The sequence below is a fragment of the Cupriavidus sp. BIS7 genome (assembly GCF_000292345.1).
Taxonomy (GTDB): domain Bacteria; phylum Pseudomonadota; class Gammaproteobacteria; order Burkholderiales; family Burkholderiaceae; genus Cupriavidus.
On record NZ_ALOU01000042.1, the window covers coordinates 1 to 55,565 of the forward strand.

Genomic DNA, 55,565 nt, shown 5'->3' on the forward strand with positions numbered 1-55,565 from the left:
GGGAGAGGGGAGACCACCACGGGACACATCAAATGCTGCCGGTTCGCTCCCCTCTCCCGCATGCGGGAGAGGGGTTGGGGGAGAGGGCCAGCGCATCAATAACCGCAACGCTTCCTGATCGGCCAATGCCCCAGACCCTGACCCAAACCACGCCAACCTGGCTACCCGCCCCCGACACCTGGCAATACCACGTGTTACTTGGCGCGGCAGGCATGCTGATCCTGGGCCCGCTTGGCGGCATCGCTGCGGCCTACATGAACTTCTCGCTTGGGTTTTTCGTCGGCGGGCAGGTGCTGGCCGGCATTCTCGGCTCGGCCGTGACGGCGGGCTACGGTGCGGCGGGGCGTCATGGCGCGAACTACATCCAGACCGCGGCGGCGTCGGTGGCAGGTATGAGCGGCATGGCCGTCGTGATCCAGGCGATGGGCTGGATGGGCATGCCGCTGCCGCCGTTGTGGCAGTTGATCGGCTACATGCTCTGCATCGGCATGTATGGCGTGGGCGTGGGCATGCTCTATACCCCGCTGCTGGTGGACCGCATGCAGCTCACGTTTCCGTCGGGGCTTGCGGTGGCCAATATCCTGCGCGCGCTGACCGATCCGGTGCTGCTGCGGCGCTCTGTTGCGCGGCTGGCAGGCGGCGCGGGACTGGGCGTGCTGGCCAGCGTGGGCGCCACACGCATTGCGTGGCTTGGCGCGATTGACCTGTCGGCGTCGACATTCGGTGCCGGCATGATCGTCGGCGCGCGTATCGGCATCGCGGCACTGGCCGGTGGTCTGGCGAGTTGGGCGCTGACGCCGTACTTTGTCTCGATTGGCTGGCTGGCGCCCGGTGACCCCTATCGCAAGATCACGTTCCTGATTGCGCTGGGCATGATCATGGGCGCGGCGGCCGTCGATGTGTCGTTGCTGCTGTGGCGCGCGGCCCGGAGGTCGCGTGCGGCCGCATCGCGCGCAACGGCGCCGCAGCGCTGGATCGTGGCGTGGGTGGTGGTCTGGGGCGTCGCCGTCGTAGCGGCCGGCGTGGCGTGGTTCGGCCAGCCCGTGGGTTATCAGTTGATGGCCGTGGTGCTGGTGCTGATCTTCGCGCTGGTCAACGGCATCTCGGTGGGCATGGTTGACCAGAACCCGATCTCGTCGGCGTTCGTGTTGACGGTCATCCTGATGGCTGCGGCAGGCCTGCATCAGCCACATGTCGGACTGATCGCTGCCACCGTGTTGTTGGTCTCCACCGCCGAAGCCTGCGACATGCAGCAGGACCGCTCCACCGGCTGGCGGCTTGGCACGAATCGGATGGTCCAGTTCGGTTACCAGGTGGCCGGCATCGTCGTGGGCGCGATCCTGGCCGTGCTGCTCGCGCGTCTTTTCATCGATGCCTATCCGGTGCTGGGCATGGACCAGACCGTGCTGCCCGCCGACCAGCAGCCTGCGCGCTGGACCTCGGCGATGACCTACAAGATCGTGGGCGCGTTGCGCAGCATGACCGAAGACAAGCCATATCAACGGCTGGCCGTGTGGATCGGTCTCGGCATCGGCCTTGTCACCGAGATCCTGCGCAAGCTGCTGCGCGCATCGGCCCGCTATCGCGCGTTCGCGGCAGGCGGGCGCATTGGCAAGGCCTGCGATTTCCTGGTTGACGCGCTGGTGCTGCCATCCCCATATGCGTCGTCGTTCGGCGGCTTCGTCAATTTGCCTGCTGCGGCATGGATGGCGGCGGGCGGCGTGGTGGCAAGCGTGGTCGATAGCCGCGCGCGGCCTGCATCGAAGGATACGGCGTTGCCCGAGGACATGAGCACGACATCGCTGGTGGGCGGCGGACTGATCGCCGGCGATGCGCTGGCTGCGCTCGGGTTTGGCATCGCGGGGCTTGTGGCGGCGGTGCAATAGCGCGCCGACGCGGTCTAGATCACCTGCATCGATTCATGCGGCGGCTTGCGCGCCAGCAGGCCCGACAGCTTCTTGAGCGCCATCGACAACTGCGCGCGCTCGGCCACGCCGCCCAGCGAAATCCGGATCGCGTTCGGCGCCGCAGACCCGTCCGAAAACGCTTCCGATGCGGTCACGCGCAAGTCCTCGTCGCGGGCCGCGCGGATAAAGCCTGCGGATGTCCAGTAGCTAGGCAACTGGTGCCAGACATGGATGCCTGACTGCGGGAACTGCTCGGCGCCAATCAGCCACTGCCGCGCGATCTGCTGGCGCGCGGATGCCTCGCTGCGAATGCCGTTCAGCAGCGCCGTCGCGGACCCATCGCGAATCCACTGGGTCGCAAGTGCAGTGGCGAGCGGCGAGGCCATCAGCGTGATCGCGCGCAGTGCGGCCAGGATCGACTCCTGCGTGTCGCCATCGGGCGCCACGACATAGGCCGTGCGCAAACCGGGACTCAGGCACTTTGACAGCGTGGCGATGTAGATCGTCTGCTGTGGCGCGATTGCGGCCACCGGGGGCGGCGCATCGGGCGTCAGCAGCCAGTATGGATCGTCCTCGATGATCAACGCACCGCAGCGGGCGGCCACGTGCGCGATCTCGCGCCGCCTGCCCTCGGGCATGGTGTGCGTAGTGGGATTCTGCAGCGTCGGGTTCAGGTAGACGAGCCGCACCGCCTGATCGCGACAGGCCACTTCGAGCGCGTCGGGGCGCATGCCGTCATGGTCGACGGGCACCGTCACGACGCGGCGCCCCGACTGGGCAGCGGCGGCGCGTAGCCCCGGGTAGATCAGCGGCTCCGCTGCAATGGCCGATCCGGGTTCACTGCGGCACAGGATCGAGGCTGCAAGCGCCGCCTGCGCGCCGGGGCAGGCGATCACGCGCGCGGGCTCCACTGCGCCAAGCATCTGCGCGAGCCACTGCGCGCCCGCTTCGCGATCGGGCATGGTGCCGCCGCCCAACTGGTAGGTCATCAGCAGGCTTGCATCGGCATGTACGGTGACCTGGGCCAGGCCGCGCCGAAGCATGTCGCCGAAGTCGATCGCATCGGGCGGCGGCGGCACGTTCATGCTCAGGTCCACGGCCTGGGCCAGTGCGAAGGCCGGCGCCGCGATAAAAGTGCCCAGCGATCCGCGCGGCTCGACCAGTCCACGGCGTCTTGCCTCGGCCAATGCGCGCGTCACCGTGGTCAGGTCGACCCCAAGCCGCGCAGCCAGCTCGCGCTGCGGCGGCAACCGGTCTCCCGGCGAGAGCCGGCCGTCGGCCATCGCGTGCTCAAGGAAGCCCGCTATCTGCACGTAGCGCGGCCCGCCGGCCGCCGTGAAATCGCCGATCCAGTCCTGCTTGTCGTCCTGCTTGTCGGTCGTTTCGGAAGTTCTTGTACGCACAAAATTATCCGCCTTGTATGGATGTTGTCTTACCTTAGCATGCCGGTCACCGCAGGCAAATCCATACAAGTACCCGGAATACGCCTGTGCCCCCATCAATAGGTGTCTGAAATGCGTGAGCAAGTTGTCGGCCCGGAGCGCGTCCGCCGGCGAATACCCTGTCCCCCGAATCCCCGCGCGTGGCTTTGCGTCGCGGCCCCCCTGATCCTCAGCGGTTGCTCCTACGATCTGCTGTCACCAAGCGGCGCGGTGGGCGTGCAGACGCGCAACCTGATCGTGCTGTCCACGGCGCTGATGCTGCTGGTGGTCATCCCGGTCATCATCCTGACGCTGGTATTCGCGTGGCGCTACCGCGAGTCCAATACCAGGGCCGACTATGCGCCGCGCTGGTCACACTCGACGAAGATCGAAGTGATTGTCTGGGGTATCCCGTGCGTCATCGTGGCGCTGCTCGGCATCATCATCTGGGACACCACGCACAAGCTCGATCCGTTCCGGCCACTGGAGTCGAAGGTGACGCCGGTGGAGGTCGACGTGGTCGCGCTCGACTGGAAGTGGCTGTTCATCTATCCGCAGTACGGCGTGGCATCGCTGAACGAACTGCCGATCCCGGTGGGGACGCCCATCAACTTCCGCATCACGGCCGAATCGACGATGAACGCGCTGTTCATCCCGAAGCTCGGCAGCATGGTCTATGCGATGAGCGGCATGCAGACCAGGCTGCATCTGATTGCCGATGAGACCGGCGAATTCGACGGACGTTCCGCGGCCTACAGCGGCTCCGGCTTCTCGGACATGCACTTCAAGACCATCGCCACCTCACGCGCCGACTTCGATGCGTGGATCGCGCGTGCGCGTGCCTCCGGCAACGTGCTCGACGAGCAAGCCTACCGCGCGCTGGAGCAACCCAGCAGCAAGGACCCCGTCACGATCTACGCCAATGTCTCGCCACGCCTGTTCCAGGGTGTTGTCGATCAATACATGGCCAGCAATGGCGAGATCTGCCGAGCCGACAGCCCTGTGACGCTGCGCGCTGCGCTGCCGCCGCTGCCTGACACCGTGGAGCGCTAACCCATGTTCGGAAAATTCTCTCTCGACGCCATCCCGCTGCACGAGCCCATCATCATGGGCACGCTGGTGGTGGTGATGCTTGGCGGCGCAGCGCTGCTCGGCGCGATTACGTATTACCGCAAGTGGACCTACCTCTGGCGCGAGTGGATCTGCTCGGTGGACCACAAGCGCATCGGCGCGATGTACATCATCATGGCGCTGGTCATGCTGCTGCGCGGCTTTGCCGACGCGATCATGATGCGCACGCAGCAGGCCATCGCGGTGGGCGAGGCAGCCGGCTACCTGCCGCCGCACCACTACGACCAGATCTTCACGGCTCACGGCGTGATCATGATCTTCTTCGTGGCCACGCCGTTCATCCTCGGCTTGATGAACGTGATCGTGCCGCTGCAGATCGGCGCGCGCGACGTGGCCTATCCATTCGTCAACTCGCTGAGTTTCTGGCTTTCCGCCATGGGCGCGGTGCTGGTGATGTTCTCGATGTTCGTCGGCGACTTCGCCGCCACGGGATGGGTTGCCTACCCGCCGCTGAGCGGGCTCGGGTATAGCCCCACTGTCGGGGTGGACTACTACATCTGGTCACTGCAGATATCAGGGCTGGGTACCACGCTGACCGGCATCAACTTCATCGCCACGATCCTGCGCATGCGCGCACCGGGCCTGACGCTGATGAAAATGCCCGTGTTCACGTGGACCGCGCTGATCACGAACATCCTGATCGTCGCCATCTTCCCGGTGCTCACCGCCACGCTGGCGCTGCTGACCGCCGACCGCTACCTGGACATGCATTTCTTCACCAGCGAGCTTGGCGGCAACGCGATGATGTACGTGAACCTGATCTGGATCTGGGGCCACCCGGAGGTCTACGTGCTGATCCTGCCGTGCTTCGGCGCGTTCTCGGAGATCATCGCCACGTTCTCGCGCAAGCCGCTGTTCGGCTACAAGTCGATGGTCTACGCGACGTCGTCGATCGGCGTGCTGTCGTTCTTCGTCTGGCTGCACCACTTCTTCACGATGGGCTCGGGCGCCAGCGTCAACGCGTTCTTCGGCATCATGACGTCGATCATTTCGATCCCGACCGGCGTGAAGCTGTTCAACTGGCTGTTCACGATGTATCGCGGCCGCATCCGCTTTCATTCGTCGACGCTGTGGACGATTGGCTTCATGACGACGTTTGCCGTTGGCGGCATGACTGGCGTGCTGCTGGCCGTGCCGGGCGCGGATTTCGTGCTGCACAACAGCCTGTTCCTGGTTGCCCACTTCCATAACGTGATCATCGGCGGCGTGGTGTTCGGCTGTCTGGCGGCGATGTCGTTCTGGTTCCCGAAGGTGTTCGGCTTCACGCTCAACGAGTTCTGGGGAAAGGTTGCGTTCTGGTGCTGGCTGATCGGCTTCTACCTGGCCTTCATGCCGCTATACGCGCTGGGCCTGCAGGGCATGACGCGGCGCATGAACCATTACACCAATCCCGAATGGCAGCCGTACCTGATCGTGGCGCTGATCGGCGCGGTCATCATCGGCGCCGGCATCCTGGCGATCCTGTGGCAGCTCTACGTCAGCGTGCGCGACCGCGACCAGAATCGCGACCTGACTGGCGATCCATGGAACGGCCGCAGCCTGGAATGGGCCACCGCATCGCCGGCACCGTTCTACAACTTCGCGCACGTGCCGCACATCACGTCGCTGGAGCAGCACTGGGACGACAAGGAAGCCGGGCGCGCCTACGTGGCGCCTGACAAGTACGAGGACATCCACATGCCGCGCAACACGTCGGCCGGCTTCCTGGTGTCCGCATTTGGCCTCGTGTTCTGCTTCGGGTTTGTCTGGCATATCTGGTGGATGGTCGGCTTCGGCCTGGCCGCGATGATCTTCACCTTTATCGCCCGCGCGTACGACCGCGACGTGGACTACTACGTCCCGGCTGCCGAAGTCGAACGCATCGAACGCGCTCGCTTCCAACAACTGCGGAGCGCCAACTGATCATGACGACAACACTGAAACTGCAGGCCGATGCGGCAACCGGCATTCATGCGCCGGGCCACCTGCCTGACGCGCATGCGCACGAGGCCGCCCACGATCACGATCACGACGTCGCGTCGCGTAGCACGCTGGGCTTCTGGCTTTACCTGATGAGCGATTGCCTGATCTTCGCGGTGCTGTTCGCGACGTTCGGCGTGCTGGTCAACAACACCGCGGGCGGCCCGGACGGGCGCGAACTGTTCGACCTGCGCTTCGTACTTGGCGAAACCATGCTGCTGCTGACCAGCAGCCTGACGTTCGGTGCGGCAATGACCGCGCTGCAGGACGGCCGTGGCAACCCGAACCAGGTGATCCGCTGGATGGTGCTGACGTTCGCGCTGGGCGCTGCGTTCGTCGGCATGGAGATCTTCGAATTCCGGGAACTGATTCACGAAGGTGCCGGCCCGGGCCGCAGCGCTTACCTGTCGGCGTTCTTCATGCTGGTCGGCACGCACGGCCTGCACGTCTCCGCCGGGCTGCTCTGGCTCGTCGTGATGGTCAACCAGGTCCAGGTGTTTGGTCTCGATGCCATCGTGCGCCGCCGCCTGGCCTGCCTGAGCCTTTTCTGGCACTTCCTGGATCTCGTGTGGATCTGCGTATTCACCATCGTCTACCTGAGGACCTTCCTGTGACCACGTCCAGCAATTCCGCACCTGCCGTTCATGCCGCCGCCCACGTCGCCCACGCCGATGCCCATGCATCCTCGCATGGCATGCGCAGCCATCTGATTGGCTATGGGCTGTCGGTGGTGCTGACCCTGGCGTCCTTCGGCGCCGTAATGGGGCGCGTGCTGCCACCCGGCTACGGCCTCGCGATCCTCGTCATGCTTTGCCTTGCGCAACTGCTCGTGCAACTGGTGTTCTTCCTGCATCTGGGGCCGCGCAAGGGGCAGCGCGGCAATACCGCGATCTTCGCGTGCACGGTGTTCCTGATCGCCATCGTGGTGACTGGCTCGCTGTGGGTCATGCACAACGCCAATCTGAACATGATGCCGATGCAGTCGGTGCCAATCGGGGTCGGCCCGAAGGGCTGATCGGGCTGATCAGGCCGAGCGGGCTTGATTTGGGGAGGCGTGCCGCACAATGGGCGTTGTGCGGCACGCCTTTTTTTCGGCCTTCGTTTTCGGCTTTCGCCGCCTACCTTTCCTTTGCTGACCTGACCTTTCGCCACTGCGTCGGTGTCATGCCAAACTGCGTCACAAACCAGCGTACGAACGAGCCATAGGCCGTGTACCCGAGCGACTCGGCTATACGTGCCAGCGCGTAGCTTTTGTTGTCCATATAGTGGATGACGAGGTCGCGCCGCACGCCATTCACCATGTCCGAGAAGACATTTCCCGCGCTCTCGAGCTGACGCTGCAGCGTACGCACGTTCATGCCAAGACCCTGGGCCACCTGCTCGATCGTCGCGCGCCCAACCGGCAGCAGCAGATAGATTGCCTTGCGCACCTGCAGCACGATTGACGGCTCATTGGCGCCAGGCAGACCCTCGAGCAGGCGTTGCGCGTGGCGTGCCATGACGGGGTCCGCGATCGGATTGGGAAAGTCCATATCGGCCGCACGGCAGATCATGCCATTGAAGGAGCTGGCGAACTCCAGCTTTCCCACGAATACGCGCCGGTGCAGCCGCAGGTCTGGCGGCGCGTCGTGGGTGAAATGGACGCTCAGCGGGCGCCACGCGGCGCCCAGCAGCGTGCTGCACATGCGCGACAGCACACCCAGTACCAGTTCGGTTGACTGTATGGATGTCCCGCCTTCGTCCGCGACAAACTCTTCACGCACGATCACCTTGTTGCCGACGTCTTCCATGCGGATGACAAGGAACTCGTTCAGCAGGTGCCGGTACTGGATCAGGGTTCCCACGGCGTCGCGCAGCGTTCTCTGATGCGTGAGCAGCACGCTGACGACACCGAGGTCGGACAACTGCCAAAGCTCGGCCACACGCAGCCCGAATGTCGGGCATTCGGTGATGCGGGCTGACTCCCTCAACAAGGTAACGGCGGCATTCCCCGGAATCAGCCGTTCCGGGTCTGCAAGCATCGCGGTGCTCAACCCCAGCTTCCGTAGCAGCGGCTTCGGGTCGAAGTCCAACTGCTGTGCGACCTTGAGATAGTTGGTCAGCACGCCGGTACGAATCAATGTGCCCATCGTCGCTCATTCGTGTGGTGCGTAGTCCGGTTTCGTTCTGAGTAGAAACCCGGAGTCGCCGACATTCTGTCATCAAATGAGATGTCCGTGTCGTCAAATGAGAAAAAAGCGGTGAGCCGTGATTCGTAGACTGTTCTCATCTGACCTTGCACGCGTCGACCGGGCAATGAAGTCCTGGATCGAGCCTGAAGTGAATACAGATGCCATGGGCGCACTTCAGGACCAGGCGCCATGGGCAAGCGAGATGCACGCTTTGCGACCTCCCGGAATTCGGGAGTGCCGGAACCTTCATCAATTTTCTTCTTAATTGCCATGAACTTTCTCGACGGACACCTGTTCCCCCAGAACCAGCAACCGCTGATCATCACCGCTGCCCCGTATGCGCCCTCGTGGGTTCCGTCGGATTTTCCCGAGGACATCGCGGTCACCATGGAAGAGCAGATCCAGAAAGCGGTGGATTGCTACAACGCCGGCGCCACCGTGCTGCACCTGCACGTACGCGAACTGGATGGCAAAGGCTCCAAGCGCCTGTCCAAGTTCAATGAACTGATCGCCGGCGTTCGCGCCCGCGTACCGGACATGATCATCCAGGTCGGCGGGTCGATCAGTTTCGCTCCCGAAACGGATGGCGCCGCCGCCAAGTGGCTGTCGGACGATACGCGCCACATGCTGGCCGAACTCGATCCCAAGCCCGACCAGGTTACGGTCACGGTCAATACGTCGCAGATGAACATCCTCGAGCAGTTCGATCATCGCGACATCGTGGGCAGTTCGATGGAAGACCCAGATGTCTTCAACGCCTACAAGGAGATGACCGTACCGGCGCAGCCGGGCTGGGTGGAGGAACACGTCCGCCGTCTGACCGCTGCCGGGATCCAGAGCGAGTTCCAGTGCTACAACATCAACAGCTTCGAGTCCGTGGAACGACTGATTCGCCGTGGCGTCTACAAGGGCCCGCTGGTGATGAACTGGGTGGCCATTGGCGGCGGCATGGACTCGCCGACCATCTACAGCCTGGCCAACTTCGTGCGCGCCGCGCCTGATGGCGCAGTGCTGACGGTGGAAAGCTCGGTGCTCAACGTGCTGCCCGTGAACACCATCGGCATTGCGATGGGTCTGCATGTCCGCTGCGGCACGGAAGACAACCTCTGGAACCAGACCCGTACGGAGAAAATGGGTACGGTTGCCCAGATCGAGCAACTGGTGCGTATCTCTCGCGAATTGAGCCGCCCGATCGCTACCGCCAAGCAGGCGCGCGAAATCTGCCGGATCGGCGTGTTCTATGACACCGTGGAGGAAACGCTGGCGGCCAACGGCTTCGCGCCCAACCGCAATGGCGCGCAACAAGGCTTCCTGCAGAAAGCCGCCTGACCATGGAAGCCATGAACCAGAGTTTGTCTATTGTGATTGCCGCCGAGCAGGCGGTGACACGCTTGTACTACGCGCTCGACCGCAGCGACTATCCCGGCGTTGCAAATTGCTTCACGCCCGATGGCATCTGGGAGCGGCCTGGTAGTCCATATCGCGGGCAACAGGAGATTCTTGCTTCCCTGAGCAAGCGGCCCACTACGCTCTTCACACGGCACTACATCACCAACTTCGCTGTGCTGGAGCATGGCGGATCGGTGGTCAAGGCCACGTTCGCTCTGACCGTTTATCGCTCCGACAAGGGCACGCCGCCCACGCTCCCTGTGGGCCAGCCGGTAGCGGCCATGTTGGCGGATGTGGAATGCGAACTGGCATGCAGTGACAGTGGGGATTGGCGCATCAGCCACCTCGATCCCCGGATCACATTCGCGGCATAGCGTAAGGGGCGGCCGCTCGCCGATGCTCCCAAGGCGTTGGGATCGAGGGCCGCCCCATTTGCACCGCATCAGTGACGGGCAAAGCAAAAAATCAAAATGACAGGTGCGAAATAAACGCATCTGCAACAGGAGACAAGCATGCACGTACCTATCGCAGACCACCAGGTCGGTGCGAACGATGGCTATATCACCGGCCGAACGCAGGCATGGTTCGCCTTCGCCATGACGTTCGCGTTGATGTTGTTCGACTACATCGATCGCCAGGTCATCGTTTCCCTCTTTCCACATCTGAAGCAGGCATGGAACCTGTCGGACAAGCAGCTTGGCGGCCTTGTTTCGATCATTTCCGTCGTTGTCGCGCTTGGCGGCCTGCCCGTAGCGCTGTTTGCCGACCGGTTCAGTCGCGTCAAGAGCGTGTTCGTGATGGGCGCGGTCTGGAGTCTCGCGACGGTTTCCTGCATGTTCGCGACGAGCTACACGCAGATGTTCGCGGCCCGGGCCATGGTTGGCGCCGGTGAAGCGGGATACGGATCAGTCGGCGCGGCGTTGATCGCAACGCTGTTCCCGAAGCGTCTCCGTTCGACATTGCTCGGGGCACTCTTCGCTGCCAGCTCGTTTGGCGCCGTGCTCGGCGTGCTCCTCGGTGGCATCATCGCGGCGCACTGGGGCTGGCGGGCCGCCTTTGGCGTGGTTGGTATCCCAGGCATTATTGTTTCCTGCCTGTACCTTCTGGTGCGCGACTACAAGACAGTCTCCCTGTCGACCAGTCAGGAGCGGGGTTTCACAGCATTGAAGGCAGGCGCTGGACGTATTGTCCGTGGACTGACCAGTTCGCGCACCGTGTGGTGGACATGCGTTGGTACGTCGCTTCAGGTGGTGATCGTTTCCACTGTGTGGGCCTGGCTGCCGAGCTATCTGATGCGATTCCAGGGCTACTCTGGCGAACAGGCGGCAAAGCAGGCGGCGCTGGTCGTGCTGCTGGGCGGTTTGGGCACGGTCTTCTGGGGCTATGCCGTGGATCTCTGCGCGGTCCGCCGCGCACGGAACAAGCTGTTGGTTACCGCGCTGCTGTGTCTGCTCACGTTTGTCGTGCTGGTGTCCGCTTTCTCCGGGAAGGTTGACGGCTTCCTGCCGATTGCTGTCGGAGGCTTCTGCATGGCATGTACCGGCGGGGTTGGGGTCGGCGTGGTGCTCGATATCATGCATCCGGCCCTGCGTTCCACCGCTGGGGCGATGCTGTCTCTGTTCCAGAATCTGTTCGGGCTTGCCGTGGGGCCATTTGTTGCCGGGATCCTGTCAGACATGTATGGCTTGCAGAAGGCGCTCGAGATCATGCCGTTCTTCGGCGTTGCGGCGGCGCTGTGCTATGTGCTGGCTGCCAGAAGCTACGAGTCCGATCTGCAGGCTGTTGTCTCGGCGACGAAGGCATCGGAACTGGAACCTGGTGCGTCGGCACTGGCGGGCCAGGCAGGCTGAGACCTGGCTGGAGAGTCAGTGAATCTCCGCAAATCGCGGAACCTGCTCTCCATCCACTTCCACCATTTCGAAGAACACCGCCTTCGGCCGACACCAGATCGATCCGTCGGCTGCGCGGTACACGATGAGAGGCGTATGGTCAGCCTCCATCGTGGCTTCGCATACGAGTTCGTAGATGCCGCCCTTGTAGTGCCGGTAACGGATCGTCATTGCTTCCCTTTCTGGTTGGTCGTTATCGGGCGATATTGTAGGCAAGGAAGGCGCATCGCGTACCTTGCCAATGCGTTTGAAGCTGCCTGAGGTTGCCTGAGGCTGCTTGACGGCACCACTGCCCCCCGGTGCAGTGCCCCACCCGCTCACTTGCGATGTCACGCGGGCGGCGAGCCGTCCTTGAAGCAGGCCTTGAGCTGGGTGCGCAGTTCCGGTGTGTCCTGATGCTGGTGCACCTGTACGGCATGCTGGACTGCGGCTTCCAGCAACTCGTCCTCGGTGTCCGCACTGAGTGCGACCGTGCAGTTCATCTGGCTGGGGAATTCGCGGCAATCAATATATTTGCGTCCCATCGTTGCCTCCTGGCGAGAATGGTTCGTCGGGACGGGAACCCGGGGATCCCGGAGATCCCGGGGCGGAGGCCGGCTGCGCGGCATCCGCGGGTTCGGCTCCTCCTGCAAGCGTGGGGGTTGACGGGAAACGGCACGGGCGGCCGGTGTCATGTCCAGTATAGGGCGCGGCACGTATCGTCAAGCAGCACCCGGCGATTCCGGATACCCTGTCGCCGTTTCTACATTTCGCGTTACCAGGAAAAGTCATGACTCAAGCACTCAGAATCGATTTTGTCTCCGATATCGCGTGCCCGTGGTGTGCCATTGGCCTGACGTCGCTCCAGCAGGCGCTGGCGCGTCTGGGCGGCGAGGTGGATGCCGAACTCGTCATCCATCCGTTCGAGCTGAATCCCAACATTCCTCCGGAAGGGCAGCCCGTCCTCGAATACGTCAGCACGAAGTACGGCAGCACCGCCGAGCAGCTTGCCGAAAGGCACGCGATGATCCGCGAGCGTGGCGCAAGCGTGGGATTCGCGTTCGGAACCAGGACGCACATCTACAACACGTTCGATGCGCATCGACTGGTCCAGTGGGCCGGCACGCAGGGCAAGAAGCTGCAGCTCAAGCTGGCCCTGCTGCAGGCCTACCATGGCGCGGGCAAGAACCCGAGCAATCACGATGTGATCGTGGAAGCCGCGCAATCGGTGGGGCTCGATGCCGATGAGGCGCGCCGCGTTCTTGAGAGCGACGCCTACGCCGACGAGGTGCGTGCGGAAGTTGCGGAGTACCAGTCGATGGGCATCAACTCGGTGCCGTCGGTCATCTTCGACAACCGCTATCTCGTCACCGGCGGACAGCCGCCGGAGGCGTACGAGCAGATCATCCGCGAGGTGCTGGAGAAGCGGCAGTCATAAGCTGAAGCTGGCCACACGCGTGGCCACACTGCCGTTGACGCTCACGCTACTCGTGACCCGTCACGAATTTTTTGGTTGCGTGGTAGCCGTGTTTTGACGCATCGGCAACGGCATGGCCCGCGGCCTTCGCGCCGTCGCCGATCGCGTGCACCGTTTCGTGCACGGCGTGCCCGGTCTTCTTGCCCGCTTCCTTGACGTCGGCCTTGAATTCACGGGCGCCTTCGGCCACGCTGGCCTGAGCCAGCGTGCTGAAGGCGACCAGCACGATCGCGATGAGCGAATTAGCCTTGTTCATCAATAGTCATCCCGACGTGTTCTTCGATGCGTGCATTGTAGCCTTGCCCGATGTGGGCGGCATTCAACGCGCAACGGCACCAGGCTCCGTGATCGCGCTGTAGACCATCGTGCGCAGTTGGCGTCGCACCGGGTAGGCGGAAGAGGGCAGTAGTTGGGTGAGGAACAGGCCGATCAGGTCTTCCTGCGGATCCACCCAGAAAAACGTGCTGGCTGCGCCACCCCAGAAGAAGTCTCCGGCGCTGCCCGGAATCAGCGTGGTGGCCGGCGTAAGCGTGGTGGCAAAGCCCAGCCCGAAGCCGACGCCATCGTAAGTGGCCTCGCTGAACATCGAACGCGACATGCTTGGCAGGTCAACCCCGCCCGGCAGATGGTTGGCCGTCATCAGCGCCAGCGTCTTTGGCCCAAGCAGACGCACGCCGTCCAGTTCGCCGCCTTGCAGCAGCATGCGTGCAAAGCGCATGTAGTCGGCCGCCGTGGACACCAGTCCGCCGCCGCCCGAGATAAAGGCGGGAGGCTTCAGGTACGGGCTCTTCTGCGGATCGTCCTGCAGCATCGGCCCACGTGGAGAGATCACCTTCGAGCCGAGCGTGCCGATCGAGTAGCACGCGCAGAAGCGCGAAGCCTTGTCTTCCGGCACGTGGAATGCCGTATCGACCATGCCCAGCGGATCGAAGATCCGTTCCTTCAGGAAGGTCTCGAATGGCATCCCGCTGATCTTGCCCACAAGGTAGCCGAGCACATCGGTGGATACCGAGTAGTTCCATGCCTCGCCCGGCGAGAACTCCAGCGGCAGCGTGGCCAGTTTCTCGATCATGTCGTCGAGCGTGCCGGCGGTGGCAATGTCACCCAGTTGCAGCTTGCGATAAGCGGCATCGACATTGCTGTTCTGCTGGAAACCGTAGGTCAGCCCGGAGGTATGGCGCAGCAGGTCCACCACCTGCATCGGGCGCGCCGGCGCACGCGTCTGGAAGCTCTCCATGAAGCCGCCACTGAAAACGCCGAGATTCTCCCAGGCGGGAATGTACTTGCTGACCGGATCTTCAAGCGCGATCTTGCATTCCTCCAGCAGCATCATGATCGCCACCGAGGTGATGGGCTTGGTCATCGAGTAGATGCGGAAGATCGAATCCTCGGCGAGTGGCACCTGCCGCTCGCGATCGGCCTGGCCGAGTACGGAATTGAAGACCAGCTCACCGCGCCGCCATACCTGTGTCAGCGCGCACGGCAGCTTGCCGGTGGCGATATAGGCTTCGTCGATAAAACGGTCGATCCGCCCGAGCCGCTCCCGTGACATCCCCTGCGTCTCCCTGCCTTGCATATCCATGGTTTCTCCAAGATCCGGCGTTCAGGGCTGCATTCGCCGCGAAGGCTCAAGGATACTCCGGGCGGCGGAGATCGCAGGAAAGCGGGCAAGGACCTCGGCCCGGAAAATCCGCGTGCCGGATTTGGTCTGCCTGGCAGCGCCGCCTAGGCTTGATGTGTGTCAACCGGCGATCGGATGCCATACCTAGACTCGACTAGACTCGATTGGAAGCCAGTTTCCATCCTCTTCCACAAACCTTCCACAAGTGCAGGAGACAGCAAATGGCGGACCCCGCTCTCACCACCACTGACCCCTTCCTCGGCGCGGCTCGCGCGATTCTCGAGAACACGTTCCGACTCGCAGCACTCGCCGACGAAACGCGGCGCATGCTGCTTGAGACACAGCTGAAGGGCGTTCAGGGTCACCTCGAATCCGTGCAGAAATCGCTGCACCGCTTTGCCGACGCATCGGACTGGCCCGCAATGCAGGCCGCACAGGCACAGGCGATGAGCGATCAGGCCGAGCTTCAGGCCGCACTGGCAAGCGCATATGGCAAGGTGTTTGCCGACGCCACGTCTGCGTGGTTCGACCAGTGCCGCGAGTGTGGCAACGACTGGACGCAGCGCGCACAGGCCACGAATGGCGCAGGCAACGGCCAGGCTCCCGGCATCTTCGGGCCGTTGTCGATGTCGCTGGCCGAGTTCTATGAGCGGATCGGCAAGATGACGACACCGTTCGTAATGGTGCCGCCGGCCGAAACGCCCGCCCGCACCCGTGCTCACTGATCACCCCGTGGCCAGCCTATGTCTTGAACAATGCGCCGCAAAGACGCCAATCACTTTGTCCCGGCTCCCGCCGCGCCGCCCGGCTCCGCTGCAGTGGCCGGAAACGGCTGCGCGGAGCCGCCGCAACTTGCCCCGGATGCCGCGTTCGACAAACAGTTCAGGGCCGCGCTTGCGACGCTGACCGGCGGCATTTCGGTCGGCTCGCTCGGGCTGGCCTGGATGGACTGGGCATTGCATCTGGCGGTGTCACCCGGCAAGCGGTGGCATGCCGCGTCCGTCTGGTATGCCGCGACCGTCGCCGACGCGATGATTCCGCAGCCATGCGCGTCACGGCCGCCAATCACCGACGACCTGCGCTTCTCGGCGCCTGGCTGGCAGAACTGGCCCTACTGCGTATGGCGCGACGCGTTCCTGCGGCTCGAGGACATGTGGATGGCGCTGACCAGCGACGTCGACGGCGTCTCTCCGCATCATCAGCGGGTGGCCGCATTCTGTGCGCGCCAATGGCTTGATCTTGTTTCCCCCAACAACGTCTGGTGGATGAACCCGACGGTTCTTGAGGTCACATCGCGCACGCTCGGCGCCAATTTCGTGCGTGGCGCGGGCCATCTGCTCGAGGATCTGCGCGATATGGTCGGCGAGACCCTGCACGAACCCGCCAGACGACGGCAGCCTGCATTCGTCGTCGGACGCGACGTGGCCATTACCCCGGGACGGGTCGTCCATCGCAACAGCCTGTTCGAACTGATCCAGTACGCGCCGGTCACGCCAACCGTATTCCGCGAGCCGGTGATGGTCGTGCCGTCGTGGATCATGAAGTACTACATCCTTGACCTGCGGCCCGCCGATTCCATGGTGCGATACCTGGTGGAGCAGGGGCACACGGTGTTCATGCTGTCATGGCGCAACCCCGGCGCGGAGGCGCGCGACGTCAGTCTCGACGACTATCTGCATCAGGGGCTACTGGAGGCGCTGGCCATCGTGCGCGAGCGCTGCGGGCACGCGCCCGTGCATGCTGCAGGCTATTGCCTGGGCGGCACGCTGCTGGCTATCGCCGCGGCAAAGCTGGCGCGAGACAAGGACGCCAGCCTGCGCAGCGTGACACTGTTCGCGACGGAGACCGATTTCAGCGAGCCCGGTGAGCTTGGCCTGTTTATCGACGACAGCGCGCTGTCGACGCTCGATGCACTGATGCGTGAGCAAGGGTTCCTGGATGGCACGCAGATGGCGCAAGCGTTCCAGATGCTGCATGCGCGCGATCTGGTCTGGTCGCGGATGCTCGGTGAATACCTGCTGGGCAAGCGCGATCGTGCCAATGACCTGATTGCCTGGAACCACGATACGACCAGACTGCCGTATCGCATGCACAGCGACGTGCTGACGCGGCTGTTCCTGCACAATGAACTTGCAAAAGGCAGGTACTGCGTGGAGGGGCGCCCAGTCGTGCTGGCCGATATAGAGGTGCCGATGTTCGTCGTCGGGACCGACCACGACCACGTATCGCCATGGCGATCGGCGTACAAGCTGCATCTGCTGACGCGCAATGCGCTGACGTTCCTGCTGACGTCGGGCGGCCACAATGCCGGCATTGTTTCCGAGCCGGGCCACAAGGGGCGCCGCTACCGCGTCAGCACGCGGCAGGCGGATGCCGCGTACACGGACCCCGATCGGTTCGCGACCGAAGCGCCAATGCACGAAGGATCATGGTGGCCGTGCTGGCAGGCCTGGCTGGCCGAGCACTCATCTGACGGTGGCCCGGCGCGTGATCCTGCCCCCGGTTCGCTTGAAGACGCGCCGGGGCAGTACGTGCTTGAGAGCTGAGCCTCAGTTGCCGTCCTTTTCGGGCGGCAGCGCCTTGCCGAGCAGCTTGCCGAGCAAACCGGTCTTGGCGCCCGAATCGGGGCGCCCGGTCTTCTTCGGCGCCATACCCGCCCGGTTGGCGCCCGCCTGCTTCATGCTGTTGGCAATCTTCAGGCCCTTGTTTTTTTCCAGGTCGGTTTTCTTCACGGACGTCATCCCACGAGTTGAGCCCGGCATTGTACGCATGTGAAACGGGCGGGGGGAAATTCTTGGCTGCCGAATGCCACATATGCCCCGTATGACGTTTGCCGCGCTTTGCGCCGGGCCGATAACAATTCATTACAGCGCAGGCAATTCGGCACCATTATGCTCGCCGCTCAAGACAAAGAGCGGCCGCCCACCCCAACAGGGTCACAATGCCGGGCGGCACGGAAACGGGAGAATTCAATGAGCAGGAATCGCGGGATTCGCGTGATGACGATGGCGTGGCTGCTTGCCGCAACCAGTTCCGGTGCCGCGCTGGCCCAGCATGTGGTCGGCGGCATGGGCGAACCCGTGCGGATGGGTGCATTCGACGCGCGCGGCCTGATCGACAACCAGACTGCGGGTCAGACAGGCGTGGCGCACGGCAAGGGCAAGCCACGCGCCAGGACCACCGACGCGCACCGCGCACCAGCCGCCGGCACCCGCGCCGCGGTGCCGGCATTGCCCGGCAGGCATCTGCCGTAGCAATCTGAGCATGCTCTGCCACGGGCGCCGCGCAGTACTGCAGTAGCGGCGGCGCCGGGCGGATCAGTGGCTTGCGGCCTCTACTGCGCCGATACCGGTCTCAGAACGGAGTTCCTGTGCCTCGAAGCCGGCGCGGTCGATACGGGCACGCGGTGACTTGTCGGTAATCGAGAAGAACCAGATGCCGGCGAAGCCGATCGTCATCGAGAACAGGGCCGGGGACGTGTAGGGGAACGGCGCGTTCTTGAAGTGGAACACGTCGACCCATACGGCCTGCGACAGGATGGTGAGGATCACGGCCGACAGCAGGCCCAGGAAGCCGCCCACCATCGCGCCGCGCGTGGTGCAGTTCTTCCACAGCACCGACATGAACAGCACCGGGAAGTTGGCCGAAGCCGCTACCGCAAACGCCAGCGACACCATGAACGCAATGTTCTGCTTCTCGAACACGATGCCAAGCACCACGGCAATGATGCCGAGGATGATCGTGGTGATGCGCGACACGCGCAGTTCCATCGAACTGGTTGCCTTGCCGTGCATGAACACCGTGGAGTAAAGGTCGTGCGACACCGCTGACGCGCCGGCCAGCGTAAGGCCGGCAACCACGGCCAGGATCGTTGCGAACGCCACGGCCGAGATGAACCCGAGGAACACGTTGCCGCCAACCGCGCTGGCAAGGTGGACCGCCGCCATGTTGATGCCGCCAAGCAGCTTGCCGCCGCCGTCCTGGAAGACCGGATTGGTGCTCACGAGCACGATCGCGCCGAAGCCGATGATGAACGTCAGGATGTAGAAGTAGCCGATCCATGTGGTGGCCCAGAACACGGACTTGCGCGCTTCCTTGGCGTTAGGGACCGTGAAGAAGCGCATCAGGACGTGCGGCAGGCCAGCCGTGCCGAACATCAGCGCGATGCCGAACGAGATCGCCGAGATCGGGTCCTTGATAAAGGTGCCCGGGCCCATGATCGCGTCCTTCTTGGCGTGGACCTCGACAGCCTTGGCGAACAGCGCCTCGGGGCTGAAGTGGAACTGTGCCATGACCATGAAGGCCATGAACGATGCGCCGCCCAGCAGCAGGCCGGCCTTGATGATCTGCACCCAGGTGGTTGCCGTCATGCCGCCGAACAGCACGTACACCATCATCAGCGCGCCCACGATCACCACGGCAATCCAGTATTCCAGCCCGAACAGCAGCTTGATCAATTGCCCGGCGCCCACCATCTGCGCGATCAGGTAGAACGCCACCACCACCAGCGTGCCCGATGCCGCGAACGCGCGGATTGGCCCTTGCTTGAAGCGGTATGCGGCCACATCGGCAAAGGTGAAGCGGCCGAGATTGCGCAGCCGCTCCGCCATCAGGAACGTGATGATCGGCCAGCCTACGAGGAAGCCGATCGAGTAGATCAGGCCGTCGTACCCGTTTGCAAAGACCGCTGCGGAGATACCGAGGAACGACGCCGCAGACATGTAGTCGCCGGCGATGGCCAGGCCGTTCTGGAAGCCCGTAATGCCACCACCGCCCGTATAGAACGCGGCTGCGGATGTGGTCCGCTTGGCGGCCCATTTGGTAATGAACAGCGTGCCGACGACGAACACGACGAACATGCCGATGGCCGTCCAGTTGGTCGGCTGCTTGACGGCTTGTCCAAGATCGGCGCCAGCCGCCAGCGCGGCCGTCGACAACAGCAGGGCGCCGCCTGCAACGATTGCGTGATGCGGTTTCATGCGACCTCCCGCTTGATCTGCTCGGTCAGATCGTCGTAGGTGCCGTTGGCATGCCGCACGTAAAGCCCGGTAATGACAACGGTAAAGAGGATCACGAACAGGCCGATCGGCATGCCCCACGTCATCACGCCGTGCCCAACCTTCGCGGCCAGCAGGTCCTTGTCGAAGGCAATCAGCAGCACGTAGCCGTAATAGACCACGAGCATCACGATGGTCAGCAGCCATCCAAGCCGTGAACGCCTGTTGACCAGTTCGTGATACCGCGGATTTGCCTTTAGTCTTGCGACCAGTTCGTCATTCATGTCTGTCTCCTGCTTGTGCTTTTGCATGGCCGGGTGCTGCCGGAGCGGCGCCGGACTTGGTGGTCCGTGCCCGTGCGCAGTGCCGACTGGCGCGCGTATGCGGGCGTCATCCGAAATCCATGCTGACAAGGTAAGGGGTGCGGCTTACCTGCTTCTTACACGGCGGCTTGAAACGTCCGGGGGTAAACGCCTAGCAGTTGGATGAAAGGCGTAATGGGAACGCGTTGGATGGGAAGGGCTGCCGCGCGCAGGGGAAGCTGGCGCGGGAAGCTAGAACGCGAGGGTCAGCGTCGTGATGACGACCTGTTCGGATGAGCCCGGATTGAACCAGTAGCAGCCAACCGTCGCCTTCTTGTAGGTCAGCTGCAGCAGGCCGCCGCGCTGGAACTCGCGGTCTCCGCCGTAGATCCGCGTACGCTGCGCCACGAAGCCGAAGCGCAGCCAGTCGACGGGCCGATAGCCCAGTTCGCTCCACGCATAGAGATAACTCGGCGTCTGCGTGATGGAGCCGGTCAGGTACTCCGCTTCGATGTAGTAGTCGAACTTGTACGCGGAGACGCTTGCCTCCAGGCCAGGGATCACCCCGTGGATGCTGCCTGCCACGAAGCCCAGGATCGGCGTCACCTTGTAGGCGATTTTCTCGCCGCCGGAAAAGGACCAGCCCACGAACGCGGACTGCGAGTGCATGGCCTCGTAGTTGACCCGGCCTTCGAGGTGGAGCTTGTCATGCTCCGCGATCACGATGGCTGACAGGTAGCTCTGCGCCTGGCGCGGCATGTTCCAGTAGCCGGAGGCCGTGAAGCTCCAGCCTGGGGGTGGTTCTTCGGGCGGCGGCGCGCCTGCCGGGGGCAAGTTGATTTCCTGTGCCTGTGCGGCCGGAGCCATGAGCGCGATGCCCGATGCAATGCCCAAGGTGGCCAACGCGATGACCGGGCCGCGCATCTCATCCCCCCAGCGCGATCACCGCCATGGTCAGCGCAACGCCAAGCGCCATCATGGCCAGGCCGGTCAGCCAGCCGTTGACGCCCGCATGGCGCCCAAGCGCCATGCCGCCAACGAACAACATCACCAGCGTGAGCGCCCGGGACACGATCAGTGCCATCTTTACGTCGCTCAGCGCCACGAAAGGAATCACCACGGGGAACGTGGAAAGCACGACGATGAAAAAAATGCGGATGGACCCGAGCAAGTCCCTGAAATTGAGCCTTGCGCGTGCGGGGATCGTCGTGGCATTCGCCAGCCGCCGGCGCAGCGGTTCAATGTCCGCGTCGGTCAGCAGCGCCTGCATTCCGCTAGGCAACGTATCCCGGATGGTGCTCAGCGCCTCCGCGACGGTTGGTGCCTGCCGGGCCGCCATTGCCACCTTGAAGCGCATGCCGCGGTCCGCCAGCGTGCGCACCAGGAACATGATGGCGTCCACAAGGCCCCAGGCCAGGTTGCAGCCCAGTGCGGTCACCAGCATCGTGTGGCCGACGTCTGCGCCGGCGGTGGCCGAGTGCACCGCGCCGACGAACGTCAGCGCCATGAACAGCCCAAAGCACATCTCCGCGACGCGGTCGATGACGTTGAGGACGGATTCGTGTGGGGTGTCCGTATCGTCGGACGTGGCGTTGTTCCCGGGCATGATCGTTTGCGTGCTGGGGTCACCCCGGTGCGGCCGCGCTACTTGCCTTCGCAGGCCAGGCTGGCGGTGCCGGTATCCTTGAACGTGACCACCAGCTTGCTGTCCTTTGCGATGGTAATGGTCTGGCCGTAGCTCACGGTCGGCATGAACGCGATATCTGGCGCGACGGCCACCGGCGGATTCCTCGCGCCATCGACACTCAGCGCAAGCTCAACCCTGTATGAATCGACCGCCACTCCCTGCCCCTGGCCCTTCTGCGCAAACTTCTGCTTGAAGGCGCACAGATCGGCGGTGATCTTTTCGAGCGCTGTGGGGATGTCGACGGGCTTGCCCGGTGGAATCGGCGCAGTGTTGCAGCCGGCAAGCCAGCAGGGGCCGAGCAATGCAAGCAAGGCGGTGCGCATGAGTGGCTTCATGATTGTTTCCTGCACGGCAGGTCTGTTGCACCCGATCCACTTTAGCCCGGCTGCATCGGGACCTCCATTGGTCCAAAGCACTATGGACCAATGAAGGCGCGCCGACATGCGCGCCGACCCGGAGCGTCAGAACGTATGCCGCATGCCGATCATGACGCCGACTCGCGTGGTGGTGGCCAGATCGGTGACGGGCGTGCCGGCCCAGTATTCGGTTTCGCGGCCGACCGTGCCACCGCGCGCGTGGACGACATCGGCCTCCACGTACAGGCTGGTGCGCCGGGAAAGCGCATAGTCCCCGACCAGCGCGATGCTGTCGGCGTTGCCGCTGCCAAGCAGCACGGGCTTGTCCTGGAACTGGGTGGTGACACCGCCGCGCTGCCGATAGCGGTAGTACGCCCCCGACACGTGCAGGGCCGGGGTGACCTGATAACCCAGTCCGACGAACGAGATGTCGAATTGCGCGTCGCTGGCCGATTCTCGCCGGCCCATGTGGCCCAGGTAGGCCGTGGCGTTGCCAAAGGCGTAAGAGCCGCCCACGGAGTAGTTGCGGATCGTGCTGGCGCCGTCGGTGCTGCGGCGCTGATCGTAGGCCACGCCAAGCGCCAGTGGGCCCTGCTGATACTTCACGCCGCCGCCGAGCGTGGTGCCCCGGCTCTGGTTGCCCGGCTGTTCGCCGGCGCCATAGTCAAGCTGCACGGAGACCGGGCCGATCGTGTGCTGATAGACCACGCTGTTGTCGATGCGATAGTCCTGGAAGAAGATGTCCCCGCCGATGTAAAGCGGGTCGGACCAGAAGTTGCCCCAGCCCTGGTCGAGCGGATTGAAGGCCCAGCCAATGTTGTTGAGCGCGTTGTACTGGCGCCCAAACGTCAGGCTGCCCCAGTTGCCGCTCAGGCCGGCCCACGCCTGGCGGCCGAAGAGCGCGTTGTAGGATGCGCGGCCATCGTCACTGCCGATGCCGGCTTCAAGCTGGAAGACGGCATGGTTGCCACCCCCGAGGTCCTCGGTGCCTTTCAGGCCCCAGCGGCTGCCGACCATGCCGCCCGAAACCAGTGCTGCCTGGTCATGATGACGTCCGTCGATATTGGATGTGTAGCGCACGGCGGTGCTGACGATGCCATACAGGGTCACGCCGGATTCGGCGTGGGCGGCGCCGGGCAAAAGCCCGGTTGCGAGCAGCCAGAGGCTGGCCGACTTCTTCATGGATTTCCTCCGGAATGCAGACCCGCCCGGCATGGCGTGCATGCGTGCAGAGGGGAGGGTCGGTCAGGCGTGTGCCCGAGTGGTTCCAGTCCCGCGCGGAAGTCCCCCGGAAGATCCGAAGGCGCGCGGGGCGTTATCCGGGCAGCGCGCAGCAAGCGGCGCGGGCCCCGGATCGAGGGTCGAAGCGGCAGGCAGTGCCTGGGGGGCTGGCGATAACCCAACGGCACATCGACTCTGCGCTGGCCATACTGCGAATGCGGGCGACTGCGGTCGACTGTGCGGGGTTTGCCTGAAAGGTCGGGCGCGAAGGCCCTGTGAGCGTTCGCCGATTTCCACTTCGACGTTTGCGGCCGTGGTCGGTGTGCAGATCAAGCCATGCACAAAGGCCGCGCCCGGTGTGGCGAACGGGGCGTAGTTTACTGCATATGGCGCGGCGCCCCTGAAAAGTGGCTTTTCCGACGTATGTCCTTCTGGCTGGCCGATTCTGGAAATAAACTGAATGGAACCGCGCCCCGGCGTGGTCCTGCGTGATCCATTTCATCGGCCGTCCAACCCTTCAGCGAGCCTAATTCCATGTCACTGCCACACCTGTCCTCTGGCCAGACCGCGAGCGTCCTGCCGCTCGGCGCCGATCTGGAAAAAGCACCCAGCAGTGCGCTGTTCAAGGCACCACACCTCGAAGTGGCCCGGCTGGTGCTGCGGGCGGGCAAGCGCCTGCCGCCGCATGCGGTGCCGGGTCCACTCACAATCCAATGCCTGGAGGGCGAGGTCGAGGTGGCACTCGGCAACGTCTCGCAACGGCTTCGGCAAGGTGATCTGCTATACCTTGCCGGCAACGAGAAGCACGATGTCGCGGCCGTCAGCGACGCCTCCCTGCTGTTGACAATCGTGCTGCTCAACAATGGCGGCTAAACGGAACAAGAAAAAGGAAGGCCGATGGGCATCACCAGATGGTTGAAGCGTAGAAGGCCCGAGGCGCCGGCCTTCGATAAACAGGATGTGGCCGACGCCGTCGAACGCGTGACGGCATTGAACCCGCGCCTGCGACTGGCGGCGCGTTACCAGCAGAGGCTGGCGCCAAAGACAGGCGAAGCGCTCGCGTACGTTCGGGGGCTGGTCGACGGCCTGCCGGCGTTTCGCGAAGCGAGTGCGGAAACCTGGTCGACCGATCCGGTTATCCGTGCCTGCTTTGCCACGGCGGACGAGGTGTCGGCCGCTCTGAGCCGCGCAACAACATTGCACGACTTCTTCGACAGCAACCTGGCGGCAGAGGAGGTCTACGCGGTGCTGGGGATGACCCGATCGGAGCGGCACACGCTAGGCGTGGCGGCGGAGGGCGATACGATGCGCACCGACGTGGCGCAGACCACCCTGAGCTTCAGCGACCACCAGTTCCGCATGTGTGCGCCCACCGAAGCGGCGCTGCGCGAGGAAATCGTCGGCCGCTTGCTGGATCAGCTTGCCATGCAGGGGATGGCGCGCATTGCCACCAAGCTGTCGAAGCGCGACGCGCTCAAGCAGGAGATCGCGTTGCTCAAGACCCGGCAGCGCCTGCTTGAGTCGAAAGGCCATGGTATCGGCGCCATGGTCGGCGGCGGCGCAGAGCCGGCCATTGGCGAACTGGCGAAGCTGAACGCGCAGATCGCGCAGAACGACGCCGAGCTTGCCAGCCTCTCCGAGGCAACCGGCACGCTGGACCGCCAGCTCGACATCCTGATCGGCGTCATCGGCGATGTCAGGAAACTGCTTAGCGTGGACTACCGGCGCGTGCGGCTGAGCCGGATGAATGTCGTGCTGGAGGGCGATGACGTGGCTGGCGACGATATCGAACTGGCGTCCGCCTCGCTGCCCGGCGCCCCGCCGCTGGTGCGCTCGTTTGCCTTGGTCCGCATCGCACGCCGGTCAATTGGGCCCGCGCGCAACCTGCTGGATATCGCCGAGCGCTTCCTGTAACGCTACTGCCCAAGCGCCTGGCACAGGGCCCGCAGATCGCGAACGATCAGGTGCGGCGGCGGGCTGCTGCGCGTCCATTGCGTAGCGGACGCTTCGCCGGAACGCACCACCCATGCCGCTTGCGCGCCGGCGGCAATCGCCCCGGCCACGTCCAGGTCGGGATCGTCGCCAACATGAAGCATCTGCGCGGGCGCGCATCCGGCGGCGTCGGCCGCGGCGTGGAAGATCGCAGCGTGCGGCTTGGCGCTGCCGAAGCTCTGCGGATTCAGCGAGGCCCGGAAAAACTGGTGTCCGCCGGTCAGCCGCAGGTTTGCATTGCCGTTCGACACGGCGACCAGCGGATAACGCTCGCTCAGCCATTGCAACGCGGGCAGCGCATCGTCAAAGAAATCCACCTGCTGGCGTGCGGCGAAGAACGCGTCGTAGGCCGGCTCGGCAAGCTGCTGGTCTTCGGCCGACATCTCCAGCACCAGCCGGATGGAACCGAGCCGCAGCGCGCGCAAGTCGTGCGCCTCGTCGGGACGCATGGCCTCGTAGCGGGAGCGGAGATCGCCGAGCACCTGCGGCGATGTCAGGATGCCTGCGGTTTTGGGCGCACGCTGCAGCAGCCAGTCGTGCAGCGCCTGTTCCGCGCGGATGACCGCCGGTTCAAACGCCCAAAGGGTGTCGTCAAGGTCGAGAGAGATTGCCGAGATGCTGGCGAGACGCATGATGGAAAGGCCGGGAAAGCTGGGAAAGGAACAGTCCTGCCGAATTTACCATCTCCGCTCCGTGTTCACACGTACGGATGCCGTGCAGCGTGCGCACTTACTTCAGGCCCAGCGTGAACGGCAGCAGCAGCGCGTTGGCAAGCAGCAGCGCATAGGCGATCACCATCGCGGCGGGAATATCCGGGCGCGCCTGGTACCGGCCATAGGAGCGCCGGCGATACCAGAGGAAGCCCGCGCCAGTGCCGATGACGGCGAACCCGGAGAGCACGCTTTCCAGTGCAAGCGATGCACGGCCCGGCTCGGCGGATTTGCTGGATTGGCCGGAATCTCCGGTGTCCTGGGCGCCTTCGGGTGCCGCCGTCGCAACGACGACTGGTGAGGCGACTTTGCCAGCTGTGCCAGTCGTTTTAAACGATGCCGCGGCCAGCGGCGTGAACCCGGCCCGCGACGCGTCGGTCCGGGTGGCCGGAGCCGATGCCGCCCCGGTCTGTGCCCGTTGTGCCCGTTGCGCGGGTACCGGCTGTGCAACGGGTGCAGCAGGCGTGGAAGCAACCGAAGCAGCCGGGGCGGCCGGCAATGCCGAAGAGGCGAGCGGCGCAGAAGCAAGCGGCGCGGGAGGGGGCGCGGAATGTGGCGTCGGCGCGGGCTCGCGCCTCGTGGGGCTCGATGTATCCACTGCGGCCCGCGCCGCGGGGACAGGGACCGGCGCCATGTGCATTGAACCGCGGTCTCGCCAGAACAGGTGGAACAGGCCATCCAGGCAGCGTGCGGTATCGCAGGCATCGCGCCTGGTCCGCCAGTTCGCAATATCCCCGTTCTGGATCGTGCCCTTGTGCAGCATCCTCTGCTGCTCGGCGTAGATGCGCTCGTAGCGCTCGGACATCCCGGCGGAATCGCAGATCAGGTGGTGCCGGGCTGCGCTGGAACGCGGGCCGTCTGCGTCCAGCGCGCAGCGCAGCCCGGTGCCGTTCGGGTCATTGCATACCACCGGGGCGCCCCCGCCGTGTGCGTGACAGTCGATGTCAGACGCCCATGCGACGCGCGGCGCGGCCACGCCGGCCAGAAGGACCGCAACAAGGGCCAAGGGCACAGCCATGGTCCAGCGCGCAGTGACCTTGTTCATCGCGAAAGCCTCGTCGAAGCGGTGCGGACTTTCAACGTAGTCGATAGTCCGGCGCGTGCACAGCCCCGCCATGCCATGCGCATGCGAAGCGGCACTTGCGGTCCTCAACTTCATCCATTTGGACGATGGTCCCAGACCAGATATGCAGCCTTTCCAGCACTGATTTGAATTCTTTCGATTCGTGCAGCGGACGCATATATGACGCATGGAATACGGCTACATTTTGTGCTTGCAGTACCGCCTGCTGCAGGGAGGCCTGCCGCGGCGTCACAACAACCTGAGGAGACCCCTATGAGCCATCGTCTAGCCGCTACCGGCGCAGCAATTGCGCTGCTGTTGATGTCTGCAACCGCAGGCGCACAGCCGCAGGAGCCCATGAATGCGCAGGAAGCCAAGGCGAAGTTCACCGAGAAGTTCAATGCGGCGGATGCGGACCACGACGGCAAGCTGACCCGCCAGGAGGCCGAGGCCGGCATGCCGAACGTGGCGAAGGACTTCGACAAGATCGACGCGAAGAAGAAGGGCTTCGTCACGCAGAAGCAGATCGGCGCCTACTACGCGGCCAAGGCCAAGCAGCATCGGGCCCAGGACCCGGGCAACCTGAACTGACCTGTCATCCTCAAGCCGGCAAGGTGGCCGCCAATGGCGCCACCTTGAACCGCTTGCCGGACTTCCGCACCCCTCATCGCTCCATCATCCTTCGGGCACATGCCGGGCCCGTACCGCGTGATAATATTCGCGCGCGAACTAAATCGGGATGGTGCCTCCTTGAAACATCGACTCGTCTATCTCTTGAACGTCGGGCAGCGTCGCCTGCTCCGATGGACGCAGGCGCGTACCACCGCCGGCGGCGTCACGGCATCGCAGTCGGGCGTGCTGTTCTATCTTGGCAAGAACGATGGCGCACTGATGAGTGAAGCGGGCGCGGCGCTGGATCTTGGCGCCCCCGGCATGAGCGGCCTTGCCGATCGCATGGAACGCGCGGGGCTGCTGGAGCGCGGTCTGGACGAAAACGACCGCCGCGCCTCCAGGCTTTGGCTGACCGATGCAGGCCGCGTGGCGCTCAAGCGTTCCAAGGCCAACCTGACCGAACTGAATGCCAAGCTGACGGAAGGATTCACGCCGTCGGAGATCGACGTGGTGGCGCGCTGGCTGACCAGCTTGCAGCAGAAATTCCCGGTCACCGAAGGCGACCGGGACGATCGCGACTAATAGGGGTGATCCAGGCTGACACCCCGCAAGGGGCATCAGCCATCGGCACGTCTCGCGCTATTCGCGCTATTCGCGTTATTGCCTGGTGATCCTGCTGAAGTCTGGCTGGCGCTTCTGGGCGAACGCCATGAACGCTTCCTTTGCCTCGGCGCTGGACAGCCGTTCCATGAAGGTGGCGCTCTCCGTATCCATCTGCGCCACCAGCTTCTCCGCGTCCCGCATCAGCCGCTTCATCGCGATTAAAGACCCCTGCGGCTTCGTGGCGAGCTTATCCGCAATGCGTCGTGCTTCCGCACGCAGTTGCGCGCCAGCGACGGCCTTGTTCGCGATGCCCCACATCACGGCATTGCCCGCGGGGACGGGCTCTCCGAGCGAGAACATCTCGAATGCGCGGGCGTGCCCGATTCTCAGCGGCAGCAGGTAGCTCGACGCGGCCTCGGGCACGAGCGCCAGATTCACGAACGGCGTAATCAACTGCGCATCGTCGGCCACGATCACGTAGTCGCAGTGCAGCAGCATGGTCGTCCCTACGCCGACGGCCTTGCCTTGCACGGCAGCCACGATCGGCACGGTTGCATTCGCCAGCGCGTGCAGGAACCGCACGACGTGACGCTCCGCTGGCGCATTGCCCATCGCCTGCGCGGCGAATTCGCCAACGTCGTTGCCTGCGGTGAAGGTATCGCCATCCGCCTGTACCAGCACCACGCGGATATCGCCATTCGTGGATGCGCTCTCGATGGCGTCCGCCAGGGCGCCATACATCTCGTTGGACAGGGCATTTTTCTTGTCCGCTCGCGAAAGCGTGAGCGTCAGTACGCCACCTGCAAGTTCAGTATTGATTTCCGGGATCACGGCTGTGTCTCCTGAGTCGACGGGGGCGCCGCCGCTGTCCCGCCTCAGGCGGAACGGTGACGGCTTGCACGCGAGGATTAAATTCGCATGCGAAGTATATATGCTTCGCGTGCGAAGTAAAGCGAGGACCCTGCGGCGGAGCCCTGCAAGTGCAGGCCTGTCCGCGTTTCGCGCGAACGAATGACGCGCGAGCCATCCGCAATCTCCCCATGAGGGTTTGTTCCAACTGTTCGCCGCGTCGGCGTTGCAGTCTACTGAGCCCAGGTTGTGCAGTGTGGCCGGGTGACGCGCAGCGTCTCCCGGGGTTTGGAAACCTTCCTGGAGACAACACCATGGTGACCAAGCAGGACGATGCCTTCATTCTGAGAAACCTGATTGCGCTGGCCGCGGTGGAAACACTGGGTGGCGCCATTGCACTGGGACTGGTCTTCAACTTCCTGACCTGATCTGATTTTCCGGCCCCGGGGCCGCCGCGAGCGTTGCCGCGCCGGTCCCGGCCACCGCTTTCCTTCCCGCTTTTCCTGCCTGATTGCCGACTGATTCCCCCGCCAGCAGGTTTGCTGGCCCGCCACTACAATGGCGCATCGCCCGGCAAGGCTACCGGGTCTGACCTGGGAGTCGATGATGCGCATTCTGGTAGTTGGGGTGGGTGCTACGGGCGGTTATTTCGGCGCGCGGCTGTTGCAGGCCGGGCGGGACGTGACATTCCTGGTGCGTCCGCGCCGCGCCGCACAATTGGCCGAACATGGCCTGCGGGTCAAGAGCCCGCACGGCGACCTGCATTTCCCCAATCCCCCGGTGGTGTTGTCCGAGCAGATTAGCCAGCCCTATGACGTGGTGCTGCTGAGTTGCAAGGCATACGATCTGGAAAGCGCCATGGACGGTTTCGCGCCAGCCATGGGGCCGAACACCGTGGTCATCCCGTTGCTCAACGGCATGCAACATCTAGACAAGCTCGACGCGCGCTTCGGCGCCGGGCGGGTCATGGGCGGCCGCTGCCTGATCTCCAGCACGCTCGACGATCAAGGCACGATCCTTCATCTGTCCAGGTTCCACGTGCTGTCCTTCGGCGAGCGTCCTTCCGGAAGCAGTGAGCGCGCGCTGACATTGGCGGATGCATTCGGCAATGCCGGGTTCGACGTGCAGCGCAGCGACGCCATGCTGCAGGACATGTGGGAGAAATGGCAGTTCCTGGCCACGCTGGCGTCGTCCACCTGCCTGATGCGGGCAACCATCGGCGATATCCTCGCGGCCCCGCGCGGGCGCGAGACCATCGCGGCGCTGCTCGACGAATGCACCGCCATCGCGGCCGGCAACGGCTACCCGCCCCGCGCGCCGGCGATGGAACAGGCCAGGGCCACGCTGTTTGCCGAAGGCTCGCCGCTGACGGCGTCGATGCTGCGTGACCTTGAGCGCGGCGCGGCCATCGAATCGGACCAGATCGTGGCGGACATGCTGGCCCGCCGCGGCCAGACCCCGGCCCCCACGCTGGAGATGGCGCTGACCAGCCTGAAGGCCTACGAAGCGCGCCGCGCGCGCGGCGGCTGAGGTCCGGGGCTTGCTGCAAAAGCGGCAAGCCTGATTCAAACAAAATCGATTGGGCTGAACGGGTTCGTTTACCTACACTCCGCTGATTACAAGCAGCGTCCGGCACTTGCCATGCCGGGCCGGATACAAACGGAGGAGGTCATCGATGCAGAATTTCCTGTTCAAGGTGGGCCTTGCCACATTGGCGGCCTGCACCATGCTGGGCGCCGGCGCACAAACGACCGGCACAGAAACGACCGGCGCTGGCGGCCTGCTGAACCAGCAGACCACGCTGCGCATCACTGCCGCGCAACTGTCTGCACTGCTCAATTCCACCAGCGATGGCCAGCAGCTTCTGCAGGTTGCGGGCATGCCCCAGTGCGACATTGAGATCGTGACGCTGCGGTACCGCACGGTGGGCGGTGCCGGTGAGTCGGCCAATGCCAGCGCCGCACTGATGATTCCCGGCGGCAAGGCGTGCGGCGGGCCGCGTCCAACGCTGCTGTATGCGCACGGTACCACCGCATACAAGAAGTACAACCTTGCCGATATCACGCAGACTGACCCACGCAATGGCGACGGCGCCTCGGAAGGCATCAGCGTCGCGGCGATGTACGCGGCCCAGGGCTATATCGTCGTAGCCAGCAACTATGCCGGATATGCGGGTTCGGATCTCGACTATCACCCCTACCTGAACGGCGCGCAGCAGTCGGCCGACATGGTGGCCTCGCTGCGGGCTGCCCGCGCCGCGCTGTACGCGCCGGGAAGTGGCAGGACCGCGCAGGAGAACGGGAAGCTGTTCGTCACCGGATACTCGCAGGGCGGCTACGTGGCCATGGCCACGCACCGGCTGCTGCAGGCGTCGGGGATTCCTGTAACGGCATCCGCGCCGGGCTCGGGTCCGTATGCGCTGGCCGCGATGGGCGACGCGCTGGCGGCGGGCCAGGTTGGCATCGGCTCCACCGTATTTGCGGTGCTGGTCACCACGAGCTACCAGCGGTCCTACGGCAACCTGTATCGTCACCCGCCCGAGTTCTACGAGTCGGCCTATGCGCCGGGCATCGCCAGCCTGCTGCCGAGCATGAATTCGCTCGACAAGATCTTCGCGCAGGGCAAGCTGCCACCGACCCAGCTCTTCAACAGCACGCCGCCTGCCTTGCAATTCGCGTCGCTGACACCGCCCACGTCTCCGCCGCTGTCGCCGCCTGAACTGACGCCCGTGTTTGCGCTCGGCTTCGGCAAAGCAGACCTCGTCCGCAACGACTACCGGCTGGCCATGCTGGAGGATGCGTTGATCAATCCCGACGGTGCGTTTCCAGGCTCGACGGCAGCCATGGCGCCGGCCGCGCGGCCCACTCAGCCGCTGCGCGTGGACTTCAAGGTCAACGACCTGCGCAACTGGCAGCCGCACGCACCCGTCCAGCTATGCGGCGGACATGACGATCCCACCGTGTTCTTCTTCAACGCTACCGTGCAGCAGGCGTACTGGAAGAATGCAAACGTACCGGCCGGGCTGACCAGCGTGCTCGATGTGGATGCGCCGATCGCCGGCCCGGGCGACCCCTACGCGGCACTCAAGCAGGGCTTTGCCCTGGCGAAGATGAACGTTGCCGCGCAGGCGGTGGCCGGGGGCGCGAACGATGGCGGTGCCTCGGCGGTCATCCAGGCTTACCACGGTACGCTGGTGGCACCGTTCTGCATGGTTGCTGCGCGCGCTTTCTTCGGGCAGTTCTAAGCAGGCGCGGATACACGCGGATAGACGCGGATAGGCGCGGAGCAGCGGCAAGCCGCCAGCTCCGCGCGTTCCGCTCAGACCAGTCAGACGTCGATCGCCGAATTCGACTTCACCTGCCGCCGCAGTTCGAACTTCTGGATCTTGCCGGTGGACGTCTTGGGCAGCGGCCCGAAGTAGACCGCCTTGGGCACCTTGAAGCTGGCCAGCAGCGTGCGGCAATGCGCGATCAATTCCTCGGCGGTGACGCTCGCCCCCTCCTTCAGTTCGACGAACGCACAAGGCGTCTCGCCCCACTTGGCGTCCGGCTGCGCCACCACGGCAGCGGCCAGCACGGCAGGGTGGCGGTACAGCGCGTCTTCCACCTCGACGCTGGAGATATTCTCGCCACCCGAAATGATGATGTCCTTGCTGCGGTCCTTGATCTTGATGTAGCCGTCCGGCATGCACACGCCAAGGTCGCCAGTGTGGAACCAGCCGCCGGCAAACGCTTCGCTCGTGGCCTTGTCGTTCTTCAGGTAGCCCTTCATGCAGATGTTGCCGCGGAACATGATCTCGCCGATAGTCTCGCCATCGCGCGGCACAGGCTCCATGGTGTCGGGATCGAGCACGGCGACGCCGGACTGCAGGTGATAGCGCACGCCCTGGCGCGCTTTCAGCACCGCACGCTCTTCCTGCGACACGCTGCGCCAGTTGTCCTGTTCGGCGCAGACCGCGGCGGGGCCATAGACCTCGGTCAGGCCATAGACGTGGGACAGCTCGAAGCCCATCGCCTCCATCTGCGCCAGCACGGCCGCCGGTGGCGGGGCGCCGGCCACCATGCCGCGCACGGGGCCGCGCAGCCCCTCGCGCCATGACGCCGGAGCGTTGACCAGCGCCGTGTGGACGATCGGCGCGGCGCAGTAGTGCGTCACGCCTTCGTCGCGCATCAGGTCGAACACGAGCTTCGGCTCGAACTTGCGCAGGCAGACGTTCACGCCGGCACGCGCCGCAATGGTCCACGGGAAGCACCAGCCATTGCAATGGAACATCGGCAGCGTCCACAGATAGACCGGATGCTTGGCCATGTCCCATTCGAGGATGTTCGAGATCGCGTTCATGGCCGCGCCGCGATGGTGATAGACCACGCCCTTGGGGTCGCCCGTGGTACCCGACGTGTAGTTCAGCGCGATGGCATCCCATTCGTCGGCGGGCATCTGCCAGTCGAACTCGGGGTCTCCGCCGGCAAGGAAGCTCTCGTAGTCGGTATCGCCGAACGGCTCGGCGGCGGGCCCGAGCGCATCCTCGACGGCGATGACCTTGAGCCCGCGTACTTCGCGTGCCAGCTGACGGGCCGCGTCGGCAAACTCCGTGTCGGCCAGCAGTACCTTGGCTTCGCCATGACGCAGCATGAAGACGAGGTTGGCGGCGTCCAGGCGAATGTTCAGCGCGTTGAGCACGGCGCCGGCCATCGGCACGCCGAAATGCGCCTCCACCATCGCCGGGGTGTTGGGCAGCAGCGCCGCCACCGTGTCGCCCTTGCCGATGCCCGCACGGGCCAGCGCGCTGGCCAGGCGGCGGCAGCGGGCATAGGTGTCGCGCCAGTTCTGGCGTATCGGGCCATGCGCGATGGCCAGGCGGTCACCGTAGACTTCGGCCGCGCGGGCGATGAAGTCGAGTGGCGTGATCGGTACGTAGTTGGCGCGGTTGCGGGCCAGCCCGGTGTCATAGTCGGTCGGCATGGCGTGTCTCCTGTGTTGATCCTTGAGGATTCGTCGAATGAGGTCCGGCGCACGCTATCATTGCGCCCACGGCAGACTCTGTCGCCCGGATGACAGAGCTGGCGCTTTCGGCGCGCGGCGGCCTCGCGAACGCGCCGAAAGTTGATATTCCTCAAGATCTTCCTCCACTGTGAACGCCCACGCCCTGTTAGCGCAACACGACTGGTTCCGTGCCTTGTCCCCGGCACACCAGGAACTCGCCGCGTCCGAGACCGTGGTCCGCACCTATCCGGCGGGCGGCTACATTGCGCGGCGCGGCGAGTACTCGCGCTACTGGATCGGCGTGGACGCGGGGCTCATCAAGCTCGCCGTGTACACGCCAGACGGGCGCGGCTGCACGTTCTCGGGCGTGCCGGCCGGCGGCTGGTGCGGGGAGGGCAGCGTCATCAAGCGCGAGGATCGGCGCTATGACGTGATAGCGATTCGCGAATCGCGCGTGCTGCTGGTGCCCGAGACGGTCTTCAACACGCTGCTGGCCGACAGCCTGCCGTTCGCCGGCTTCGTGGTGCGGCAGCTCAACGAGCGCATGGGGCAGTTCATCGCCACCGTGCAGAACGATCGTCTGCTTGGCGCCGATGCACGCGTGGCCCAGGCCATCGCACAGCTCTTTCATACGGCGCTGTACCCCAAGACCACCGAGGTGCTGGAGCTTTCGCAGGAGGAGATTGGCCTGCTGACGGGGCTGTCGCGGCAGCGGGTGAACCAGGCACTGCGGCGGCTGGAGGCGGGCGGCATGGTCAGACTGTCCTACCAGACCATCCAGGTGACCGACCTGGAGGGGTTGCGGCGATTCGGGCTGTCGGAACTGTAAGGCTCGAAGCCCCAGGCGCTATCAACTGGCCGCCTTGAACTCCTTGATGGCCCGCTCCCGCGCGGCCTGGCGTTCCTGCAGCATCCGGTAGGCCGCGTAGTACTTGTAGATGTTGCGGACATAGGTGGTGGTCTCTATGCCAATGTCCTCTGCCACCACTATTTCCACGTTGTTGAACCACTTGTTGGGGTCCAGGCCGCGCTCCTCGGCTTCCGCGCGCATCTTTGCAATGTTGGCTGGCCCGGCGTTGTAACTCGCAAAGGCGAACAGCGTCCGGTCCGTTTCGGAGAAATGTGCGCCGGAGAAGTACCGTGACATCAGCATGTCCATGTACTTGGCTCCCGCATGGACGTTGTGCTCCGCAACGCGGATATCGCCGACCTTCAACTCCCTGCCAGTGGCCGGCATGATCTGCATGATGCCGATGGCCCCCACATGGCTGCGCGCATTCTGGTCGAGCCGGGATTCCTGGAAGCCCTGCGCGGCCAGCATCAGCGGATCAAAGCCGTAGTCTTTGCCGTATTTCTCGAACAGGCGGACGGTCTGCTCGAAGCGCTTGAACTCCGTGTCGTTGGTGTTGTTCTTGATCTGCCGGATCCGGCGCATGTACTGCTTGAGCCGGTACTCGGCGATGCCGAGCTTCTTCATGTAGTTGATATCGAAATCGTTGAGCACCTGGCGCAGCTGCGGGCTGTTCTTGCGGAATGCCCACCCCGTGTAGCCCTCGTTACGGACCGCCAGGTTCGCATGCACCTTCACGTTCGGCAGGATCTGCGCCCACATGGTGGCCTTCCAGTCGTCGACCACGATGATCGGCAGCAGCCCGGCGTTGAGCATCTCCAGCTCGTCTTCATCCTCCAGTGCTTCCGGCAGCAGCGAGAGCTTGACCGGCGCCTTGCCGGCACGGCGCAGCCGGTTGTTCAGTGCGGTCAGGCTTTCGTAGTAGCTGCTGGAGCGGCGTACATACACCGTCTTGCCGGACAGGTCGTCCACGCTCTGCAATGCGGGCGCCTTGGGGCCGGTTACTACCAGTTCGCGCACGGGCTTCTGGTGGCGCGGGGCGGCGAAGTCCACCAGCTTCAAGCGCTCTTCCGTTTCCGTCAGGTTGCCGGCCGCAATGTCGCCCAGCCCGCTATCGAGGTCGGTCAGCAGGCGGTCGCGTGTGGTGGGAATGATGTAGATGGTCAGTGGGCGATTGTCGAGCTTGCTGGCGTAGGTCTTGTTCACATACTTTTCGAGATCACGCACCAGTTCGGCGGTCAGCCCGCGCTCATGCCCCTTGTCGCTGAAGTACAGCGTGCGGCTGTATGGCACCAGCACGCGGATGGTGCGGTTTTCGAGCATCGCATCGAAGTCGCCCTTCCACGGCTTGTTGACCAGCTTGAGTTGCCGCACGGGGGCGGCAGGATTTGCGCCTGGCGGCTTCGCGGCGGCAGCACTGGCGGCTGCGGCACTGGCAGCGGGTGCGGAAGCGGGTGCGCGCTTTGGTTGCGCTGCAGCAATTGGCCCATGGCAAAGGAACACCCATATCAGGCCGTGCAGCAGCAGGCCGGCCAGGCGGGAGCGGGGGCAAGGAGCAGTCATCCGGGGCACGCTCCGCAGGCACGGTCAAATTGTGCTGCGCGTGCTCCTTGAGTCTAGCCGTGCAGCGGGGCCGCGCAAGTGCGTGTGGCAGCGCGTGTGCCAGTGCGTGTGCAGTGTGTGTGCCAGCAGGTGGCGACTACCCCATTCCACGCCGTTAGCGCTTTCCCCTAGTGACCCAAATTGCAAAAAATACGTCCCGCCAGATCAAATTGGACTGCGCAAACTTTTCATACTGGAGACACGCCAACGCGCGAATTTCAATCCACCGAATTACTGCCATGCTTGCTCTTGCCTTCTGGTTTATCTGCTCCGCCGCCGTTGGCCTCTTCGCCAATGCGCTGGGACGCTCCGGCGCCACGTGGATTCTCTTTTCGCTGATCCTGAGCCCATCCCTTGGCCTGATCGTCGTTGCCGTGCTCGACAAGAAGCGGGCGCGATCGGCACGTGCGATTGAAGCCGAGGTTGCCGCGACGGCATCTGCGTAACTCCAGGCAGGCGCCGATCAGGGCGCCGAAGAGCGGCGCGTCCCGAACTCCCTGACTTTCGAACAACTCGGCCCGCCCGGCGCGATGCAGGTGGGCCGCAGCCCGCCTGCAAATACCCTTAGCGAGTTAGCTGTGCGCGCCGTCCGTGTACGGGTCGCGCGGGTCCGTGATCTTCGCGATGTCCGAGTAGACATCGAACTTGCTGGCCTTGGCGCCATCGGTGTAGGGGTCACGCGGTCCCATGACATGCTTCGTGCCGTCCGTGGTGGCGGTGTCGGTCGGCATTCCGGTTGCATGGGCCAGCGTGGTGAACGATGCAAAGGCGGCGACAGCCGCCATCGTTGCCATGGTGAACGGTTTCATGATGATCTCCTGATGCGGTACGGTTGGTGCCCGCACTGCATGACAACAGTGCCGGGCCCGGATGGGCACGCCGACCCGCTCCTGATGAATCGCCTGCTCGGATTGGTGGATCCGATTGGTGGATCAGATTGGTGGAAACCAGGGGCCGGTGCGGCATGCACCTGTAGAACAGTGAACGGCAGCGATTTATTCCCACGTTTCGACGACCGTTTCGACGACCGTTTCGCCGAATGAATGCAGCGGAATAAATGCGGGCATCGAGCGGTATACCAATGCACGACAAGGTCGCGCGAGCGCTGTTATGCTTCTACGGCATTGATGCTCAGGCACATGCGTCAAGGCCAGGCATGCCTTCAGGGGAGAAGAGGAGCGCTCATGTTTTCAGATTCCATCCACGTGTTGAAATCCGCGATGGCCGCCGTGCTGCTGGCAATGGTATCGACAGCAGCGTTTGCCGCGTCGTCGACGGACAGCGGGGCGCAGATCCTTGATACCGAGCGCGGCATTGGCAACAGCGGAAACGGCGGCACCGAACTGCGAACCGCGCCGCTTTCGCAGCGCGTCGCCACCGGCGCGCAGCCGATGACGCCTGACGGCACGCATGGCAATGGCGCCGCGCAGTACCCGTACATCGTCGCACCATATATCCAGGTAGGCGGCGGCACACCGCCGATCCCAACCCCGAATCCGCCGCCTCAGCGTCCCCGGCCCACGCCGCATACGCCGTAATCACGCGGCATGCGCGAATTCGCGCACTACACGTTGATCGCGCGGGCAGCCCGGGCAATGGCAGCCACCACTGCCTCGGCCGCTGGCGAAGGGGTCCTGCCACGCAAGCGAACAATGCCAGTGCTGGACGCCATCGACATCCAGCCTTGAACGTCCAGCCGCACGAATGTGCCGGCTTCCAGTTCCTCGGAGATTGCCGCATCGGTCGCCCCCAGCACGGTATCGGTGCTCAGTGTGACCGTCTTGAGAATGCCATAGTTATCGCATTCCAGCGCGATGGTTGCCTCCTGGCCCACGGGCAATCCGAGCAGGGTCGATAGTTCGGCCTTGGTCGGGCTGAGCGGCTTCGGCACTGCGAGGCCATACGCCGACGCCTCCTGCAGCGTGCACGTTCGTCCGGCCAGCGGATGGCCAGCACGCACGTACAGGTACGGTGGTTGTCCTCCAATCAGATCGATGTCCAGCGAAGCGTCCTCCGGCATGTCGCGGACATCGGCGGCAAAGAACTCGATGCTCTCCGTGCGCAGGCTCTCCAGCAGTTGCATCCAGTTGCCAACCTCCATACGCAGTGCCACCTGCGGATACTGGCGCCGCAACTCTGGCAGCGCGCGCGGCATCAGCGTGGCCGTCAGCAGCGGGCCAACGCCGAATGCGGTGTCGCCCAGCTGACTGTCGCGATACAGATCCACATCACGCTGCAGACAGCGTGCCTCGAACAGCAGCTTGCGCGCTCGCTCGATAAGGAAGGTGCCAGCCGGGGTCGGGCGGACCTCACCCACGTCCCGGTCGAACAGGCGAACGCCCAGATCTCTCTCGATGGCCTGAATGCTGCGGCTGAAGGCCGGCTGGCTCAGGTGTGCGACCTCGGCTGCACGGGCGAAGTGAAGCGTATCGGCAAGGGCCACTACGTGCTCTAGTCGGCGCAAATCCATGGCGTTGCGTTTGGCGCATTGGAAGGATGTTAATTATGCATTGGACGCATTGAGATTGCACTCCTAGGATCCTTCCCACAACACAAGATCATGGCGATAGGAGACACCCCACCGTGAGCCCCCAAATGCAATACCTCCTGATCGGCGCAGCCATCCTCGGCTTTGCATCGATGGAGTTCATCACGCGCAGATACCAGAGCACCGTGCGCGCAACCGCCAACGACACCTGGCTGGAAGTGCTGATGTTCGTCGGCCTGATTGCCATCACGCAGCCCGTTGCGCTGCTGGGCAGCGACGCGCTGTGCAAATGGCTGATTCCCGCGCAGCACAACGCGTGGGCCAGCCTGCCGTGGTGGGCCATGGCGGGCTTGCTGCTGGTTGGCGACGATCTCACGCAATACCTGTGGCACCGCGCTTCGCATACACCGCTGCTTTGGCCGCTGCACCGCGCGCACCACAGCGCGGCATACATGAGCGTGCGCATCACCTACCGCAACAACTTCTTCTACTACCTGATGATGCCGGGGCTGTGGATTGCAGGCGTGGCGGTGTACCTCGGCTTCGGCAAGGTTTATGCGGCTTATCTGGTGGTCAAGCTGACCGTCATCGTGGGCGCGCATTGCGCATGGCCGTGGGACGCGCCGCTGTACCGCATTCGCGCACTGCATCCGCTGATGTGGGTGCTTGAGCGAACGATCTCCACGCCCGCCACGCACTGGGCCCACCATGCGCTCACCAATGAAGACGGCATTGGCCACTACAAGGGCAACTTCGGCAACCTGCTGTTCTTCTGGGATGTGCTGTTTGGCACCGCGCATATCACGCGCAAGTACCCGGAAAAGGTGGGTCTGCAGGACGATGTGCTGTTCGGTGCGGAGCCATGGACTGCACAGATCCTGTATCCGCTGGTCCACTCGAAGCGCGAACATTCCGCGTTGCGTCCGGGCGGTTACGGATTTACCGAAGCCGATGTTCAGGCTGGAACGAGAAATATCACATCGTGATATAAACGCGAACGCATCACAACACGACGCGAAGTGTTCGGCGAGACTGCGCGTCGTGCCTAACAGTTGACATCTATCGCGCGCAAGTCTCGTATCCGAAACCGAGAGAGATCACATCCAGGCTCACACTCGCGCCAGCAGGAACCCCGTCCGCTTTTTAACGGTCATATTCGTATATTGCAGACGGGGGCGCGAAAATGGATCCCATGCAAACGGGGGCAACGGCCCTGTCCGAAGATGAATCACGGCGCCAGTTGCGGCGCGCCGTCATTGCCAGCACCGTGGGTACCACGATCGAGTGGTATGACTTCTTCCTCTACAGCACGGTAACCGGCCTGATATTCGCCAAGCTGTATTTCCCGAAATCCGATCCACTGGTCGGGACGCTTGAAGCGTTCCTGATCTACGCGGTCGGCTTTGTTGCCCGACCGATTGGCGCAGCCATTTTTGGGCACTATGGCGACCGCATCGGCCGCAAGGCCACGCTGGTTGCCACGCTGCTGATGATGGGCCTGGCCACGTTTGCCGTGGCATTCGTGCCTTCCTATGCAACGATCGGGATCTGGGGCGCGGTTGCGCTGACGGTGCTGCGCTTTATCCAGGGCGTTGGCGTTGGCGGCGAATGGGGCGGCTCGGTACTGATGTCGATGGAATGGGCACGCTCCAATGCGAATCGCGGACTGGTTGCCTCATGGCCGCAGTTCGGCGTGCCGGCAGGCCTGTTCCTAGCCAACCTTGCAGTACTGGCGATGAGTTGGCTGACGGGCGATCAGTTCATGACCTGGGGTTGGCGCGTACCGTTCATCCTCAGCATCATACTGGTTGCGATTGGGCTCTATATCCGGTTGAACATTCTTGAGACGCCGGTCTTCGCAAGGCTGCTGGCGGAACACCGGATCGAGAAGACCCCGATGCTCGAGGTCATCAGGCGCCAGCCGAAGGACATCCTGCTTTCCGCGCTTGTCCGCATGGCCGAGCAGGCGCCGTTCTACATCTTCACTGCCTTTGTATTCACCTATGGCGTCATGACGCTTGGCATGTCGCGCGACCTGCTGCTGGTTGCCGTGCTTGCCGCTGCGGTACTTGAGTTCTTCACCATTCCGTACTTCGGTCATCTCTCCGACGTGCTGGGACGGCGGCGCATGTACATCGCGGGTGCGGTGGCGTTGGGGGTGTTCGGCTTCCTTTATTTCGCGATGGTGGACACACGCAACCCGCTGTGGGTATTCGCTGCGATCGTGCTCTCGCTGGTTCCGCACTCAATGATGTACGGGCCGCAGGCGGCGCTGATCGCCGAGTCGTTCACTGGCCGCCTGCGTTATAGCGGCGCGTCGATGGGATACCAGCTTGCCTCGGTGATCGCGGGCGGCCCCGCGCCGCTGATTGCTACCGCGCTGTTCGCGAGGTACCACACCGGGTACGCAATCAGCGTGTATGTGCTGGTGTGCGCCGTGATCAGCGTGTTTGCCGCCGCGATGTTGCGTGACTACACGAATAAGGACATCTCGCGCGAGTACGACGACATGGGCGCCGGGCACCACGCTGTATAAGGCGAGGAAGCGCCTGCGTCCGGCACACGGACGCAGGCCATCGTCAGTGCTTCGGTTCGGTAATGAAGCCTATCCTGTCCAGCCCGGCGTGCTGCGCGGCATCCATGACCCGGGCCACGCGCTCATAGCGCACGTCGCGATCGGCACGCAGATGGAGTTCGGGCTGCGGCCGTAGTTGCGAGGCTTCCGCGATGCGCCGGTCCAGTGTGGCGTCGTCTACCTGCTGCTGGTTCCAGTACACCCGGCCCTGCGCATCGATGGAGACGTTGACGTTCCGCGGCTTGGTGTCGTTGGGCCGGCTGGTTGCGTGCGGAAGATTGATCTTCACCGCGTGGTGGATGACGGGAATCGTGATGATGAAGATGATCAGCAGGACCAGCATGACGTCGACCAGCGGCGTCATGTTGATCTCGCTCATCACCTTGTCATCGTCTTCGTCGAGGGAGCCGAATGCCATGTTTTGCTCCTTGCTGTGTCAGATGACGACGCCTAGATCGGCACTGGATTTTGCCGTGGACGGGCGTACGCGGGCACCCGTCACGAAGTAGGCATGCAGGTCGTGTGCGAAACGGTTGAGCTTGCTGATGACGCCCTTGTTGCCACGGCTCAGTGCGTTGTAGCCAAGCACGGCCGGAATGGCCACGGCAAGGCCGAAGGCGGTCATGATCAGCGCCTCGCCCACGGGGCCGGCCACCTTGTCGATCGTCGGCACGCCTGATGCGCCAATGCCGATCAGCGCGTGATAGATGCCCCAGACGGTACCGAACAGGCCCACGAACGGTGCAGTCGAACCGACTGATGCCAGCACGGCCAGACCCGACTGCATGTTTCCCACGGCCTCGTCGATCGCGCTCCTGAGCGAGCGCGTCAGCCAGTCTGAGATGTCGAGCGCATCCTGAAGTTGCGGCTGGCTTGCGCGATGGTGCTCTGCCGCCTCGCTTCCGGTGATGGCCAGCATGCGGAACGGATTGGCGTCGCTGGCGCCGAGCGTGTCCAGCGCGTGCTCGAAATCGCCGGCATGCCAGAAGTGCTTTTCCGCGCCGTGCGCCATTTTCTTGAGGCGAACCAGATCCCACGCCTTGGTGAGAATCACGATCCACGACAGCAGCGACATGATCAACAGAATGATGGCGGTCGCACGCATGACGAAATCGCCTTGCGACCAGAGATGGGAGAGTCCGATGTCTTGCATGGTGGTTCCCGAGGCAATGTTGCACAGGACCGGCGGGCAGCCAGCGCGCCAGTCCAGCTATCAGGATAGGACGGCCACGCAGGCATGCGGCCCTTCAGTTGTGCTTTGCCATGCATATCGAGGGCTTCGGCACATCGGTCAACTATCCATCGCGACGGTCACGGCCCCGTGGATCAGGCGTAGCTGACGATATCGCCGCGCGCAGCGGCAAGCAGGTTCGCCAGCAAGGCGTCGCCGGACCATGAAGGACGCGAGTCGCTGCGCTCGGCCTGCCGGACAAGCTCGCACAGCCGCTGGTTCACTGGCGCCCTCTGCCCTAGGCGTTGCGCAAGCTTCACCACTTCGCCGTTGATCCAGTCGATCTCGGTCGCACGTCCTGCCGCGAGGTCGTCGGACATTGACGAGCGTGCCAGTGGATCGATCGTCAGCATCGCGCGCCCGAGCCGCGCGAACCACGCATCCGGCACGCCAAGCACGACCGGTATCCATCCGGCCGGAATCGCCGTCAGGCGGGCTGGCTGGATGCCGGCGCGCTTCAGCAGCGCGAGTGCCTCCTTCTGCGCCATGCCAAGGCAGAGGCGGTACGCGCGCTGGGCAAGCTCTTCCTTCAAAGGCCGGTTTGCCAGCGCGTTGACCGCGTTGTTGAGGTTCAGCAGCAGCTTCGCCCATTGCACCGGCAGCATGTCCGCATGCTGGATCAGCGGCAGCCCCGCGTTCTTGAAGTCGTCGACGAATGGCTGCAGTGCCGCCGCGCGCCTGATCTCCAGGTCGCCAGCGGAACCCTGATGAAATGCGCCAGGGCCGCGCTCGACGACATTGAAAGGCACCATTCCTTCCAGCACCGTGTTGTGCGGCAGCCCGGCACGGAGCACATCGGCATTGCCGATGCCATTCTGGAAGCTGACCACGACAGTGTCCGGTCGCAGCACACCTGCCAGTTCCGCCGCGACCGTGGGCGTGGCGGCGGACTTCACGGTGACCAGTACGAGATCGGCCACGGCGGCAGCGGCGGGGTCGGCCGATACGTCGATGCGCTCGGGCGGCACGACCCAGTGGTGTCCGCCAAACTGCGAGAGCGTGATGCCGTGCACGCGCAGCACATCGCTGACGCGCGCACGCGCGATGAAGTTCACGTCGCTGCCGCCGGCCAGAAGCCGCCCGCCCAGATAGCAGCCGATGGAGCCGGCGCCGTAGATACAGATTTTCGCCATGTAGTGTCTCGGGTGTGTTAGTCCGGACGCGTACGGCGCACGCCGGCTGCGCGCAGTGCCGCGATGTCGGGAAGTCCGTCCACCGCCATCAGCAGGTCCGCCTCGGCCAGGATGGATCGGATGACATGGACCACGCCGGCTGTGCCCCCGAGCGCCAGGCCGTAGGCGTAGGGTCTGCCGATGCCGACCACGCTGGCCCCCATCGCAAGCGCCTTGACCACGTCGGTTCCCGATCGAATGCCCGAGTCGAACCAGACCGGCGTGTTGCCACACGCGGCAACCAGCGCGGGAAGCAGATCGATCGACGCGATCCCGCCATTGGCCTGCCGGCCGCCGTGATTGGAGCAGTAGATGGCATCCACGCCCGCGTCGATTGCCCGCCGGGCATCATCGGGATGCTGGATGCCTTTGACGATCAACGGCAGCCTGGTGATCGATCGCAGCCAGCGGAGCTCTTCCAGCGTCACGGTCTGGCCGAAGATGGAAGCCCAGAGCTGTATGGCAGCAGCGGGGTCTTGTTCCGGCGGAACCGCAAGCCTGGCGCGGAAGTGCGGATCGGAGAAGTAGTTGGCCAGCGCCGCGCCGCGCAACTGAGGAAAGTTGCTGTCATTGAGATCCCTCGGGCGCCAGCCGGTCAGCCACGTATCCAGCGTGACGACGATGCCCTTGTAGCCGGCCGCTTCGGCGCGACGGACGAAGCTTGTGGCCAGATCCCGATCTCTCGGCGTGTAGAGCTGGAAGAAAGCATCGCCGTCCCCCAACGCCTGCGCGACAGACTCCAGCGGGTCATTCATCAGCGTGGATGCAATCATCGGCACGCCGGTTGCGGCAGCGGCTTTCGCCGTGGCGATATCGCCGTGGCCATCCTGCGCACAGACGCCGATCACGCCGATCGGCGACAGCATCAGCGGCGACGCGTACCGCTTGCCGAAGACCTCGACCGAGAGATTGCGCTCACGGGAATCAACCAGCATGCGCGGCACGATCCCCCATTCCGCGAACGCTTCCACATTGCGGCGCTGCGTCGATTCGTCCCCGCAGCCGCCTTGCACGTAGCTCAGTACCGACTGCGGCAATGCGGCGGCCGCCCGTTCTTCAAGCTGCTTGAAATCGACAGGCAGACTGGGTCTAATCCCCCGAAGGCCGTTGAGGTAGATCTCGTTTTGGTAGTCTCCGAAGTGACTCATGGTCAACCTTTTTTGTGTTGAGCTGCGGTCGAAAGGGAAGGTGCGGAAGCATGATGGCTGGAATCGCACCAGGACTCTGTCAGAAATCCGACAGGTGAACACGGCAAATCCAATCGGCGAGATAAAAACAAATGAACCCGCTCATCAGTCATCCAGCCTTCCTCTTCATCGTCATGATCGCCGTCATGGGAGCGGCCACCGCGATTGGCGCATCGGTCCTGCGCCGTATCAGGCCGATTCCCGCCGAAGGTCGAGAAGACTTCAGCATTATTCAGGGCGCCACCCTGACGCTGATGGCGCTGCTGATCGGGTTCACGCTGTCCATGGCTGTTGGGCGGTATGACCAGCGCAAGAACCTTGAGGAAGAAGAGGCCAACGCCATCGGCACCGAGTACCTGCGGGCAGATCTGATCGAAGGGCCCGATGCCGAGAAGGTCAAGGCTTTGCTGGTCCGGTACCTGGGCCAGCGCATTCTTTACTACCGCACGGGCGACGAGGCGCAATTGCAGGAGGTTGAAACCGCCACCGCGCAGATCGAAGACGAGATGTGGAACGCGGTCCGGGCGGCGGCGCGCGCAAAGCCAACCCCGATCACAGCGCTCGTGGTGGAAGGCATGAACGATGTCATCAATTCGCAGGGCTACACGGAGGCCGCGTGGCTGAACCGGATACCCGTCTCGGCCTGGGGCCTCATGATCGCCATTGCGTTCTTCAGCAGCCTGATGCAGGGCTATGGGGCACGCTCGGAGCGAGCCAAGGTCTTCGTGATGCTTGTGCTGCCGGTGACCGTGTCGCTGTCACTGGCATTGATTTCCGACATCGACAGCCCGCGTGGCGGCCTGATTCTCGTGCTGCCGCAGAACCTGCACAACCTGGAGACTTCGTTGAAGCGGTAGGCAAGCGCCTCACCTGGGCGCTGCGTTTCCCTTGAAACTGGCGATTTCCGCAGCCGCCATTGCAAATCGTTCGCGGATGATCTCGAACGCGCGGAGCGTGGCGGGTGCCAGTGTACGGTCGCCATGCCGGACGATACCTAGCGTCAGGTCCAGTTCCAGCCCCGGGCTTACAGCAAGCTCGACAATGCTTCTCGCCCTGAGCCCAGGGAGCGCGGACAGGTCTGTCTGCGGAACGATTGCATCGGTCGACTCAACAATCTCGAGCACCGTGCCAACATCATCCGAGATCAGTGCAAACTGGTCCGGTACTGGCGTTGGCAGGCCATAAATCTGTGCAAGTCGTCGGGCCATGGACGGTTCGAAGTGCCCAGGCGCAAGCATCGGATACTGTCGCAACTGGGCGGCATCGACGCTTCTTCCATCTGCCAGTGGATGGCTTTGTCGAGCGTACCAGCCGAACGTGCAGGGATAGATTGGCTCGACCACAAGGCCGTCATGCGCCTCCGCTGCGCGGATATTGCCCACGAAGAAATCGATTCGCTCGGCCAGCAGCGCATCCAGCAGTCGTTCGGAAGTGTCGATGATGCTTCGCAGCCGCAATCCAGGCGATGTGCGCAGCAACTCCGCCAGCATGGGCCGCAGGATGGGCGCGGCAAGGGATGACCCCATACCGGTGGAGAACGTGCCCAAATCTCCGGCCTGCATCAGGCCGAGTGTGCGCATACCTTCTTTTTCGTCGGACAGCATGCGTCGCGCGCGCGGTGCATACGCGGTGGCATAGGCCGTAGGGCGCAATCGCCTGTCGTTCCTGTCGAACAGCGGCACCCCTAGCGCGTCTTCCAGGGCGCGGATGCTACGGGAAAGTGCTGGCTGGCTCAGATGTACCGCATCCGCCGCTGCAGCAAGCGATCCGGTATCCAGAAGAGCAAGAAAGTGACGTAGTTGGCGCGTATTCATGGCGGGGGCAATCCACTTGCATGGAATGCATGTTGATCGGAACTTAGTTGCAATTTACACAAGTCCGCGCAGTCATCAAACTGCAATCCGATCCGCTCCGTCCGCGGACAACCGCAAACAACAGCCATCCTCGCAATGCCATCCGCCATCCAACACAAGCCGCTTCGTCCGGTCGTGGCCGTCATCACTGACCGAATCGAGCTGCACAAGCACCCAGCTTACTCGGCGCTCAATGGCTATGTGCGCGCTGTTTCCGAGGTGGCTGGGGCTCAGCCGCTGCTGCTTCCCGCATGTGCCGGAGCGATCGATGCAGCCACGCTGATCGATACCCTGGACGGCATTGTCCTGACTGGCGGGCCGTCCAACGTTGCCGCCGAGAGATATGGGGCGTCGGCTTTGCCGGAGACAACGATGCAAGACCCTCATCGCGATGAAGTCGTGCTGGGTTTGCTGCCCGCGCTGATTGAAGCGGGGATTCCGGTGCTTGGGGTTTGTCGCGGCTTCCAGGAACTGAATGTCCTCCATGGCGGCACGCTTGAGCGCGCGGTGCACGACCAGCCTGGTCGTCTTGACCATCGGGAAGGCGATCACGACCGCCCGATCCAGCGCTGGTACGACGACAGCCACGAGATTCATATCGTCCCTGGCGGCCTGCTGGCTGAACTTGGCGGTACCTCGGCCATCGTCAACTCACTGCATCACCAGGGCGTCGAGCGGCTGGGCACTGGCCTGCGCGTCGAGGCCACGGCGCCAGATGGACTCGTCGAGGCATTTTCGATTGCCGACGCAGAGCAGTTCACGCTGGCCGTGCAATGGCATCCGGAAATGCGCATTGACGACTGCGCGCTGGCCAAGGCGATCTTCTCCGCCTTTGGACGCGCATGCGCCGAGCGCCGAGCCGTGCGGACGGGCGCTGTCCGTCAGATCCGCGCCGCGTGAAGACACACCAACACCCGATATACAAAGAACCCCGAGGATTCATCGTGCAACCTGAGGCCCGTCATCTCTTTAGTCGAACCTATGCGGAAGCGCGACAGAAGTTTCTGCAGGCCGCTGCCTCGCGCGGCCTCAGTGTCGATTCCCATGAGCTGCCGCTGGCCGGCGCCGACGGAGAGTTGCTTGCGACCGATGTCGTGCTTGACGGCCCGGCGGACGCTTCGAAGCTGGTCATCGTTATCAGCGGCGTGCACGGCGTGGAAGGCTACTGCGGTTCCGCCGTTCAGACTGGTCTGCTAGGCCTTGGTCCCGTGACGGAGCCGGACACGGCGGTCCTGTACGTGCATGCGGTCAACCCACATGGCTTCTCGCACTCGCGACGGGAGACCCAGGAGAACGTCGACCTGAATCGCAACTTCATCGACTTCTCCGCTGCGATGCCTGTCAATGGGCCGTATGCGGCAATCCACGAACTGCTCTTGCCCAGACAGTGGCCGCCCACCGATGACAACGAGCTTGCTCTGTTTGAGGTGCGCCGGGAATGGGGGCCCAAAGGCTTCCAGCGTGCCGTTGCACTGGGGCAATACGAGTTTGACGATGGCATGCATTTTGGCGGACGCGGGCCAACGTGGAGCAACGCCACGTTCCACAAGATTCTCCAGCGCTACGGGCGGCATTGCCAGCATCTGGGTTCCATCGACATCCACACGGGACTGGGGCCGTACAGCGTTGGAGAGCGCATCTTCGCCTGCCTCGACGAGGGAGTTTCGCTGGAGCGCGCTCGCCGCTGGTGGGGCGATGTGACATCCGTCCATGCCGGAACTTCGAACAGCATCCCGATGACCGGGCCGATTCAGTTCGCGCTGTTCGATGAATGCTCGCAGGCCGTGCAAACCAATCTCTGCCTTGAGTTTGGTACGTACCCCACGTCGCAGGTGATTGGTGCAAGCCGCGCCGAACACTGGCTGCATCGCCATGGGTCGTCGGACCCGCTGCAGGCGGCGGCAATCCGGCAAAGCCTCAAGGATGCCTTTTATCCGCAAGCCGACGACTGGCAACAGGCGATCTGGCAGCAAGGCCGGGAGGTGTTCCAGCAGACCGTTAGTGGCCTGCAGGAAGACTGACAGGGTCGAGTTCGTTACCTGGCCATTCAAAATTATTCCAAGGAGACATGATGCACGCTACTAGTCCGGCCTCTGCCCAGACTATCGAGAGTCGCGCGGAAGCTCGCCCAACTATCGGCCGTGCTGCAGTTGCAGCCGCCGTTGCGGGCAATGCGCTCGAGTTCTACGACTTTGTCATCTACGCCTACTTCGCGGTCTATATCGGCCGGGCGTTCTTCCCGGTTGGCGGTGAGTTCGGGAGCCTGCTGCTGGCAGCGGCCACGTTCGGCGTGGGCTTCTTTACCCGCCCGCTTGGCGCCGTGCTGATTGGCGCGCTGGCGGACCGCGCCGGCCGCAAGCCGGCGATGATCCTGACCGTCGTACTGATTACCGTCGGCACGCTTGGCATGGCCGCAACGCCAGGCTATGCATCCATCGGCATCGCCGCGCCCATCATTGTGGTGGCCTGCCGCTTGCTGCAGGGTTTGGCACTTGGCGGAGAAGTGGGCCCGGCCACCGCGCTGCTCGTCGAAGCCGCGCCACCGCATCGGCGCGCACTGTACGCTAGCTGGCAGCTGGCAAGCCAGGGCATCGCCGTGGCTATCGGCGGGCTGCTGGGCGTTGCCGTGTCGATGTTGCTGTCGGCACAGGATCTTGCCGCCTGGGGGTGGCGCATCCCGTTCATCCTGAGCCTTGCGCTTGTGCCGGTGGCGCTGAAGATCCGCCGCAGCCTGCCTGAAACTTTCGAAGACAAAGCCGAGCGCAGCACGTCCGAGGTTGTCGGCGGCGTGATGAAGTCACACAGGCGTTATGTCGTGCTGGGGGTTCTGGTCGTGCTGTCTGTCGCCGTGGCGTCGCAGATTGGCAATTACATGACCACCTACGCCATCCAGACACTGCACCTGCCTGCCACGCTGGCGCAGACCAGTGCACTGGTTGGCGGCGTGATGACGTTCGTGTTTGGCCTGGCTGGCGGCTGGATGAGCGACTGGCGCGGCCGGAAGATCGTGCTGATTGCACCGCGCGTGGCGCTGATGCTGCTGATCGTTCCGATGTTCTGGTGGCTGACGGCGGCGCCTGGTGCCTTCAGCTTCCTTGTTGTCACTGCGGTAATTGCGTCGCTGACAGCCATGACCGCTGCGGCGTCGATCGTCGTCATCCCCGAACTGCTGCCGACCGCCTTTCGCAGCGTTGGCATTTCGCTGGTCTACGCAATTGGCACAACGTTGTTCGGCGGGACCACGCAGTTCGTGGTGACCGGGCTCCTCGCCTGGACGCATAACCCCAACTCACCGGCCTGGTACCTGGCCGGCACCAGCGTGATCAGCCTTGTGGCCATCTGGCTGCTGCCTGAAACACGCGGCACCGACATCTCCGCATAAGGCCTGTCCGCCATCGGGGCGTGAGTTAGCCCCGAAACCCTGATTTGCAAGCAATGCCAATGCTGCGGTTTCCCCGCGGCAGGGGGGCTCCTGCGCGCTTCATTCGGCCAATTTATCGAAATGGCCATGGAGGTGGCTTGCAAGTTCCGAGCAGTTCGCAGTTCCGTGGGTACGAGCCACGCCTGTTTGCGGTGTGAATTTCAAATCGGCACCGGTGGCCTTTTACTGATCAGCTAACAGAAGCAATACAGAAGCAATACAAACTATGAAAAGGTTCCTTTTTGCGACGGCAGCAGTGGGCTTCATCGGATCCGCGCACGCCCAGTCAAGTGTGACGCTCTATGGCGTGGCGGATGCCAACATCGAATACGTGAGCCACCTTGGCTCGCAGCCGCCGACGCCTGCCAACGGCTTCAACGCCGGGCAGGGCGGCAATACCTACCGGCTGACCTCGGGCGGTCTGTCCAGCTCGCGCTGGGGCCTGCGCGGTGTGGAAGACCTCGGCAGCGGTACCAAGGCCGTGTACGTGCTTGAAAGCGGGTTCAGCATCGACAACGGCGTGCAGTCGCAGGGCCGCCTGTTCGGCCGTCAGGCGTACGTTGGCATTGACAGCCGCTATGGTCAGGTTCTGCTCGGGCGGCAATACACGTCGCTGTTCCATATCATGGCCAACTACTCGCCCTCGGCCTACGCGGTTCAGTACGAGCCCGTCGTGGCGTTTGCGGGCGCGAACCTGCGGGAAGACAACACCGCCAAGTACATCGGCAACTTCGGTCCCGTGACGACGATTGCGCACTGGTCGTTCGGCACCGGCGTCGCGCTGCCTGGCACCAGCTCAGGGGCCCCGAGTGTCGGCGGCAACGGTGAAGTTCCGGGCCAGTTCCGTCGCGATTCGGCCTATGGCTTCGGCATGGAATATGCGGCCGGTGCGTTCGGTGCGGCCGTGGCATATGACCAGTACAACCCGAGCCTCAGCTCGGCGGCTGGCGCCTTTGTCGGTACGGGTTCGTTCAAGAAGGCAGCGATTGGTGCCAGCTACACATTTGGCACGCTAGCCAAGGTCATGGGTGGCTATCGTTGGGGCCAGAACAAGGCGCAAGACGGCTCACTGATAGTGCGCGACGACTACTTCTGGGTCGGCGGCAACTATCAGGTCACCCCGGCGCTCGGGCTGACGCTGGAGTACAACTACGACAACGTGAAGAACCTGCTGGGCCAGACGCACCTGGCCAACCCGTGGCAGGTGTCGTTCATCGCCGACTATTCGCTGTCCAAGCGCACCGACCTCTACCTGACCACGGCGTTCTCGAAGAATGCTGGCCTGAATTTCGATACCTCGGCCATCAGCTTCGCCAACGGCTACTTCCTCGCAAGCGGCCAGAGCACGATGCTCGGCGCCGCCGTCGGCATTCGGCACAAGTTCTGATTGCCATCGGGGCCGGCGAGGCGTTTTGCCTGCCGGCTCCTGCGTGGTCTTCGACAGTCGGGACTTTCCACCGGCCATCGTAGTGTTCCCGTCCCCGCCTCCAACCTGCTGCCTGGCAGGCTTCTCGGGGTCACGGGATTCTGAGGGTCTCCGGTGATGATCTTTCCGGAGACCCGTCTTTTCCCGGTTCTCCGAAATATCCGACGAGTGGCGTCGCCCGCCTGCCGAGTTGCGCGGCAACACAGGGTATGGGCTGCGCTTGCCAAGTGATCTCAGCCTATCCTGCCCTTCAAAACATTGCGGCAAGCTCACACAAACGGGAATGCGTTCATGCAATGGCCCTTTTGGCGTTAGCGCAACAGAACCAGAATAGGCCCAGTCCTATACCGAGGGGAGAGCTCGTTTGATAGTGTTGCGAGCGATGGCATGCAAGTCTTTGTTCGGCGGAGGCGCTGGGGTGGCGATATGAAGGCTGGCAGCCACTTCCCTTTCCTTGGATGAAGTATGGGCATGACCAACCGACTCGAGAGCAATGCTTTAGCATTGGCGTCTCGCTCCTCAGCCGGAGTTCCGCGTTGTGGTCGTGCGGCGTGCGTCCTGCCAAGGCTACCCTCCTTCGAAGATCCTTCGCCGGGCATTCTCGATATGGCGGCGCATCGCCATGGACGCCTTCGCGGGCGAGCCCTGTTCGATGGCCTCGATGATCGGCAGATGCTCAGCCTGGAATTCATCGAGCCGGTCGGCATTGCGCGTCTGTCCGAGGTTCTGGGCCAGTTCCATGCATTGGCGAATCGGTGCAAGCGCATGCTCGATCGTCGACACGAAGAAAGGATTCTGGGAGGCGCGGGCGATGGCCATATGCAACTGCAGGTCTTCCTCCACGCCAGAGACATCGGCGTCCAGCGTGCGCTCCAGCGCGGTGTAGGCGGCGCGGATGGCGGCGATGTCCGCATCGGTGCGCATCTGCGCCGAGATTTCGACCATCCCAACCTCCACGCACATGCGGAACGCGTAGTAGCGCTCGATGTCCGCGATGCTTTTGATCTGCGGACCCGCCGATTCGCCACCGAACGGCATGCGCTGGATAAAGCTGCCCGACCCGCGGCGGGACGTCACGATGCCTTCCGACCGCAGGCAGGACAGCGCCTCGCGCACGGTGGTTCGGGATACCGCATAACGACTGGCCAGGTCGGCTTCGGTCGGCAGTTTCTGGTCGGGCGCAAAGTCGCCGCGCAGGATGGCCGCAATTATCGATTTGCAAACCTGCTCGGATAGGCTGGAACTGCTCGATGCTGTCATACGATGTCGTTCGTTTATTGCTTGTGGCGATGCGCTGAAGGGTATTGAATTTGTCACACATTACCATAATGCGCCACTTGCCCGCCGAACGGTGATGTTGTGCGAACGAAACCATAAACATCGAAGCAAAGCGGCGATTTCGCCGCTGACTGAGTAAGGTAAACCCCAGTTCGCCAATCTTCTCGTTGACATTCGAGGCGCGTAGAACGAAAGTTGCCAGACTTAAAAAGCAGTATGTATGACAACTTAGTTGTACGACATCCCATAATCAAGGCGGGTCGTGCACCCAGATTTCAACGGAGTTTTTCAATCGTGACCAAGATTGCAATGAGCGGCGCAGCCGGTCAGCTCGGCACCGTGCTGCGTGCCGCCCTGCCGGCGCGCGGATACCGGCTGCGCTCGGCAGGTGGCTCGAAGTTGCCGGTCCCGCTCTGCGACGACGAGGAGGTGATGCATGGCGACCTGCGCGACCCAGCCGTGGTTGACCGCCTCCTGCACGGTGTGGATGTCCTCATCCACATGGCTGGCACCAGCGTCGAGCGCCCGCTACCCGAGATCATCGAGAACAACCTGCGCGCGCTTTACGAAGTCTATGAGGGTGCGCGCCGCAACGGCGTGCGTCGCGTGGTGTTCGCGAGTTCCAACCATGCAATCGGCATGTATCCGGTGGACGCGCGGCTCGCTACCGACTGCGAGTTCCGCCCGGACGGCTTCTATGGCCTGAGCAAGATGTGGGGCGAAGGGCTGGCACGCCTCTACTGGGACAAGCACGGCATCGAATCGGTCTGCATCCGCATCGGCAGTTGCGTGGCAAGGCCGGCGGAACCGCGCCACCTGGCCACATGGCTGGGTCACGAAGACCTGCTGCATCTGATCGAGCAGAGCATTACGGTGCCCGATCTCGGCTTCATGGTGGTGTGGGGCGTTTCCGCCAACACGCGCAGCTACTGGGATAACAGCGGCGCCGCGCGACTTGGTTACCGGCCGAATCAGAACGCCGAGGGCTATGCGGCGGAAATCCTTTCCAGGCCCGACCCGCTCGACGCCATCGCCCGTCAGTACCAGGGCGGCGGGTTTGCCAGCATCGATTTCACCCCGCCGGCGCAGCGCCTGGGCGGATCGGACCGCTGAAGGTCCCAACCCACGTGTGGTTTGGCGCTTCATGCGCACCACCTGCAACAACAGCAAGCGGCACTGCGAGTTGCCGCATTTCCATAACAACATGGAGGAGAGATGAAACGCATCAAGGGCATGCGCTGGTGGATGGTCAGCCTGGTAACGATGGGGCTGATCGTCAACTACCTGGCGCGCAATACGTTGTCCGTGGCCGCCCCGACCATGATGTCGGAGTTGCATATTTCCACGCAGCAGTACTCCTACATCGTCGTGGCATGGCAGGTCTGCTACGCGATGATGCAGCCGATCGCCGGCCTGGTGCTGGATGCCGTCGGCACCAAGCTCGGTTTCGGCATCTTTGCGCTGGCGTGGTCGCTGGCGTGCGCCGCCGCCGCCCTTGCAACGGGTTGGCAAGGCATGGCGTTCTTCCGTGGCCTGCTCGGGCTCACGGAAGCGGCCGGCATCCCCGGCGGCGTGAAGGCAACGACTGAATGGTTTCCGGCCAAGGAACGTTCGGTCGCCATCGGCTGGTTCAATATCGGCTCGTCGATCGGTGCGCTGTGCGCCCCGCCGCTGGTCGTCTGGACGATCCTGCACGGCGGCTGGCAACTGTCGTTTGTCGTGGTCGGCGTGCTCGGTGTGGTCTGGACCGCGCTGTGGGCAATCTTCTACAAGCATCCGAAACAGCAGACGCGCCTGTCCGACGACGAGCGCCAGTACATCCTGGCTGGCCAGGAGGCGCTGCACAAGGACAGCAACGCGGCCAAGGCAAGCTGGCTGCAGATCATCCGCGGCCGCAACTTCTGGTCGATTGCGATTCCGCGCTTCCTGTCCGAGCCCGCCTGGCAGACCTTCAACGCCTGGATCCCGCTGTACATGGCTACCGAACGCCATATGAACATCAAGGAGATCGCGATGTTCGCGTGGCTGCCGTTTCTGGCCGCCGATATCGGTTGCGTGCTGGGCGGCTACATGAGCCCCTGGTTCCACAAGCACCTGAAGGTGTCGCTGTTCACGTCGCGCAAGCTGGTCATGCTCGTAGGCTGCCTGTCGATGATCGGCCCG

Annotated in this window: 56 protein-coding genes (1 of these 56 running past the window's edge); 30 read left to right on the plus strand and 26 right to left on the minus strand. The window is 63.7% G+C overall.

All coding sequences use genetic code 11. The annotated features are described in order from the left end of the window. Positions 1-125: 125 nt before the first annotated feature. Entirely contained in the window at positions 126-1,886 is a 1,761-nt protein-coding gene (locus B552_RS0115645; protein ID WP_026035701.1) for an OPT/YSL family transporter, read from the plus strand. Positions 1,887-1,900: 14 nt separating this feature from the next. Here B552_RS0115645 and B552_RS0115650 read toward each other — a convergent pair whose 3' ends face one another. Further along, the gene (locus B552_RS0115650) at positions 1,901-3,310 is read right to left on the minus strand and encodes a PLP-dependent aminotransferase family protein (RefSeq protein ID WP_019449980.1); all 1,410 of its coding nucleotides are present in this window, start codon (positions 3,308-3,310) and stop codon (positions 1,901-1,903) included. A gap of 111 nt (positions 3,311-3,421) precedes the next feature. Here B552_RS0115650 and cyoA point away from each other — a divergent pair, with 111 nt between their 5' ends. From cyoA to cyoD, 4 genes are all read left to right on the plus strand, one after another. After that, entirely contained in the window at positions 3,422-4,381 is a 960-nt protein-coding gene (gene cyoA, locus B552_RS0115655) for a ubiquinol oxidase subunit II (RefSeq protein ID WP_026035702.1), read from the plus strand. Positions 4,382-4,384: 3 nt separating this feature from the next. Next, on the plus strand, positions 4,385-6,361 hold the full coding sequence (gene cyoB / locus B552_RS0115660) for a cytochrome o ubiquinol oxidase subunit I (RefSeq protein WP_019449982.1): 1,977 nt from the start codon (positions 4,385-4,387) through the stop codon (positions 6,359-6,361). A 2-nt stretch (positions 6,362-6,363) separates the two neighbouring features. Then, complete coding sequence (gene cyoC, locus B552_RS0115665; protein ID WP_019449983.1) at positions 6,364-7,032, plus strand: cytochrome o ubiquinol oxidase subunit III; 669 nt, start codon at positions 6,364-6,366, stop codon at positions 7,030-7,032. 80 nt (positions 7,033-7,112) lie between these two features. Beyond that, the gene (cyoD, locus tag B552_RS0115670) at positions 7,113-7,433 is read left to right on the plus strand and encodes a cytochrome o ubiquinol oxidase subunit IV (RefSeq protein ID WP_051003572.1); all 321 of its coding nucleotides are present in this window, start codon (positions 7,113-7,115) and stop codon (positions 7,431-7,433) included. A 103-nt stretch (positions 7,434-7,536) separates the two neighbouring features. On the opposite strand, the gene B552_RS0115675 is transcribed toward cyoD, so the two are convergent. Next, positions 7,537-8,547 carry an AraC family transcriptional regulator gene (locus tag B552_RS0115675; RefSeq protein WP_019449985.1) on the minus strand — a complete coding sequence of 337 codons (1,011 nt, stop codon included), beginning with the start codon at positions 8,545-8,547 and terminating at the stop codon, positions 7,537-7,539. A 312-nt stretch (positions 8,548-8,859) separates the two neighbouring features. Here B552_RS0115675 and B552_RS0115680 point away from each other — a divergent pair, with 312 nt between their 5' ends. The 3 genes from B552_RS0115680 to B552_RS0115690 all read left to right on the plus strand — a co-directional run bounded on the left by B552_RS0115680 (position 8,860) and on the right by B552_RS0115690 (position 11,828). Beyond that, positions 8,860-9,918: a 3-keto-5-aminohexanoate cleavage protein gene (locus B552_RS0115680; protein WP_019449986.1), complete on the plus strand. Its 1,059-nt coding sequence runs from the start codon at positions 8,860-8,862 to the stop codon at positions 9,916-9,918. 2 nt (positions 9,919-9,920) lie between these two features. Further along, a complete protein-coding gene (locus B552_RS0115685; protein ID WP_019449987.1) occupies positions 9,921-10,352 on the plus strand; it encodes a nuclear transport factor 2 family protein in 432 nt (143 codons plus the stop codon). A gap of 138 nt (positions 10,353-10,490) precedes the next feature. Next, the gene (locus tag B552_RS0115690) at positions 10,491-11,828 is read left to right on the plus strand and encodes an MFS transporter (RefSeq protein WP_019449988.1); all 1,338 of its coding nucleotides are present in this window, start codon (positions 10,491-10,493) and stop codon (positions 11,826-11,828) included. 15 nt (positions 11,829-11,843) lie between these two features. On the opposite strand, the gene B552_RS0115695 is transcribed toward B552_RS0115690, so the two are convergent. Together B552_RS0115695 and B552_RS0115700 are read right to left on the minus strand one after the other, a co-directional pair. Further along, positions 11,844-12,038 (minus strand): DUF1653 domain-containing protein, encoded by a 195-nt coding sequence (locus B552_RS0115695; RefSeq protein ID WP_019449989.1) that lies wholly within the window; start codon positions 12,036-12,038, stop codon positions 11,844-11,846. A 158-nt stretch (positions 12,039-12,196) separates the two neighbouring features. Then, on the minus strand, positions 12,197-12,391 hold the full coding sequence (locus B552_RS0115700) for a DUF1059 domain-containing protein (RefSeq protein WP_019449990.1): 195 nt from the start codon (positions 12,389-12,391) through the stop codon (positions 12,197-12,199). A gap of 245 nt (positions 12,392-12,636) precedes the next feature. Between B552_RS0115700 and B552_RS0115705 the strand changes: the two genes are divergently transcribed. Then, positions 12,637-13,284 (plus strand): DsbA family oxidoreductase, encoded by a 648-nt coding sequence (locus B552_RS0115705; protein ID WP_019449991.1) that lies wholly within the window; start codon positions 12,637-12,639, stop codon positions 13,282-13,284. Between the two features lie 46 nt (positions 13,285-13,330). On the opposite strand, the gene B552_RS0115710 is transcribed toward B552_RS0115705, so the two are convergent. Together B552_RS0115710 and B552_RS0115715 are read right to left on the minus strand one after the other, a co-directional pair. Next, positions 13,331-13,579, minus strand: coding sequence for a hypothetical protein (locus B552_RS0115710; protein WP_019449992.1), 249 nt, complete (start codon positions 13,577-13,579; stop codon positions 13,331-13,333). Positions 13,580-13,642: 63 nt separating this feature from the next. Continuing rightward, complete coding sequence (locus B552_RS0115715) at positions 13,643-14,905, minus strand: serine hydrolase domain-containing protein (protein ID WP_019449993.1); 1,263 nt, start codon at positions 14,903-14,905, stop codon at positions 13,643-13,645. 260 nt (positions 14,906-15,165) lie between these two features. Here B552_RS0115715 and B552_RS0115720 point away from each other — a divergent pair, with 260 nt between their 5' ends. After that, entirely contained in the window at positions 15,166-15,669 is a 504-nt protein-coding gene (locus tag B552_RS0115720) for a hypothetical protein (RefSeq protein ID WP_019449994.1), read from the plus strand. 30 nt (positions 15,670-15,699) lie between these two features. Continuing rightward, on the plus strand, positions 15,700-17,490 hold the full coding sequence (locus tag B552_RS0115725; protein ID WP_019449995.1) for an alpha/beta fold hydrolase: 1,791 nt from the start codon (positions 15,700-15,702) through the stop codon (positions 17,488-17,490). A gap of 3 nt (positions 17,491-17,493) precedes the next feature. Here the strand turns inward: B552_RS0115725 and B552_RS0115730 are convergent, their stop codons facing one another. Then, positions 17,494-17,685, minus strand: a complete 192-nt coding sequence (locus tag B552_RS0115730; protein ID WP_019449996.1) for a hypothetical protein — start codon at positions 17,683-17,685, stop codon at positions 17,494-17,496. 231 nt (positions 17,686-17,916) lie between these two features. On the opposite strand from B552_RS0115730, the gene B552_RS0115735 reads away from it, so the two are divergent. Next, on the plus strand, positions 17,917-18,198 hold the full coding sequence (locus tag B552_RS0115735; protein ID WP_019449997.1) for a hypothetical protein: 282 nt from the start codon (positions 17,917-17,919) through the stop codon (positions 18,196-18,198). A 63-nt stretch (positions 18,199-18,261) separates the two neighbouring features. On the opposite strand, the gene B552_RS0115740 is transcribed toward B552_RS0115735, so the two are convergent. From B552_RS0115740 to B552_RS0115765, 6 genes are all read right to left on the minus strand, one after another. Then, entirely contained in the window at positions 18,262-19,923 is a 1,662-nt protein-coding gene (locus B552_RS0115740; protein ID WP_019449998.1) for a cation acetate symporter, read from the minus strand. Further along, on the minus strand, positions 19,920-20,225 hold the full coding sequence (locus B552_RS0115745; RefSeq protein ID WP_019449999.1) for a DUF485 domain-containing protein: 306 nt from the start codon (positions 20,223-20,225) through the stop codon (positions 19,920-19,922). The genes B552_RS0115740 and B552_RS0115745 overlap by 4 nt, the downstream gene beginning before the upstream one ends. A gap of 270 nt (positions 20,226-20,495) precedes the next feature. Then, positions 20,496-21,167, minus strand: coding sequence for a hypothetical protein (locus B552_RS0115750; RefSeq protein WP_019450000.1), 672 nt, complete (start codon positions 21,165-21,167; stop codon positions 20,496-20,498). A 1-nt stretch (position 21,168) separates the two neighbouring features. Further along, complete coding sequence (locus B552_RS0115755) at positions 21,169-21,849, minus strand: hypothetical protein (RefSeq protein ID WP_019450001.1); 681 nt, start codon at positions 21,847-21,849, stop codon at positions 21,169-21,171. Between the two features lie 38 nt (positions 21,850-21,887). Beyond that, positions 21,888-22,253 (minus strand): hypothetical protein, encoded by a 366-nt coding sequence (locus tag B552_RS0115760; RefSeq protein WP_035879907.1) that lies wholly within the window; start codon positions 22,251-22,253, stop codon positions 21,888-21,890. Between the two features lie 138 nt (positions 22,254-22,391). Then, positions 22,392-23,468, minus strand: a complete 1,077-nt coding sequence (locus tag B552_RS0115765; RefSeq protein WP_019450003.1) for a porin — start codon at positions 23,466-23,468, stop codon at positions 22,392-22,394. A gap of 573 nt (positions 23,469-24,041) precedes the next feature. Here B552_RS0115765 and B552_RS0115770 point away from each other — a divergent pair. Both B552_RS0115770 and B552_RS0115775 read left to right on the plus strand, forming a co-directional pair. Continuing rightward, positions 24,042-24,380 (plus strand): cupin domain-containing protein, encoded by a 339-nt coding sequence (locus tag B552_RS0115770; RefSeq protein WP_019450004.1) that lies wholly within the window; start codon positions 24,042-24,044, stop codon positions 24,378-24,380. A gap of 24 nt (positions 24,381-24,404) precedes the next feature. Next, positions 24,405-25,421, plus strand: coding sequence for a hypothetical protein (locus tag B552_RS0115775; RefSeq protein ID WP_019450005.1), 1,017 nt, complete (start codon positions 24,405-24,407; stop codon positions 25,419-25,421). A gap of 2 nt (positions 25,422-25,423) precedes the next feature. Here the strand turns inward: B552_RS0115775 and B552_RS0115780 are convergent, their stop codons facing one another. Together B552_RS0115780 and B552_RS0115785 are read right to left on the minus strand one after the other, a co-directional pair. After that, entirely contained in the window at positions 25,424-26,131 is a 708-nt protein-coding gene (locus tag B552_RS0115780) for an HAD-IA family hydrolase (RefSeq protein WP_019450006.1), read from the minus strand. Positions 26,132-26,228: 97 nt separating this feature from the next. After that, a complete protein-coding gene (locus B552_RS0115785) occupies positions 26,229-27,368 on the minus strand; it encodes a hypothetical protein (protein ID WP_019450007.1) in 1,140 nt (379 codons plus the stop codon). A gap of 177 nt (positions 27,369-27,545) precedes the next feature. Between B552_RS0115785 and B552_RS0115790 the strand changes: the two genes are divergently transcribed. Together B552_RS0115790 and B552_RS0115795 are read left to right on the plus strand one after the other, a co-directional pair. Continuing rightward, positions 27,546-27,863 carry a calcium-binding EF-hand protein gene (locus B552_RS0115790; RefSeq protein WP_019450008.1) on the plus strand — a complete coding sequence of 106 codons (318 nt, stop codon included), beginning with the start codon at positions 27,546-27,548 and terminating at the stop codon, positions 27,861-27,863. A 159-nt stretch (positions 27,864-28,022) separates the two neighbouring features. Beyond that, positions 28,023-28,466 carry a MarR family winged helix-turn-helix transcriptional regulator gene (locus B552_RS0115795; protein ID WP_026035704.1) on the plus strand — a complete coding sequence of 148 codons (444 nt, stop codon included), beginning with the start codon at positions 28,023-28,025 and terminating at the stop codon, positions 28,464-28,466. 75 nt (positions 28,467-28,541) lie between these two features. Here B552_RS0115795 and B552_RS0115800 read toward each other — a convergent pair whose 3' ends face one another. Beyond that, entirely contained in the window at positions 28,542-29,318 is a 777-nt protein-coding gene (locus B552_RS0115800) for an enoyl-CoA hydratase (RefSeq protein ID WP_019450010.1), read from the minus strand. Positions 29,319-29,942: 624 nt separating this feature from the next. Here B552_RS0115800 and panE point away from each other — a divergent pair. Together panE and B552_RS0115815 are read left to right on the plus strand one after the other, a co-directional pair. Beyond that, complete coding sequence (gene panE / locus B552_RS0115810; RefSeq protein ID WP_019450012.1) at positions 29,943-30,866, plus strand: 2-dehydropantoate 2-reductase; 924 nt, start codon at positions 29,943-29,945, stop codon at positions 30,864-30,866. A 145-nt stretch (positions 30,867-31,011) separates the two neighbouring features. Next, positions 31,012-32,580 (plus strand): hypothetical protein, encoded by a 1,569-nt coding sequence (locus tag B552_RS0115815; RefSeq protein WP_019450013.1) that lies wholly within the window; start codon positions 31,012-31,014, stop codon positions 32,578-32,580. Between the two features lie 83 nt (positions 32,581-32,663). On the opposite strand, the gene B552_RS0115820 is transcribed toward B552_RS0115815, so the two are convergent. Beyond that, the gene (locus B552_RS0115820; protein WP_019450014.1) at positions 32,664-34,298 is read right to left on the minus strand and encodes an acyl-CoA synthetase; all 1,635 of its coding nucleotides are present in this window, start codon (positions 34,296-34,298) and stop codon (positions 32,664-32,666) included. A gap of 169 nt (positions 34,299-34,467) precedes the next feature. Between B552_RS0115820 and B552_RS0115825 the strand changes: the two genes are divergently transcribed. Beyond that, entirely contained in the window at positions 34,468-35,148 is a 681-nt protein-coding gene (locus tag B552_RS0115825) for a Crp/Fnr family transcriptional regulator (RefSeq protein WP_026035705.1), read from the plus strand. A gap of 21 nt (positions 35,149-35,169) precedes the next feature. Here B552_RS0115825 and B552_RS0115830 read toward each other — a convergent pair whose 3' ends face one another. Further along, positions 35,170-36,732: a transglycosylase SLT domain-containing protein gene (locus B552_RS0115830; protein WP_026035706.1), complete on the minus strand. Its 1,563-nt coding sequence runs from the start codon at positions 36,730-36,732 to the stop codon at positions 35,170-35,172. Positions 36,733-37,010: 278 nt separating this feature from the next. On the opposite strand from B552_RS0115830, the gene B552_RS0115835 reads away from it, so the two are divergent. Beyond that, the gene (locus B552_RS0115835) at positions 37,011-37,217 is read left to right on the plus strand and encodes a hypothetical protein (protein WP_019450017.1); all 207 of its coding nucleotides are present in this window, start codon (positions 37,011-37,013) and stop codon (positions 37,215-37,217) included. Positions 37,218-37,343: 126 nt separating this feature from the next. Here the strand turns inward: B552_RS0115835 and B552_RS0115840 are convergent, their stop codons facing one another. Next, positions 37,344-37,580 carry a hypothetical protein gene (locus B552_RS0115840; protein ID WP_019450018.1) on the minus strand — a complete coding sequence of 79 codons (237 nt, stop codon included), beginning with the start codon at positions 37,578-37,580 and terminating at the stop codon, positions 37,344-37,346. A gap of 375 nt (positions 37,581-37,955) precedes the next feature. Between B552_RS0115840 and B552_RS0115845 the strand changes: the two genes are divergently transcribed. Continuing rightward, positions 37,956-38,309 carry a hypothetical protein gene (locus B552_RS0115845; RefSeq protein WP_019450019.1) on the plus strand — a complete coding sequence of 118 codons (354 nt, stop codon included), beginning with the start codon at positions 37,956-37,958 and terminating at the stop codon, positions 38,307-38,309. 26 nt (positions 38,310-38,335) lie between these two features. Here the strand turns inward: B552_RS0115845 and B552_RS0115850 are convergent, their stop codons facing one another. Next, positions 38,336-39,241 (minus strand): LysR family transcriptional regulator, encoded by a 906-nt coding sequence (locus B552_RS0115850; protein ID WP_026035707.1) that lies wholly within the window; start codon positions 39,239-39,241, stop codon positions 38,336-38,338. A gap of 113 nt (positions 39,242-39,354) precedes the next feature. Here B552_RS0115850 and B552_RS0115855 point away from each other — a divergent pair, with 113 nt between their 5' ends. Beyond that, on the plus strand, positions 39,355-40,245 hold the full coding sequence (locus tag B552_RS0115855) for a sterol desaturase family protein (RefSeq protein WP_026035708.1): 891 nt from the start codon (positions 39,355-39,357) through the stop codon (positions 40,243-40,245). Positions 40,246-40,442: 197 nt separating this feature from the next. Next, positions 40,443-41,795, plus strand: a complete 1,353-nt coding sequence (locus B552_RS0115860) for an MFS transporter (RefSeq protein WP_019450022.1) — start codon at positions 40,443-40,445, stop codon at positions 41,793-41,795. 43 nt (positions 41,796-41,838) lie between these two features. Here B552_RS0115860 and B552_RS0115865 read toward each other — a convergent pair whose 3' ends face one another. The 4 genes from B552_RS0115865 to B552_RS0115880 form a co-directional block, all read right to left on the minus strand. Further along, positions 41,839-42,252, minus strand: a complete 414-nt coding sequence (locus tag B552_RS0115865) for a biopolymer transporter ExbD (RefSeq protein ID WP_019450023.1) — start codon at positions 42,250-42,252, stop codon at positions 41,839-41,841. A gap of 18 nt (positions 42,253-42,270) precedes the next feature. Next, complete coding sequence (locus B552_RS0115870; RefSeq protein WP_019450024.1) at positions 42,271-42,987, minus strand: MotA/TolQ/ExbB proton channel family protein; 717 nt, start codon at positions 42,985-42,987, stop codon at positions 42,271-42,273. 173 nt (positions 42,988-43,160) lie between these two features. Continuing rightward, entirely contained in the window at positions 43,161-44,198 is a 1,038-nt protein-coding gene (locus tag B552_RS0115875) for a 2-dehydropantoate 2-reductase (RefSeq protein ID WP_019450025.1), read from the minus strand. A gap of 17 nt (positions 44,199-44,215) precedes the next feature. After that, on the minus strand, positions 44,216-45,385 hold the full coding sequence (locus tag B552_RS0115880) for an alpha-hydroxy-acid oxidizing protein (protein ID WP_019450026.1): 1,170 nt from the start codon (positions 45,383-45,385) through the stop codon (positions 44,216-44,218). Positions 45,386-45,516: 131 nt separating this feature from the next. Between B552_RS0115880 and B552_RS0115885 the strand changes: the two genes are divergently transcribed. Beyond that, the gene (locus B552_RS0115885) at positions 45,517-46,281 is read left to right on the plus strand and encodes a hypothetical protein (protein WP_019450027.1); all 765 of its coding nucleotides are present in this window, start codon (positions 45,517-45,519) and stop codon (positions 46,279-46,281) included. A gap of 9 nt (positions 46,282-46,290) precedes the next feature. Here the strand turns inward: B552_RS0115885 and B552_RS0115890 are convergent, their stop codons facing one another. Beyond that, positions 46,291-47,238, minus strand: a complete 948-nt coding sequence (locus tag B552_RS0115890; protein WP_026035709.1) for a LysR family transcriptional regulator — start codon at positions 47,236-47,238, stop codon at positions 46,291-46,293. A gap of 135 nt (positions 47,239-47,373) precedes the next feature. Here B552_RS0115890 and B552_RS0115895 point away from each other — a divergent pair, with 135 nt between their 5' ends. The 4 genes from B552_RS0115895 (at position 47,374) to B552_RS0115910 (ending at position 52,085) form a co-directional block, all read left to right on the plus strand. Next, complete coding sequence (locus B552_RS0115895; RefSeq protein ID WP_019450029.1) at positions 47,374-48,177, plus strand: gamma-glutamyl-gamma-aminobutyrate hydrolase family protein; 804 nt, start codon at positions 47,374-47,376, stop codon at positions 48,175-48,177. A 44-nt stretch (positions 48,178-48,221) separates the two neighbouring features. Continuing rightward, a complete protein-coding gene (locus B552_RS0115900; protein ID WP_237718228.1) occupies positions 48,222-49,298 on the plus strand; it encodes a M14 family metallopeptidase in 1,077 nt (358 codons plus the stop codon). A gap of 47 nt (positions 49,299-49,345) precedes the next feature. After that, positions 49,346-50,659 carry an MFS transporter gene (locus B552_RS0115905; RefSeq protein ID WP_019450031.1) on the plus strand — a complete coding sequence of 438 codons (1,314 nt, stop codon included), beginning with the start codon at positions 49,346-49,348 and terminating at the stop codon, positions 50,657-50,659. 265 nt (positions 50,660-50,924) lie between these two features. Then, a complete protein-coding gene (locus tag B552_RS0115910; protein ID WP_019450032.1) occupies positions 50,925-52,085 on the plus strand; it encodes a porin in 1,161 nt (386 codons plus the stop codon). 606 nt (positions 52,086-52,691) lie between these two features. Here B552_RS0115910 and B552_RS0115915 read toward each other — a convergent pair. Further along, positions 52,692-53,384, minus strand: coding sequence for a FadR/GntR family transcriptional regulator (locus B552_RS0115915; RefSeq protein ID WP_019450033.1), 693 nt, complete (start codon positions 53,382-53,384; stop codon positions 52,692-52,694). Positions 53,385-53,696: 312 nt separating this feature from the next. Between B552_RS0115915 and B552_RS0115920 the strand changes: the two genes are divergently transcribed. Together B552_RS0115920 and B552_RS0115925 are read left to right on the plus strand one after the other, a co-directional pair. Beyond that, entirely contained in the window at positions 53,697-54,515 is an 819-nt protein-coding gene (locus B552_RS0115920; protein ID WP_019450034.1) for an NAD(P)-dependent oxidoreductase, read from the plus strand. A gap of 102 nt (positions 54,516-54,617) precedes the next feature. Further along, positions 54,618-55,565: the 5' portion of an MFS transporter gene (locus tag B552_RS0115925; protein WP_019450035.1), read on the plus strand. Its footprint extends 351 nt past the window's final position; 948 of the gene's 1,299 nt are visible here — the first part of the coding sequence; its start codon is at positions 54,618-54,620; the stop codon falls past the right edge of the window.

Bases quoted from the DNA above. Each gene is read 5' to 3' on its own strand.
- B552_RS0115715 (WP_019449993.1), bottom strand. From the start codon at position 14,905: ATGGATATGCAAGGCAGGGAGACGCAGGGGATGTCACGGGAGCGGCTC.
- B552_RS0115735 (WP_019449997.1), top strand. From the start codon at position 17,917: ATGAGCAGGAATCGCGGGATTCGCGTGATGACGATGGCGTGGCTGCTT.
- B552_RS0115755 (WP_019450001.1), bottom strand. From the start codon at position 21,849: ATGCCCGGGAACAACGCCACGTCCGACGATACGGACACCCCACACGAA.
- B552_RS0115905 (WP_019450031.1), top strand. From the start codon at position 49,346: ATGATGCACGCTACTAGTCCGGCCTCTGCCCAGACTATCGAGAGTCGC.
- B552_RS0115890 (WP_026035709.1), bottom strand. From the start codon at position 47,238: ATGAATACGCGCCAACTACGTCACTTTCTTGCTCTTCTGGATACCGGA.
- B552_RS0115870 (WP_019450024.1), bottom strand. From the start codon at position 42,987: ATGCAAGACATCGGACTCTCCCATCTCTGGTCGCAAGGCGATTTCGTC.
- B552_RS0115720 (WP_019449994.1), top strand. From the start codon at position 15,166: ATGGCGGACCCCGCTCTCACCACCACTGACCCCTTCCTCGGCGCGGCT.
- B552_RS0115820 (WP_019450014.1), bottom strand. From the start codon at position 34,298: ATGCCGACCGACTATGACACCGGGCTGGCCCGCAACCGCGCCAACTAC.
- B552_RS0115690 (WP_019449988.1), top strand. From the start codon at position 10,491: ATGCACGTACCTATCGCAGACCACCAGGTCGGTGCGAACGATGGCTAT.
- B552_RS0115785 (WP_019450007.1), bottom strand. From the start codon at position 27,368: ATGAAGTTGAGGACCGCAAGTGCCGCTTCGCATGCGCATGGCATGGCG.
- B552_RS0115685 (WP_019449987.1), top strand. From the start codon at position 9,921: ATGGAAGCCATGAACCAGAGTTTGTCTATTGTGATTGCCGCCGAGCAG.
- B552_RS0115915 (WP_019450033.1), bottom strand. From the start codon at position 53,384: ATGACAGCATCGAGCAGTTCCAGCCTATCCGAGCAGGTTTGCAAATCG.
- B552_RS0115705 (WP_019449991.1), top strand. From the start codon at position 12,637: ATGACTCAAGCACTCAGAATCGATTTTGTCTCCGATATCGCGTGCCCG.
- panE (WP_019450012.1), top strand. From the start codon at position 29,943: ATGCGCATTCTGGTAGTTGGGGTGGGTGCTACGGGCGGTTATTTCGGC.
- B552_RS0115695 (WP_019449989.1), bottom strand. From the start codon at position 12,038: ATGACGATCCGTTACCGGCACTACAAGGGCGGCATCTACGAACTCGTA.
- B552_RS0115760 (WP_035879907.1), bottom strand. From the start codon at position 22,253: ATGCGCACCGCCTTGCTTGCATTGCTCGGCCCCTGCTGGCTTGCCGGC.
- B552_RS0115775 (WP_019450005.1), top strand. From the start codon at position 24,405: ATGGGCATCACCAGATGGTTGAAGCGTAGAAGGCCCGAGGCGCCGGCC.
- B552_RS0115680 (WP_019449986.1), top strand. From the start codon at position 8,860: ATGAACTTTCTCGACGGACACCTGTTCCCCCAGAACCAGCAACCGCTG.
- B552_RS0115725 (WP_019449995.1), top strand. From the start codon at position 15,700: ATGCGCCGCAAAGACGCCAATCACTTTGTCCCGGCTCCCGCCGCGCCG.
- B552_RS0115815 (WP_019450013.1), top strand. From the start codon at position 31,012: ATGCAGAATTTCCTGTTCAAGGTGGGCCTTGCCACATTGGCGGCCTGC.
- B552_RS0115840 (WP_019450018.1), bottom strand. From the start codon at position 37,580: ATGAAACCGTTCACCATGGCAACGATGGCGGCTGTCGCCGCCTTTGCA.
- B552_RS0115765 (WP_019450003.1), bottom strand. From the start codon at position 23,468: ATGAAGAAGTCGGCCAGCCTCTGGCTGCTCGCAACCGGGCTTTTGCCC.
- B552_RS0115850 (WP_026035707.1), bottom strand. From the start codon at position 39,241: ATGGATTTGCGCCGACTAGAGCACGTAGTGGCCCTTGCCGATACGCTT.
- B552_RS0115730 (WP_019449996.1), bottom strand. From the start codon at position 17,685: ATGACGTCCGTGAAGAAAACCGACCTGGAAAAAAACAAGGGCCTGAAG.
- B552_RS0115750 (WP_019450000.1), bottom strand. From the start codon at position 21,167: ATGCGCGGCCCGGTCATCGCGTTGGCCACCTTGGGCATTGCATCGGGC.
- B552_RS0115675 (WP_019449985.1), bottom strand. From the start codon at position 8,547: ATGGGCACATTGATTCGTACCGGCGTGCTGACCAACTATCTCAAGGTC.
- B552_RS0115780 (WP_019450006.1), bottom strand. From the start codon at position 26,131: ATGCGTCTCGCCAGCATCTCGGCAATCTCTCTCGACCTTGACGACACC.
- B552_RS0115835 (WP_019450017.1), top strand. From the start codon at position 37,011: ATGCTTGCTCTTGCCTTCTGGTTTATCTGCTCCGCCGCCGTTGGCCTC.
- B552_RS0115770 (WP_019450004.1), top strand. From the start codon at position 24,042: ATGTCACTGCCACACCTGTCCTCTGGCCAGACCGCGAGCGTCCTGCCG.
- B552_RS0115645 (WP_026035701.1), top strand. From the start codon at position 126: ATGCCCCAGACCCTGACCCAAACCACGCCAACCTGGCTACCCGCCCCC.
- cyoB (WP_019449982.1), top strand. From the start codon at position 4,385: ATGTTCGGAAAATTCTCTCTCGACGCCATCCCGCTGCACGAGCCCATC.
- B552_RS0115885 (WP_019450027.1), top strand. From the start codon at position 45,517: ATGAACCCGCTCATCAGTCATCCAGCCTTCCTCTTCATCGTCATGATC.
- B552_RS0115865 (WP_019450023.1), bottom strand. From the start codon at position 42,252: ATGGCATTCGGCTCCCTCGACGAAGACGATGACAAGGTGATGAGCGAG.
- cyoA (WP_026035702.1), top strand. From the start codon at position 3,422: ATGCGTGAGCAAGTTGTCGGCCCGGAGCGCGTCCGCCGGCGAATACCC.
- B552_RS0115745 (WP_019449999.1), bottom strand. From the start codon at position 20,225: ATGAATGACGAACTGGTCGCAAGACTAAAGGCAAATCCGCGGTATCAC.
- B552_RS0115860 (WP_019450022.1), top strand. From the start codon at position 40,443: ATGGATCCCATGCAAACGGGGGCAACGGCCCTGTCCGAAGATGAATCA.
- B552_RS0115790 (WP_019450008.1), top strand. From the start codon at position 27,546: ATGAGCCATCGTCTAGCCGCTACCGGCGCAGCAATTGCGCTGCTGTTG.
- B552_RS0115710 (WP_019449992.1), bottom strand. From the start codon at position 13,579: ATGAACAAGGCTAATTCGCTCATCGCGATCGTGCTGGTCGCCTTCAGC.
- B552_RS0115740 (WP_019449998.1), bottom strand. From the start codon at position 19,923: ATGAAACCGCATCACGCAATCGTTGCAGGCGGCGCCCTGCTGTTGTCG.
- B552_RS0115880 (WP_019450026.1), bottom strand. From the start codon at position 45,385: ATGAGTCACTTCGGAGACTACCAAAACGAGATCTACCTCAACGGCCTT.
- B552_RS0115875 (WP_019450025.1), bottom strand. From the start codon at position 44,198: ATGGCGAAAATCTGTATCTACGGCGCCGGCTCCATCGGCTGCTATCTG.
- B552_RS0115895 (WP_019450029.1), top strand. From the start codon at position 47,374: ATGCCATCCGCCATCCAACACAAGCCGCTTCGTCCGGTCGTGGCCGTC.
- B552_RS0115910 (WP_019450032.1), top strand. From the start codon at position 50,925: ATGAAAAGGTTCCTTTTTGCGACGGCAGCAGTGGGCTTCATCGGATCC.
- B552_RS0115700 (WP_019449990.1), bottom strand. From the start codon at position 12,391: ATGGGACGCAAATATATTGATTGCCGCGAATTCCCCAGCCAGATGAAC.
- cyoD (WP_051003572.1), top strand. From the start codon at position 7,113: ATGCGCAGCCATCTGATTGGCTATGGGCTGTCGGTGGTGCTGACCCTG.
- B552_RS0115830 (WP_026035706.1), bottom strand. From the start codon at position 36,732: ATGACTGCTCCTTGCCCCCGCTCCCGCCTGGCCGGCCTGCTGCTGCAC.
- B552_RS0115845 (WP_019450019.1), top strand. From the start codon at position 37,956: ATGTTTTCAGATTCCATCCACGTGTTGAAATCCGCGATGGCCGCCGTG.
- cyoC (WP_019449983.1), top strand. From the start codon at position 6,364: ATGACGACAACACTGAAACTGCAGGCCGATGCGGCAACCGGCATTCAT.